At 38.1% G+C, this 57,671-nt stretch carries 52 protein-coding genes and 1 riboswitch (1 of these 53 running past the window's edge); of the genes, 34 read left to right on the forward strand and 18 right to left on the reverse strand.

From position 1 onward, the window contains the following. Positions 1-104 precede the first annotated feature (104 nt). Both I6F54_RS14855 and I6F54_RS14860 read right to left on the reverse strand, forming a co-directional pair. Positions 105-1,571, reverse strand: coding sequence for an FMN-binding glutamate synthase family protein (locus tag I6F54_RS14855; RefSeq protein WP_007579865.1), 1,467 nt, complete (start codon positions 1,569-1,571; stop codon positions 105-107). Between the two features lie 112 nt (positions 1,572-1,683). Then, positions 1,684-3,462 carry a DUF885 domain-containing protein gene (locus tag I6F54_RS14860; protein WP_197119994.1) on the reverse strand — a complete coding sequence of 593 codons (1,779 nt, stop codon included), beginning with the start codon at positions 3,460-3,462 and terminating at the stop codon, positions 1,684-1,686. Positions 3,463-3,820: 358 nt separating this feature from the next. Here I6F54_RS14860 and I6F54_RS14865 point away from each other — a divergent pair, with 358 nt between their 5' ends. The 14 genes from I6F54_RS14865 (at position 3,821) to mdoH (ending at position 20,332) form a co-directional block, all read left to right on the forward strand. Then, positions 3,821-4,807, forward strand: coding sequence for a GGDEF domain-containing protein (locus I6F54_RS14865; protein WP_007579862.1), 987 nt, complete (start codon positions 3,821-3,823; stop codon positions 4,805-4,807). 83 nt (positions 4,808-4,890) lie between these two features. Next, the gene (gene ubiE, locus I6F54_RS14870; protein WP_024589468.1) at positions 4,891-5,646 is read left to right on the forward strand and encodes a bifunctional demethylmenaquinone methyltransferase/2-methoxy-6-polyprenyl-1,4-benzoquinol methylase UbiE; all 756 of its coding nucleotides are present in this window, start codon (positions 4,891-4,893) and stop codon (positions 5,644-5,646) included. An 11-nt stretch (positions 5,647-5,657) separates the two neighbouring features. Further along, the gene (locus I6F54_RS14875) at positions 5,658-6,341 is read left to right on the forward strand and encodes a ubiquinone biosynthesis accessory factor UbiJ (RefSeq protein ID WP_165729101.1); all 684 of its coding nucleotides are present in this window, start codon (positions 5,658-5,660) and stop codon (positions 6,339-6,341) included. 9 nt (positions 6,342-6,350) lie between these two features. Next, positions 6,351-7,955, forward strand: coding sequence for a ubiquinone biosynthesis regulatory protein kinase UbiB (gene ubiB / locus I6F54_RS14880; RefSeq protein WP_165729102.1), 1,605 nt, complete (start codon positions 6,351-6,353; stop codon positions 7,953-7,955). An 80-nt stretch (positions 7,956-8,035) separates the two neighbouring features. After that, positions 8,036-8,284 (forward strand): Sec-independent protein translocase subunit TatA, encoded by a 249-nt coding sequence (gene tatA, locus I6F54_RS14885; RefSeq protein ID WP_165729103.1) that lies wholly within the window; start codon positions 8,036-8,038, stop codon positions 8,282-8,284. Between the two features lie 5 nt (positions 8,285-8,289). Continuing rightward, positions 8,290-8,622 (forward strand): Sec-independent protein translocase protein TatB, encoded by a 333-nt coding sequence (gene tatB / locus I6F54_RS14890; protein WP_165729104.1) that lies wholly within the window; start codon positions 8,290-8,292, stop codon positions 8,620-8,622. A 48-nt stretch (positions 8,623-8,670) separates the two neighbouring features. Further along, positions 8,671-9,411 (forward strand): twin-arginine translocase subunit TatC, encoded by a 741-nt coding sequence (tatC, locus tag I6F54_RS14895; RefSeq protein WP_165729105.1) that lies wholly within the window; start codon positions 8,671-8,673, stop codon positions 9,409-9,411. A gap of 1 nt (position 9,412) precedes the next feature. After that, positions 9,413-9,928, forward strand: a complete 516-nt coding sequence (locus I6F54_RS14900) for a hypothetical protein (RefSeq protein WP_197142092.1) — start codon at positions 9,413-9,415, stop codon at positions 9,926-9,928. Further along, positions 9,928-10,713, forward strand: coding sequence for a TatD family hydrolase (locus I6F54_RS14905; protein ID WP_197142094.1), 786 nt, complete (start codon positions 9,928-9,930; stop codon positions 10,711-10,713). Before I6F54_RS14900 ends, I6F54_RS14905 begins: the two co-directional genes overlap by 1 nt. Continuing rightward, positions 10,713-12,566, forward strand: a complete 1,854-nt coding sequence (locus I6F54_RS14910) for a sensor domain-containing diguanylate cyclase (protein WP_197142102.1) — start codon at positions 10,713-10,715, stop codon at positions 12,564-12,566. The genes I6F54_RS14905 and I6F54_RS14910 overlap by 1 nt, the downstream gene beginning before the upstream one ends. A gap of 12 nt (positions 12,567-12,578) precedes the next feature. After that, positions 12,579-13,589, forward strand: a complete 1,011-nt coding sequence (gene hemB / locus I6F54_RS14915; protein WP_024609387.1) for a porphobilinogen synthase — start codon at positions 12,579-12,581, stop codon at positions 13,587-13,589. A 128-nt stretch (positions 13,590-13,717) separates the two neighbouring features. Then, complete coding sequence (locus tag I6F54_RS14920; protein WP_165740307.1) at positions 13,718-16,450, forward strand: ExeM/NucH family extracellular endonuclease; 2,733 nt, start codon at positions 13,718-13,720, stop codon at positions 16,448-16,450. Positions 16,451-16,779: 329 nt separating this feature from the next. Beyond that, positions 16,780-18,399, forward strand: coding sequence for a glucan biosynthesis protein G (locus I6F54_RS14925; protein ID WP_101216230.1), 1,620 nt, complete (start codon positions 16,780-16,782; stop codon positions 18,397-18,399). Continuing rightward, positions 18,371-20,332: a glucans biosynthesis glucosyltransferase MdoH gene (gene mdoH, locus I6F54_RS14930; RefSeq protein WP_024593824.1), complete on the forward strand. Its 1,962-nt coding sequence runs from the start codon at positions 18,371-18,373 to the stop codon at positions 20,330-20,332. The genes I6F54_RS14925 and mdoH overlap by 29 nt, the downstream gene beginning before the upstream one ends. 846 nt (positions 20,333-21,178) lie before the next feature. Here mdoH and fusA read toward each other — a convergent pair. Then, entirely contained in the window at positions 21,179-23,263 is a 2,085-nt protein-coding gene (gene fusA, locus I6F54_RS14935) for an elongation factor G (protein WP_197142104.1), read from the reverse strand. A 573-nt stretch (positions 23,264-23,836) separates the two neighbouring features. Between fusA and I6F54_RS20355 the strand changes: the two genes are divergently transcribed. The 3 genes from I6F54_RS20355 (at position 23,837) to I6F54_RS20365 (ending at position 26,806) form a co-directional block, all read left to right on the forward strand. After that, positions 23,837-24,757 carry a DUF3857 domain-containing protein gene (locus tag I6F54_RS20355; protein WP_231617041.1) on the forward strand — a complete coding sequence of 307 codons (921 nt, stop codon included), beginning with the start codon at positions 23,837-23,839 and terminating at the stop codon, positions 24,755-24,757. A 31-nt stretch (positions 24,758-24,788) separates the two neighbouring features. Beyond that, positions 24,789-25,277 (forward strand): transglutaminase-like domain-containing protein, encoded by a 489-nt coding sequence (locus I6F54_RS20360; protein WP_231617042.1) that lies wholly within the window; start codon positions 24,789-24,791, stop codon positions 25,275-25,277. 68 nt (positions 25,278-25,345) lie between these two features. After that, complete coding sequence (locus tag I6F54_RS20365) at positions 25,346-26,806, forward strand: hypothetical protein (protein ID WP_231617043.1); 1,461 nt, start codon at positions 25,346-25,348, stop codon at positions 26,804-26,806. A gap of 657 nt (positions 26,807-27,463) precedes the next feature. Here the strand turns inward: I6F54_RS20365 and ylqF are convergent. After that, a complete protein-coding gene (ylqF, locus tag I6F54_RS14945; RefSeq protein WP_197142106.1) occupies positions 27,464-28,417 on the reverse strand; it encodes a ribosome biogenesis GTPase YlqF in 954 nt (317 codons plus the stop codon). Positions 28,418-28,671: 254 nt separating this feature from the next. Here ylqF and I6F54_RS14950 point away from each other — a divergent pair, with 254 nt between their 5' ends. From I6F54_RS14950 to I6F54_RS14960, 3 genes are all read left to right on the forward strand, one after another. Continuing rightward, a complete protein-coding gene (locus tag I6F54_RS14950; protein WP_197142108.1) occupies positions 28,672-29,745 on the forward strand; it encodes a helix-turn-helix domain-containing protein in 1,074 nt (357 codons plus the stop codon). After that, positions 29,726-30,208: a PIN domain-containing protein gene (locus I6F54_RS14955; protein WP_008127170.1), complete on the forward strand. Its 483-nt coding sequence runs from the start codon at positions 29,726-29,728 to the stop codon at positions 30,206-30,208. The genes I6F54_RS14950 and I6F54_RS14955 overlap by 20 nt, the downstream gene beginning before the upstream one ends. Before the next feature lie 65 nt (positions 30,209-30,273). Beyond that, the gene (locus I6F54_RS14960) at positions 30,274-30,636 is read left to right on the forward strand and encodes a hypothetical protein (protein ID WP_197142110.1); all 363 of its coding nucleotides are present in this window, start codon (positions 30,274-30,276) and stop codon (positions 30,634-30,636) included. On the opposite strand, the gene I6F54_RS14965 is transcribed toward I6F54_RS14960, so the two are convergent. From I6F54_RS14965 to I6F54_RS14980, 4 genes are all read right to left on the reverse strand, one after another. Further along, the gene (locus I6F54_RS14965; protein WP_197142113.1) at positions 30,615-33,050 is read right to left on the reverse strand and encodes a restriction endonuclease-like protein; all 2,436 of its coding nucleotides are present in this window, start codon (positions 33,048-33,050) and stop codon (positions 30,615-30,617) included. The genes I6F54_RS14960 and I6F54_RS14965 overlap by 22 nt on opposite strands. A 24-nt stretch (positions 33,051-33,074) precedes the next feature. Beyond that, a complete protein-coding gene (locus I6F54_RS14970) occupies positions 33,075-35,057 on the reverse strand; it encodes an McrB family protein (RefSeq protein WP_197142115.1) in 1,983 nt (660 codons plus the stop codon). Next, positions 35,054-36,271: a DNA (cytosine-5-)-methyltransferase gene (gene dcm / locus I6F54_RS14975; RefSeq protein WP_197142117.1), complete on the reverse strand. Its 1,218-nt coding sequence runs from the start codon at positions 36,269-36,271 to the stop codon at positions 35,054-35,056. Before dcm ends, I6F54_RS14970 begins: the two co-directional genes overlap by 4 nt. Positions 36,272-36,601: 330 nt before the next feature. After that, a complete protein-coding gene (locus I6F54_RS14980) occupies positions 36,602-36,784 on the reverse strand; it encodes an AlpA family transcriptional regulator (RefSeq protein WP_197142119.1) in 183 nt (60 codons plus the stop codon). A gap of 125 nt (positions 36,785-36,909) precedes the next feature. Between I6F54_RS14980 and radC the strand changes: the two genes are divergently transcribed. Genes radC through I6F54_RS15000 form a run of 4 tightly spaced genes read left to right on the forward strand, consistent with a single transcriptional unit; the run spans position 36,910 to position 38,680 of the window. Then, positions 36,910-37,383 carry a RadC family protein gene (gene radC, locus I6F54_RS14985; RefSeq protein WP_197142121.1) on the forward strand — a complete coding sequence of 158 codons (474 nt, stop codon included), beginning with the start codon at positions 36,910-36,912 and terminating at the stop codon, positions 37,381-37,383. Positions 37,384-37,395: 12 nt separating this feature from the next. After that, positions 37,396-37,815, forward strand: coding sequence for a DUF2787 family protein (locus I6F54_RS14990; protein WP_197142123.1), 420 nt, complete (start codon positions 37,396-37,398; stop codon positions 37,813-37,815). Positions 37,816-37,826: 11 nt separating this feature from the next. After that, the gene (locus I6F54_RS14995) at positions 37,827-38,387 is read left to right on the forward strand and encodes a tyrosine-type recombinase/integrase (protein ID WP_197142126.1); all 561 of its coding nucleotides are present in this window, start codon (positions 37,827-37,829) and stop codon (positions 38,385-38,387) included. Between the two features lie 53 nt (positions 38,388-38,440). Next, entirely contained in the window at positions 38,441-38,680 is a 240-nt protein-coding gene (locus tag I6F54_RS15000; RefSeq protein ID WP_197142128.1) for a hypothetical protein, read from the forward strand. Positions 38,681-38,870: 190 nt separating this feature from the next. Here I6F54_RS15000 and I6F54_RS15005 read toward each other — a convergent pair whose 3' ends face one another. Continuing rightward, complete coding sequence (locus tag I6F54_RS15005) at positions 38,871-39,527, reverse strand: inovirus Gp2 family protein (RefSeq protein WP_197142130.1); 657 nt, start codon at positions 39,525-39,527, stop codon at positions 38,871-38,873. A gap of 365 nt (positions 39,528-39,892) precedes the next feature. Between I6F54_RS15005 and I6F54_RS15010 the strand changes: the two genes are divergently transcribed. Then, positions 39,893-40,363, forward strand: coding sequence for a hypothetical protein (locus tag I6F54_RS15010; RefSeq protein WP_197142132.1), 471 nt, complete (start codon positions 39,893-39,895; stop codon positions 40,361-40,363). 186 nt (positions 40,364-40,549) lie between these two features. Next, positions 40,550-40,807 (forward strand): hypothetical protein, encoded by a 258-nt coding sequence (locus I6F54_RS15015; protein ID WP_197142134.1) that lies wholly within the window; start codon positions 40,550-40,552, stop codon positions 40,805-40,807. Positions 40,808-40,813: 6 nt separating this feature from the next. Here the strand turns inward: I6F54_RS15015 and I6F54_RS15020 are convergent, their stop codons facing one another. Next, positions 40,814-42,001 (reverse strand): tyrosine-type recombinase/integrase, encoded by a 1,188-nt coding sequence (locus I6F54_RS15020; protein WP_197142136.1) that lies wholly within the window; start codon positions 41,999-42,001, stop codon positions 40,814-40,816. 311 nt (positions 42,002-42,312) lie between these two features. Between I6F54_RS15020 and I6F54_RS15025 the strand changes: the two genes are divergently transcribed. Together I6F54_RS15025 and I6F54_RS15030 are read left to right on the forward strand one after the other, a co-directional pair. Continuing rightward, entirely contained in the window at positions 42,313-42,849 is a 537-nt protein-coding gene (locus tag I6F54_RS15025) for a YaeQ family protein (RefSeq protein ID WP_165729128.1), read from the forward strand. Between the two features lie 184 nt (positions 42,850-43,033). Continuing rightward, positions 43,034-43,639 (forward strand): alpha/beta fold hydrolase, encoded by a 606-nt coding sequence (locus tag I6F54_RS15030; protein WP_197142138.1) that lies wholly within the window; start codon positions 43,034-43,036, stop codon positions 43,637-43,639. Here the strand turns inward: I6F54_RS15030 and I6F54_RS15035 are convergent. Beyond that, entirely contained in the window at positions 43,636-43,845 is a 210-nt protein-coding gene (locus I6F54_RS15035) for a hypothetical protein (protein ID WP_197142140.1), read from the reverse strand. The genes I6F54_RS15030 and I6F54_RS15035 overlap by 4 nt on opposite strands. A gap of 334 nt (positions 43,846-44,179) precedes the next feature. Here I6F54_RS15035 and I6F54_RS15040 point away from each other — a divergent pair, with 334 nt between their 5' ends. Next, the gene (locus tag I6F54_RS15040; protein ID WP_165726624.1) at positions 44,180-44,653 is read left to right on the forward strand and encodes a Dps family protein; all 474 of its coding nucleotides are present in this window, start codon (positions 44,180-44,182) and stop codon (positions 44,651-44,653) included. 668 nt (positions 44,654-45,321) lie between these two features. Here the strand turns inward: I6F54_RS15040 and I6F54_RS15045 are convergent. Then, positions 45,322-48,261 carry a TonB-dependent receptor domain-containing protein gene (locus I6F54_RS15045; RefSeq protein WP_165729129.1) on the reverse strand — a complete coding sequence of 980 codons (2,940 nt, stop codon included), beginning with the start codon at positions 48,259-48,261 and terminating at the stop codon, positions 45,322-45,324. 238 nt (positions 48,262-48,499) lie between these two features. Here I6F54_RS15045 and I6F54_RS15050 point away from each other — a divergent pair, with 238 nt between their 5' ends. Then, a complete protein-coding gene (locus I6F54_RS15050; RefSeq protein ID WP_165741075.1) occupies positions 48,500-49,252 on the forward strand; it encodes a LytR/AlgR family response regulator transcription factor in 753 nt (250 codons plus the stop codon). Positions 49,253-49,274: 22 nt separating this feature from the next. Here the strand turns inward: I6F54_RS15050 and I6F54_RS15055 are convergent, their stop codons facing one another. The 4 genes from I6F54_RS15055 to I6F54_RS15070 form a co-directional block, all read right to left on the reverse strand. Further along, a complete protein-coding gene (locus I6F54_RS15055; protein ID WP_007579808.1) occupies positions 49,275-49,673 on the reverse strand; it encodes a hypothetical protein in 399 nt (132 codons plus the stop codon). A gap of 60 nt (positions 49,674-49,733) precedes the next feature. Beyond that, a complete protein-coding gene (locus tag I6F54_RS15060; protein WP_197142142.1) occupies positions 49,734-51,809 on the reverse strand; it encodes a S9 family peptidase in 2,076 nt (691 codons plus the stop codon). Between the two features lie 141 nt (positions 51,810-51,950). Next, on the reverse strand, positions 51,951-52,514 hold the full coding sequence (locus tag I6F54_RS15065) for a chitin-binding protein (RefSeq protein ID WP_197119983.1): 564 nt from the start codon (positions 52,512-52,514) through the stop codon (positions 51,951-51,953). Positions 52,515-52,610: 96 nt separating this feature from the next. Then, positions 52,611-52,699, reverse strand: a riboswitch (cyclic di-GMP riboswitch). Between the two features lie 88 nt (positions 52,700-52,787). Further along, complete coding sequence (locus tag I6F54_RS15070; protein WP_197142144.1) at positions 52,788-53,444, reverse strand: cytochrome b/b6 domain-containing protein; 657 nt, start codon at positions 53,442-53,444, stop codon at positions 52,788-52,790. Positions 53,445-53,551: 107 nt separating this feature from the next. Here I6F54_RS15070 and I6F54_RS15075 point away from each other — a divergent pair, with 107 nt between their 5' ends. The 3 genes from I6F54_RS15075 to I6F54_RS15085 all read left to right on the forward strand — a co-directional run bounded on the left by I6F54_RS15075 (position 53,552) and on the right by I6F54_RS15085 (position 55,123). After that, the gene (locus I6F54_RS15075; RefSeq protein WP_197142146.1) at positions 53,552-54,256 is read left to right on the forward strand and encodes an AzlC family ABC transporter permease; all 705 of its coding nucleotides are present in this window, start codon (positions 53,552-53,554) and stop codon (positions 54,254-54,256) included. Next, positions 54,253-54,552 (forward strand): AzlD domain-containing protein, encoded by a 300-nt coding sequence (locus tag I6F54_RS15080; protein WP_004335020.1) that lies wholly within the window; start codon positions 54,253-54,255, stop codon positions 54,550-54,552. Before I6F54_RS15075 ends, I6F54_RS15080 begins: the two co-directional genes overlap by 4 nt. 73 nt (positions 54,553-54,625) lie before the next feature. Next, positions 54,626-55,123, forward strand: coding sequence for a glutathione peroxidase (locus I6F54_RS15085; RefSeq protein ID WP_197142148.1), 498 nt, complete (start codon positions 54,626-54,628; stop codon positions 55,121-55,123). A 118-nt stretch (positions 55,124-55,241) separates the two neighbouring features. On the opposite strand, the gene I6F54_RS15090 is transcribed toward I6F54_RS15085, so the two are convergent. Beyond that, on the reverse strand, positions 55,242-55,427 hold the full coding sequence (locus I6F54_RS15090) for a PA3496 family putative envelope integrity protein (protein WP_007579801.1): 186 nt from the start codon (positions 55,425-55,427) through the stop codon (positions 55,242-55,244). Between the two features lie 388 nt (positions 55,428-55,815). On the opposite strand from I6F54_RS15090, the gene I6F54_RS15095 reads away from it, so the two are divergent. Beyond that, positions 55,816-56,610 (forward strand): YggN family protein, encoded by a 795-nt coding sequence (locus tag I6F54_RS15095; RefSeq protein WP_165729135.1) that lies wholly within the window; start codon positions 55,816-55,818, stop codon positions 56,608-56,610. A 76-nt stretch (positions 56,611-56,686) separates the two neighbouring features. Here the strand turns inward: I6F54_RS15095 and I6F54_RS15100 are convergent, their stop codons facing one another. Then, positions 56,687-57,671 carry the 3' portion of an aminotransferase-like domain-containing protein gene (locus I6F54_RS15100; protein WP_197142150.1) on the reverse strand. 458 nt of this gene lie beyond the right edge of the window, so 985 of the gene's 1,443 nt are visible here — the last part of the coding sequence; its start codon lies off the right edge, out of view; it ends in the stop codon at positions 56,687-56,689.

The following is a 57,671-nucleotide window of genomic DNA, read 5'->3' on the forward strand; positions in this document are numbered from 1 at the left end:
GATCATGACATTGAGATTTAGTTCAAAAAAATCCCCGCTAATTTCTTAGCAGGGATTTGTGTATAAGAGACAGCTATTAGCGCCTTTTTTAGTTAGTTAAAAACTTACTTATAGTTTTCGTAAATTTTATCGAGCGGTTCTGATAAACCACTTTCTTGCACTATACGTACATGTTCACGTTTTAATTCGCGTGCACTAGTCACACCACAAGAATGAGCTATTAGCCCAGCTCCGTAATGAATGTATTTATTATAGTTAGCTACTCGTTGCGCTTTATCAGCTACATTTAAGCCGCGTTGCAAACGCTCGTTATGCGTAGTGATCCCGGTCGGACAGGTATCTTTATTACATTGCATTGCCTGAATACAGCCCAGTGCAAACATATGCCCTCGAGCCGATACAACAAAATCAGCACCGAGCGCTAACGCCCAAGCCACCTTTGAAGGAACAATTAATTTACCAGACGCGATTATTTTAATACGATCTCGCAGTCCATGTTTTTCAAGCATATTAACTACAAGCGGTAAACTTTCGCGCAGTGGTAAACCCACTGAATCCATAAGCGGTTGTGGTGCTGCGCCCGTACCACCATCAGCACTATCTATGGTAATAAAGTCAGGCGCGGACTCTATACCACGGTGGTTTATTTCAGCGAACAACGTTTCTAACCATCCGTAAGCACCAATAACGGCTTTAAACCCTGTAGGTTTACCTGTCGCGTTACGCACAGTGGCAATCATATCGAGAATATCGGCTGGGTTTTTAATTTCAGGATGACCATTGGGGCTAATAGAATCTTGCCCTTCTGGTATGCCCCTAATTTTAGCTATTTCGGCGTTAACTTTGCGCCCTGGTAACATACCGCCTTTACCTGGTTTTGCACCTTGGCTCATTTTAAGTTCAAACATTTTTACTTGTTCATGAGCCGCTATTTCTTTTAGCTTTTCGGTACTTAAATTTCCATGCTCGTCTCGTGCACCATATTTAGCTGTACCAATCTGAAACACTAAATCGGCACCACCTTCTAAGTGATAAGGACTTAACCCCCCTTCACCGGTGTTCATCCAACAACCCGCTAGTTTTGCCCCTTTTGATAAGGCTCGTACAGCTGGCTTTGAAAGCGCACCAAAACTCATACCAGACACATTGAATAACGAGTTGGTCGTGTAAGGTGTTTTACAGTATGGACCCAAAGTAACATTACTCGGGTCGAGCGCTTCTTCGTCTAAAGTAGGAAATGCACAGTTCATAAACATAACCGTACCAGTTACTTCTAAGCTTTGCGTGGAGCCAAATGCAGCCGTACGGTCAACATCTTTTGCTGCACGATAAACCCAACTTCGCTCTGCGCGGTTAAACGGCATTTCTTCTCTATCTTGAGCAAAAAAGTACTGTCTAAAAAACTCACCTTGGCGTTCAAAAAAATATCGAAAGCGACCAATAACAGGGTAATTACGTCTAATAGCATGCTTGGTTTGTGTTACATCTCGAATATAAAAAACGACAACGATTAAAACCAACAACCCTAAAACAACAATAAACATACTTGCAAATACATCAATACTAAACATTATAAAATTACTCACCCAAGGCCCCTTGATGACTGTTTTTAAAATAAAAAAGTGCTATACCACCAAAATGACATAACACTTTTATTTGTTCAAGGCTTTAACTGCCTTATATCTAATTCTGTTGTTTAGCTAACTCTGCTTTTATATATAAACGCACTTGCGTTTCAAGTACCGATAAAGGCACTGAACCATGGCGTAATATTTGATGATGAAATTCACGAATATCAAAGCTTTTTCCTAGCGCTTGCTCTGCTTCAATGCGTAAACGCTTAATAGTAAGCTCACCTATTTTGTACGAAAGCGCCTGTGCAGGCCATGTAATATAACGATCGGTTTCGGTTTTAACGTTATGCAACGAAAGCGCTGTATTTTCGCTCATAAAGTTCATGGCACGCTCGCGACTCCAGCCATACATATGCATACCTGTATCAACAACTAAACGCGCTGCTCGCCACATTTCATACGTTAAACGACCAAAACGGCTATATGGGTCTTGATAAAAGCCTGCCTCTAAACCTAAATACTCAGAGTAAAGCCCCCAACCTTCGCCAAATGCCGAGAGGTAAGCATCACGGCGATAGCTCGGCAGATTTTCAAGCTCTGCATTAAGTGATATCTGTAAATGATGACCTGGCACGGCTTCGTGCAGCGTTAATGCTTCTAAAACATACAAAGGGCGCTTATCTAAAGCGTAAGTATTTACCCAATAATACCCTGCTTCATCATCTCGATTAGAGCCTGAATATCGACCGGTTGTGTATTTAGGTGCAATACTTGCCGGTACAGGTGCTACACCATAAGGTTTGCGCGGCAAGGTATGAAATAATTTAGGCAGTTGTGCATCCATTTTTTTAGCAATATAAGATGCTTCTTTTAAAAGTTGCTCTGGTGTTGTGGCGTAAAATTGTGGATCAGTGCGTAAAAAGTGGATAAATTCGGCAAACGTGCCTTTAAAACCTACCTCTGCTATTACGTTTTCCATTTCACTACGAATTCGCTCAACTTCTTTTAAGCCAAGTTCGTGAATCTCTTTAGGTGTCATATCGGTAGTGGTGTAGTACTTAGCTCTATTTTTATAAAACGCTTCGCCATTAGGTGTATTTGATATACCAATACTTGTACGTGCACCAGGTCGATATTGCTGCGTAAAAAACGCTAAATAATCTTTATAAGATTTTATAACCTCTTCTTTTATAATATTTTTAGCTTTTTGTTGTAGTGCTTTAAATTCACTTTCACTTAAACCAGCTGTGTTAGTTAAAAATGGTTTATAAAATTCAGACGTAGTTACATCGTCAACAATGTAAGCATTAATTGAATCTTCATAACCTTCTAATACAGCTCTAGGTTGAGTAAGCCCAGTTTCAAGTCCTTTTGTCATCCAATACATGTTTTGCTCAAAAAAGCGTGGAACTTGCGCCAATCGTGCAAGATACACTTGGTAATCTTCCGGGTTTTTATATTGAGAGCTATTTATTATGTACGACAAACCAGAATGAAACCCATATTCAGAGGTGAGCGGCATATAGTGCGCATTAAATACATATTCATCGACACTGTTTTGTACTTGAGCTCGAATAATATCGAAGTTAATTTGATTTTCATCGCTTAGCTTTTCAATATTAATAGTGTCTAATTCAGCAAGTAATCGCGTTTTATTTTTATATTCTTGCGCTAAAAATTCAGGGGATAAATTTGGTAATAAATAACCTTCAACACCACCTACACTATCGTAAGGGTTAATACTTTCTCTATAATCAACAATACTTTGCGCTACTTGAGTAAATTGTTGATCTGAATTTTGCATGGTCATTTGGCATGCACTTAATGAGCACAAAACCGTGATACCAAATAAAGATTGGCGAAGGGGCTTAATTAAAAAATGATTCATTATAATGTAACTTAGCAGTGTTATTAATTTCATAAAGCTATCGTAGGGTAAATAAATAGCAAGTAAATGAGACCAACCTCATAGTAATAATCCCTACTTATACCAAGTGTATTAATACGTTACATACATTAAATGAAGTAAAAACCAGCCTAATTGATGAGAAAAACAGCGATTAAGCTGCTAAAGCAAAATTTAAGTTCCCTAACTATCGTTTTTGCTTTTAAATAGCTCGGATAATGATTACTGTATAAAAAAATAATAAAAAGCTCGGACGCATAACCGCCTCATGGAATGAGATATTTTAAAATTTGCACTTATGCGTACTTAGTTGGTATTTAAAATGATGTTCCATGATTCCATGGCTATTGCACAAGAAAAAATGACCAAAGTGTGTGTTTTTTTAGAGCGCTATACGCTCCCACCTACGCCGCTGAATTATCAAGTTATTTATGCTTATACCAGTCAAACTAATCTCAAGCTAAATAAAGCTTTAGACCGTGCTATCGCTGTTGAAGACAATATAGATAGCGTTTTAATTGAACAACTACATTCTGAGTTTTTAAATACTGGCCACAAAGCGCAAGTCAACATGATTCAAAATGTTGATGGTGTTATAAACTCACTTTCTCAAAATTCTCAAGCTACTGAAAAGCAAATAATTCGCTTTGCGGGTCAAGTGAGCGAATGCGTACATTCGCTAGATGAGAACAACATAGAACAAAGCCGTCAAGCGCTTGAAGTTCTTCATAATCAAACCGCCGAATTACTCAACCAACATAAGCAATTTAAGCAAGAGCTAAGCAAAGCCAAACAACTACACGAAAAAACACAAAAGCAGCTAACTCAACTTCGTAAACAGCATATTATTGATAGCCAAACAGGGCTTTATAAGCGCCATTATTTAACGCAACAAACCCAAGTGTGGACTAATCAACAAAAATCTATTTGCGCAATAGCGATTCAAATAGACAACCTTGATCACTTTACTAAAAATTATGGTGATATTATTGGTGAAGTCATTTTGAGTAAAGTCGCTAAGCAAGTGCAAAAATATGTTTTTCAAAGTGGCTTACCTGGTCGCACAGCAAAAGATCAATTTACTGTTCTCCTCGCCGACATAGACCCAGATACAGCTAATGTTATTGCCGAAAAAGTACGAAATGGGGTCGAAAAGCTACGCTTTGTTAGTTCAAAAACAGGTATCAAGCTACCAAGTATTGGCTTATCACTAGGAATTGCTCAGCATCAACAAGAAGATGATTTTAATCAGTTAGCAAAAAAAGCATCTCATGCGGCTTTTAAAGCACGTTCATTAGGTCAAAGTAGTTACACTGCAGGGCAATAAATTACCTGATAAATCATATTCAAATTGCGCCTACTGTGTACAATAAAGTACACTAACCTCTATTGTCACGATAGAGATTAATCATGAACGAAACCGAACAAAAGACCACGCATTTTGGTTATAAAACAGTAGCCGAGAACGATAAAGCTTCTATGGTTGCTGATGTATTTCACTCAGTAGCTGCAAAATACGATGTAATGAATGATTTAATGTCTTTTGGGGTGCATCGTTTATGGAAACGTCAAACTATTGCAAGCTCAGGTGTTCGTAAAGGCCATCATGTACTCGATTTAGCCGGCGGCACTGGCGACTTAACGGCAAAGTTTAGCCAATTAGTGGGCGAAACGGGTCAAGTTGTTTTGGGTGATATAAACTCATCTATGCTCAAAGTTGGTCGTGAAAAACTTCATAATCTTGGATTAGTGGGCAATATCGACTACGTACAAATGAATGCAGAAATGCTACCGTTCCCAGATAATAGCTTTGATGTGATCACTATTGCCTTTGGCTTACGTAACGTTACCGATAAAGACAAAGCATTACGCTCTATGTACCGTATTTTAAAGCCAGGTGGTCGTTTACTTGTTTTAGAGTTTTCAAAACCAGAGCATGACGTACTTAGTAAAGCTTACGATTTTTACTCATTTAATTTATTGCCTACAATGGGTAAGCTAGTTGCTAACGACAGTGAATCGTATAAGTATTTAGCTGAATCTATTCGTATGCATCCAGATCAAGACACGCTAAAAGCGATGATGGAAGATGCAGGCTTTGAGCAAACAACATACCAAAACCTCACAGGCGGAATTGTTGCGCTGCACCGTGGTTTTAAATATTAAGGCTAGCAGTTATGGCGCTTGAGAAAATAACAAAAAATAATAATGATGCAATGCCATCTGAATTTTTTATGTTACCTAATTTTGTACTTTCGCTTATTGAGCGTGTACTAAATCAAGCACTTAGCCTTGACCCACAATTATCTCAAAAGCTAAGCGCCGTTAAACATCAGCGCTTAGTGGTTGAAGTAAGAGACTGGCAACAAAGCATCCAACTTGTTTATAGCGCTGAGCAATTACACTTATATAGTGCCCAAAGCAATGAAAACGCAGATTGTATGATCAGCGCCGACATAGGTACGCTTTTAGCGCTCAAAAACCCAGCAATGCTTACCCAATTAATTCGCCAAGATAAGCTCGACTTGCAAGGCGACTTAAATATTGCGCAAACTTATAGTAATGCGTTTTCAGGCATTGATATTGATTGGCCTGAGCAGTTTTCTAAATATATTGGCGATACCCCCGCTCAGCAGTTATACCTGCACTTAAAAAAACTAAAACAAAACGGCAGCAAAACCAATACTAAAATAAGTACAATGCTTACAAGTTTATGCCAAGATGAGCTCGCAATTACTATTCATCCATTAGAACTTGAGCAGTTTAAACAAACAAATAGAGAGCTCAAAGGGCAAGTGGCTGCCGTTGAGCAGCGCATAAATGCTTTATTAAACTCTTTTTCATCTCCGAAGCCTCTCTAAGGATTTTTTGTGTCGACTGCACGTTTATATAACATCACCAAAACGTTACTTAGCTATGGGCTAGACGAACTAATTCCAAAACATAAGATCCCTTGGTTTGGTAAAGTAGCTCGCGGCAGTTTATTTTGGCTACGTAATCAACACAAAGAAAAATCTCATGGTTTACGCTTACGTTTAGCACTGCAAGAGCTTGGCCCTGTTTGGATTAAATTTGGTCAAATGCTCTCAACCCGTCGTGATTTACTCCCACATGATATCGCTTTAGAGCTGGCATTTTTACAAGATCAAGTTCAGCCATTTGAAGGTGAGCTAGCCCAAAAAATAATTGAAAAAGCACTCGAAGTTAACGACATAAGCGAATTGTTTAGTGAGTTTTCACAAACACCATTAGCGTCAGCATCAATAGCACAAGTACATACAGCAAAGCTGATTGATGAGCAAAGCATTGAGCAAGATGTCGTAATTAAAGTCATTCGACCAAATATTCACGAGCAAATTAATGCAGACTTGGCGTTAATGGAAAAACTTGCCAAAGTCCTCGCTAAGGTACACAACGAATCAAAACGTCTTCGTCCTGTCGAAGTTGTTAAGGAGTATAAAAAAACGCTTCTTGATGAACTCGATTTAATGCGAGAAGGTGCCAATGGCATACAGCTAAAGCGTAACTTTGAAGGTTCTGAGTCATTGTATATACCTGCAGTGTATAGTGATTACAGCCGCAGTAATGTACTTGTAATGGAGCGTATTTACGGTATACCCGTATCTGATAAAGATGCGCTTATGGCGCAAAACACCAATATGAAGTTATTGGCTGAGCGTGGCGTAGAGGTATTTTTTACGCAGGTGTTTAGGGACAGCTTTTTTCATGCCGATATGCACCCTGGCAATATATTTGTTTCTCGCGAGCATCCTGAAAATCCAATGTATATCGGTATTGATTGCGGTATTGTTGGTACTTTAAGTAAAGAAGACAAACGCTACTTAGCCGAAAACTTCATTGCCTTTTTTAATCGCGATTACCGCCAAGTAGCACAGTTGCATGTTGATTCTGGCTGGGTACCACACGATACCAGTATTGAAGAGTTTGAATTTGCGATTCGCACTGTATGCGAGCCTATATTTAATAAGCCCCTTGCTGAAATTTCATTTGGTCACGTGCTCGTAAATTTATTTAATACCGCACGTCGTTTTAACATGCAGGTACAACCACAGTTAGTCCTACTACAAAAAACCTTATTATACGTTGAGGGATTAGGGCGTCAGCTGTATCCGCAACTCGACTTATGGAAAACAGCCAAACCCTTTTTAGAAGATTGGGTAAAGCAACAAGTCGGCCCGTTATCTATATTGAAACAAATGTATGCTAACTTACCATTTTGGGCTGAAAAAATGCCCGAGCTACCCGATCTAATTTACCAAAATTTAAAGCGTGCACCACACGCTCATCAACCTCAAGAACAAAAGGTATCTCATAAACCTTTAATTTTAGGTTTATTTGGTAGTGCTACAATGATCATGGCAACACTTTGTTATTTACAGTACGATTTAGTAGCTGCAAGTATTGCAATAGGCTTATCTGTTATTAGCTTTATAGCAGCATGGCGCAGCGCATAAACTGAGTGCTATTTACGCTATTTGGCGTATAATTAGTATTTAAAATAGACATTTAACCATTTTATATATTGGAGAAAACCATGGGTTTTGGTGGTATTAGTATTTGGCAATTATTAATTGTTTTGGCAATCATAGTTTTGCTTTTCGGCACAAAAAAGCTACGCGGTATGGGTGGAGACATTGGCGGCGCTGTTAAAGGCTTCAAAAAAGCAATGTCGGATGATCAAGCTAACGAGCAAGAAAAATCAGAGCAAATTCAACAATCAGAAAAAAGCACCGTTGGCGACTCAATCAATACTGAAAAAACCAAAGATAACAATAAGGTTTAATAAGTATGGGTATGTGGGAACTTGTTGTAGTTTTTATTGTTGGCTTAGTGGTACTCGGCCCTGAGCGCTTACCTGTTGCTATTAGAACAGTGAGTAAATGGGTTAAAACCGCTAAGTCGGTTGCCAACTCGGTAAAAGCAGAAGTAAGTGAAGAACTGCGCATTCATGAACTTCACGAAAACCTTAAAAAAGCAGAACAACAAGAACTAAAAGATTTAAGCCCTGAGCTACAAAGCTCATTAACAGAGCTACAAAAAGCGGCTGAGTCAGTTACTCACAGCTACAAGAAACAACAACCGGATACATCAAATAGCCAACAACTTGATGAAAAAAAGTGAAGTTTATCTCTCACTTTGTGGTCAACTTACTACATGGTATAAAAAATAATGGTTGAGGAAGTAAAATCGGGGTTTGTATCTCATTTAATTGAGTTACGTGATCGACTAATAAAAGCACTATTGAGCATTTTATTATTTTTTATCGCACTGTTTTATTTTAAAGATGATATTTACGAACTTATAGCTGCACCATTAGTGGTTCATTTACCTAATGGCGCGACCATGATAGCTATAAATGTGAGTGACCCTTTTATAGTCCCTATGATGCTTACTTTTTTTGTTGCAGCTTTATTATCTACTCCATGGATACTTCATCAAATTTGGGGGTTTATAGCTCCTGGCTTGTACCAAAATGAAAAAAAAATGCTAATACCTATACTAATCTCAAGCGTTGTCTTGTTTTATGGTGGTATCGCTTTTTGTTATTTTGCAGTACTACCAATTATATTAGGTTTTTTTACAAGCACAGGTCCTGAGATGATGACCCTCGCACCCGATATCGCTAGCTATCTAGGGTTCGTATTAAAACTATTTTTTGCATTTGGTGTCGCTTTCGAAATTCCAGTAGCTATTATGCTGCTATGCTGGAGTGGCGCAACAACAACAAAAAGCTTAAAAGAAAAGCGCCCTTATATCGTGGTGGGTGTATTTGTAGTGGCAATGTTTTTAACACCGCCTGATGTTTTATCACAAACATTATTAGCATTTCCGATGCTTCTTTTGTTTGAACTAGGTTTAATTTTAGCAAAATTTTATACCGCCAAACCACAAAAAGAATCTGAGGAATAAAATGAAAAAACAACTACTCTCACTATTGGTTTTATTAAGTGCCCCAACTTTTGCTGCGCAAACTGAATTTAATACTCAGGCCCTGCAAGCATGTAGCTTTATTGAAAATGACTTTAACCGATTACTTTGCTATGACAATACAATTGCTGGTAAATCACTAACAAAGCCAACAATAACAAAAACACTCACTCCACCAACGGCTAACAATGTACCTCAAGCCGTAGCTGCTGCACCAATGCAAGTAAAGGCAAAAACTGACGATTTTGGCTTAGAGCACAAAGAATCACAGGTAGAAAAAGAGACTGAAATTAAAGCTATGGTTACTTCAGTGAAAGAAGCAGCTTATGGCGAGTTAATTATTTCGCTAGATAACGGCCAACAATGGCGTCAAATTGGCTCTGACAGCATGCGTTTAAAAGAAAACGATACAATTGTAATCAGCCGCGGTGCATTCAACTCCTTTTTACTGAAACAAGACGGTAAAAACCGCTCTATTCGCGTTAAACGTACTAAATAATGTCATATACGTTAATTGATGCTGGAGTTAACTTAACTAATCATCAATTTGATGACCAGCATTATGATGTAATTACCCGTGCAAGCGAAGCCGGTGTTAAAAATATGCTTATTATAGGTTGTGACATTGCGAGTAGTCAGCAATCACTTGAACTTGCGATAAAACATCTCCAATATTCTACGGCGGGTGTCCACCCACATGATGCTAAATCGGCGACGAATGAATTAGAAGCACAATTAACTGCACTTGCAAACAATAAGCAAGTCATAGCGATTGGTGAATGCGGCCTTGATTATAACCGTGACTTTTCGCCTCGCGATGTACAGCGTAGTGTTTTTAGACGCCACCTAGCACTTGCCGAAAAATTAGATTTACCTGTTTACTTACATGAACGTGATGCAAGTGACGACATGCTAAGTATTTTAAAAGAGTTTAATATTCGCGGTGTACTCCACTGCTTTACGGGTAACTCAGCAGCTCTAAAGCAATATTTAGATTTAGGTCTGTATATTGGTATAACGGGTTGGGTATGTGATGAAAGGCGTGGTAAAGATTTACAACAACTAGTGCCTAGCATTCCTCTAGATCGATTATTAATAGAAACTGATGCACCATTTTTAATTCCACGAACAGTTAAGCCAAAACCTAAATCGCGTAAAAATGAACCCGCTCTGCTTCCTTATATCTGTCAAACGGTTGCACAACTTTATCAAATAGATGAAGAAGTTGTGGCCCACAAAACTACAGAAAACTTTTACAATGTTTTTGGTTTAAAGAGCTGCTAATGGCGTGCGCAAAAGCATTACTAAGTTTATTGATGCTTCTTTGCACTTTTTGCTCTTTCGCAAGCCCTGTAATAATAAAACATGATTTTAACTCCCAAGACATTAATAACCTGCATTACTCTTTTGAACCAACTTCGCTATTAGATGCACAACAAAGTAGCCATATACAGTGGCAAAAAAACACAGGTAAACCTCTTAACCTAGGTCTTGAGCAGCGTTCTGTATGGATGAAATTTAAAATAAAAAACACGCTTAGTTATGATACCGAACAACTGTTGTCACTAAACAACCCTCTGCTAAACGACGTTCAAGTATATCAGTTACATAACTCGCAATTAATTTCTCACACCCAAATTGGCGATGGATACCCCCTTAATAAACGTGCGATTAAGAGTGAATCTTTATTAGTTAAACTAATTAGCCCTGCAAATAGCGAAACCATTATGATTATGAGAGTGACGAATAGCTCCGGCTTGCGAGTCCCTTTAACGCTGTGGCAACCAGAGGCTTATTTGGCACATAAAGGTAAACTTAATTTACTCTATGGCTTATTGATTGGTTTTATATTTTCTTTAGGCGTGAGCTGCTTAGTTTTATATAGTTTTTCACGTAAACGTTATTTTGTTTATGCTGGTTTAATTACCCTCACATTAGGTAGCTTATTAGCCTACATTTGTGGCTTTGGCCTGAAATATATTCACCCTAATTTGCCAGTGTTACAGCAAGTTATGATCCCTATATTACTTATGCTTATTGCTTTAATGTTTTTGCCTTTACAAAAGCAAATTTGCCATCCAAAGCCCTCTTTTTTACTAACGGTTCAAAAAGTGATAGTTAATGCATTAGGTGTCTCGTTATTGTCTATTTGGCTATTTCCAACCCATATAGTGACACTATTTTGCTTAACTACTATCCCAATCGTTTTAGGCTTTTATATTGCAACTACACTTATGTGCATACGTTTATCACCTTCTAAACCTAATAAAGCGCTACTGCTCGTATTAGTTTTTTTCTTGGTGGTGATGCTTTATTTTATTGTTGCAGTAATAGGGTTATACGCCTTTGACAGAAGTACATTAGCATTTGTATTTACATGCTTTTTTAGCTGCACATTTTGTCTATGCTACAGTGTAATGAAGTTATTTATTTTGCAACGTGATGAAGAAGTAATTGCTCAGCAAACCTTGATTGCTGAAAATGCAGCTCAAGATACGCTACTTAAAGAACGCTTAAAGTTACAAGAAAAAACACGCCAAGAACTCGAATCACAAGTCGACGAACGCACCTTTGAATTACAAGTTACACTCAGAGAACTTGAAGAAAAAAACCGCTCACTTGAGTTACTCAATACCGAAGACGCTTTAACCGGAATAAAAAACAGACGCTTTTTTGATAAAAAGCTAATAATGGAGATTCGTCGGTCTCGCCGAGAACAAACGCCGCTTAGTATTGTTATGCTTGATATAGACCGATTCAAAAGCATTAACGATACATACGGACACATAATTGGCGATCAAGTTATTAAAGCTGTATCTGACCTTATAAAAGATCATTTAAAGCGACCACTCGATGAAGTTGCTCGTTATGGCGGTGAAGAGTTTGTGGTGCTATTACCTAATACCCCCAGCGAAGGTGCACAAGACATAGCTGAAAAAATACGAGCAGCTATCTCAGCCAGTACAGTAACGGTTGCCAATAATGATATTCAATTTACAATTAGCGCTGGTGTATACACCAGCATTGCTGATGATGTTAGCAGCCCTCAAATTTTTACTGAGTGCGCCGACAAAGCACTTTATTACGCAAAGCAACATGGCCGTAATCAAGTAATCACTTTTCCATTACCACAGTAGGAGCATATTAATATGGCCCAATCAGGATTAGACCTTTTCCCGTATACTCGCATGCGCAGAATGCGCCGCAGCGACTTTTCTCGCCGCTTAATGGCCGAAAACCAACTTAGCGTAAACGATTTAATTTACCCTGTATTTGTACTAGAAGGTAAAAATCGTCGCGAAGCAATTGAATCAATGCCTGGTATTGAACGTCTATCGATAGATTTACTATTACTTGAGGCAAAAGAACTTGTTGATCTTGGCGTACCTGCCGTTGCTATTTTTCCGGTAACCCCTGCGGACAAAAAATCACTATTTGCCGAAGAAGCATATAATGACGATGGCTTAGTGCAACGCACTGTTCGCGCTTTAAAAGAAGCCTTTCCTGAGTTGGGTGTAATTACTGATGGTGCACTTGATCCATTCACGACGCACGGTCAAGACGGCATTATTGATGACACAGGCTATGTAATAAACGACGTAACCACCGAAATTTTAGTTAAACAAGCACTCTCGCATGCAGAAGCGGGCGCTGATGTAATTGCCCCTTCGGACATGATGGATGGCCGTATTGCTGCAATTCGTGAAGCACTTGAAGCTGATGGGTTTGTACATACCCGTATTATGGCCTACTCAGCTAAATATGCATCTAGCTACTATGGCCCATTTAGAGACGCAATAGGTTCTGCTGGGAACTTAAAAGGTGCCGATAAAAAAACCTACCAAATGGACCCAGCAAACTCTGATGAAGCAATACGTGAAGTCGCATTAGACTTACAAGAAGGCGCTGATATGGTCATGGTTAAGCCTGGCATGCCTTATTTAGATATTGTACGTCGTGTTAAAGACGAGTTTGGTGTACCTACTTTCGCATATCAGGTAAGTGGCGAGTATGCAATGCACAAAGCAGCTATTGATAACGGTTGGTTAAGTGAGGAAGCTACTATAATGGAGTCTTTACTTGCATTTAAGCGTGCAGGCGCTGATGGAATATTGACCTATTTTGCTAAGCAAGCCGCACAATACCTAGCTAAAAAGTAAGGTTTTTATAAAAAGGCGGCTAAACCGCCTTTTATTTACATTTGTTTACATTTTTGTATTATTTTCGTCATATTTATTCTCTAAACTGGTGTCCCATTTTGGGATTAATACACGGGAATAATAAAAAAATGTTTAAAACAAAAATAACACCACTCGCACTTGTTATAGCAAGTCTCAGTGCACCAGCCTCTGCAGATCTAATCATTTCAGAATACATAGAGGGAAGCAGTAATAATAAAGCAATTGAGCTTTATAATAATGCACCTACCTCAATAGTACTTGATGGATACACATTAGGACTGTATTCAAACGGTAGCGATACTGTAGGAAATTCTATTGCTTTAACAGGTGAATTAGCTGCAAATACAACATACGTAATTGCCAACTCCGGCGCAATTGAAGACATACTAAGTATTTCCGATACTACTAGCACTGTTACATTTTACAACGGTGACGATGCTCTTGTGTTAACAAAAGATGGTATTGTAGTCGATAGCTTTGGTCAAGTGGGTGTAGATCCAGGGTCATTTTGGTCTGATGCCTCAGCACAAACGCAAAACAAAACACTCCGTAGAAAAGACAGTATTACAACAGGCCGCACTGATTCAACATCAGCGTTTAGCCCTAGCGATGAATGGGTTCAATTTGATATAGATACATTCGATGGATTAGGTTCTCATTCTGGTTCTGAAGGCAGTGCTCCTGAACCAATTCCAGAACCAGAACCACTTGAACCACTTGTTTGTGGCGCAGAAAAAGTACTAATTAACGCTATACAAGGCGATAGCTCTGCAAGCCCGCTTGTTAATACTTTAGTAGAGTTTGAGGGTATTGTAACCGCAGACTTCCAAGATGATGATCAATTAAAAGGCTTTTTCGTTAGCTCACTTGCTGCTGACATAGATGCAAATCCTCTCACCTCTGAAGGTGTATTTGTTTATTTTGCAGATATTGACGTAAACGTAGGCGACCATGTACGTGTACAAGGTACTGTAGAAGAATATTTTGATGCAACACAAATCGGCAGTGTTAGCCAAGTTGCCGTATGTGGCACTGGTTTAGCTGCAGCAGCTACAAAAATCACTTTACCTTTAGCTGATACAACTGATTTAGAAGCTTTTGAAGGTATGTTAGTTACATTAGAACAACCATTAGTAGTAACTAATAACTTTGGCCTTGGTCGATATGGTGAAGTTGAATTAGCAACAGAACGCTTGTATCAAGGTACCCAAGTTGCATTACCTGGAGATGCAGCTAATGCAGTTGAAACTGAAAATCTACTTAAAAAGATTTTACTAGATGATGGCTCTACAGTACAAAACTTAGACCCTACAGCCTACCCAACTCCAGGCTTATCAGCAGAAAATACATTACGTACTGGCGATACAGTTAATACGGTTACGGGGGCACTTGCTTATAGCTTTAGCCTTTACAGAATCCACCCAACTGTAGCACCTTCGTTTATTGCAACAAATGCACGTGAAAATGCGCCTGAACTTAATGCTGAAGCAGATTTACGTGTAGCTAGCTTTAACGTACTTAATTACTTTAATGGTGATGGCCAAGGCGGAGGGTTCCCGACAGCCCGAGGTGCAGATTCAGAAGCTGAATTTACTCGCCAAGAAGCTAAAATTGTAAGTGCCATTAGCGCTATCCAGGCCGATGTTGTTGGTTTAATGGAAATTGAAAATGATGGTTTTGGCGAATTTAGTGCAATTGCAAGCTTAGTAGATGCGTTAAATGACGCTGATAGTGCTAACAACTATGCATTTGTTGATTTTAACGTAGATCAAATTGGTACCGATGCAATTACTACCGCACTTATCTATCGTACTAACAAAGTAGAAGAAGTAGGTACTGCTGCTATTACGACTGAGGCTCCATTTGATTTTAGTAACCGTGCTCCAATTGCACAAAGCTTTAAATCATTAGAAACTGATGAAGTATTTACTGTTGCTGTGTCACACCTTAAATCTAAAAGCTGTGGTAGTGCTTCTGGAAACAATGCAGATTCAGGTGATGGACAAGGCTGTTGGAATGAAATACGCACAGAAGGTGCTAATGCATTCGCAAATTGGCTTGATAGCAAACCAACCGGTGTTGACGACGAAGATACTATTTTAGTCGGCGATATGAATGCTTACGCAATGGAAGATCCTATACGTGCATTTGCTGATAAAGGCTACAAAAATGTAGTTGCAGAAATTGATGGTGATACGCTTGGTTATTCTTACAGTTTTTCTGGTCGCGCAGGTAGTTTAGATCATGCAGTAGCTACCCAATCACTACTTAGCAAAATTGTCGCAGCAACAGATTGGCACATCAACGCAGATGAACCTATTTCTCTTGATTACAATGTAGAGTTTAAAAGCGAAGGTCAACAATCTAGTTTGTACTCTGAAAGTGCATACCGCGCATCAGATCACGACCCTGTAATTATTGATATTAAATCTGAAATCACTTTAACACCTGAAGAACAAACGCCAGTTATTAAAGCTGATCAAGTTTTTGCAGTCGATGAAAACAGCGCAATTGGAACAATTATCGGCACACTCGATTTTAGTGATCCAAATGCCGATGAATCACCAGTTGTTAAATTTATTACATCAGATAATGACAGCGTTTCTATTAACAATCAGGGGCAGCTAATTGTTGCTGGAGAGATTGATTACGAATTTGAAAATCGTATTACTTTAACAGTGCAAGCTCAGGATAGCGTGGGTAACTTATCTAACGTTGAAAAAGTAGCCGTGAAAGTAAATAACTTACGCTCAGATGATGATAATGATGCAGGTTCATTATTATGGTTATCACTTCTTTTAGCACCACTATCAATAGTGCGTCGATTTAAAAAGAAATAACTAAGTTAGATCTAAACATTTAAAAGCCGCTCTTGCGGCTTTTTTATTTTATACAAATGTAATTCAGACAAGCTTCATTAAACCCCCCGTAATATGTTCAGACGATCTGTGAATCTTCTAGTAATTAATCAGTAACAACTACATACATTTGAGTGAATTTTACACAACAAAACCTCAGTGAATTATGTATATAAATATTACCTATTGAAAAATATGAATTTTTATTAAGGTTTAAATTTTGCTCTAAGTTATTTAGAAGATACTTACAAAATAAAATCAATATTTACCCTAAACGTAAAAATAAGTCGTGTTTTTATAAAGGAATGAGAATGAAACAACTAACCCAAAATCTGCCTAAATGGCAAAAGAAGTCAGCACCACTACTGGGTCTACTTATTATTTTTTCGACTTGGGGCAATAGCAACCAAGCGATTGCTGCAACCGTTGATGTAGCAATCCCACAAAGTAGCTTATTTGACGTAATTAGCGCCCGCGCTAAAAAGTTAGCAAGCGAAGAATACGTGGCGCCTAAAAACATTGAGCTTGAAGCACTTAACAATATTGATTATCAAGATTACCGTTCAATTCGATTTAAAAAAGACAAAGCAGTATGGAAAGATGAAGGCCTGTACGAGCTGCAATTATTCCATCCTGGTTTTTTATATAAAACACCTGTGACAATAAATACCGTTGATAGTGACTCTAAACGCAGTCGCTTACCTTTCAGTACTGACTTTTACCAATACGATGGCACTGCTGCACCACTACAAGAAGAAATAGCTAAAAGTGTTGCGGATACTCAACTAGGCCATGCAGGATTTCGCTTACATTACCCGTTAAATACTAACGAGTATAAAGACGAAGTAATGGTATTTCAGGGAGCATCGTATTTTAGAGTTGTTGGCCCTCAGCAAGTTTATGGATTATCAGCTAGAGGCCTTGCCATTGATACTGCAGAAAATTCAGGTGAAGAATTTCCAATGTTCAAAGAGTTTTGGTTAGTTAAACCAAAGGCCGACCAAACACAAATTACCATTTTTGCATTATTAGATAGCCCATCTATATCGGGTGCATACAAGTTTAGTGTTGACCCTACAACTAATATGCTAGTTGATGTTGATATGCAGATATTTGCACGTAAAGATATTAAAAAGCTCGGCGTAGCTCCATTAACGAGTATGTTTTACCACGGTGAAAACAGTACCAAATTTTTTGATGACTATCGCCCTGAAGTTCATGACTCGGATGGCCTATTAACTCAATCTGCTGATGATAAATGGGTATGGCGCCCTCTTAACAACCCTTCACAGCTAAGTGTAACTTCGTTTTCATACAATAATCCAAAAGGTTTTGGGTTAGCTCAACGAGACAGAGATTTTAATAACTATCTGGACACAGAAGCACATTACCACAACCGCCCTAGTCTATGGATTGAACCACAAGGTGAATGGGGAAATGGCCGTGTAGAGCTTGTAGAGATACCTACTGACACAGAAACTAACGACAATATCGTCAGTTACTGGGTACCAGAAAAGCCAATGAAAGCCGGTGATTCATTAAAGCTAAGCTACAAAATGACGACCTTTAATGCAGTTTTAACTCAGCACGAGAAAGCGAGAGTACTGCGCACAAGGATCGGTAGCGCCGCTTTACCTGGTGAGGACAACCCTCCACCAAAAAGCCATCGCCAATTTACTGTTGATTTTACTGGGTCAGAAATAAATCAACTCTCTGAACAGTTAAAGCTAGATGCCGACATTCAACTTACAACAGGCGAAGTAACCGACGTGAATGTACAAAAACTGCCTGATTCACGCGGATGGCGTGTAGCCTTTAAAATTGCACCACAGGACGATCAACCCGTTGATATGCGTTTATCGTTAAAACTACGTGATAAAGAAATTAGCGAGGTATGGAGTTATGTTTGGTACCCAAATGACATCAAGTAATAAAGGTAAGGGCACTCCAATGCCATTCAAAACATTAAGAGTTTGGCTATTTGCTATTGCAGCGCTTGGCACATCTGGCTACGGCATATCTATTATGTTTGAGATTTTAAGCTCAAACGGTATGACATTACTTGAGTATGCTCTTTTAGTATTATTCTCAATCACTTTTGCCTGGATTGTAACGGCATTTTGTAGTGGAACAATCGGCTTTGTATTACAGCTATTACGAATTGACCCACTTACGCTAAAGCGTATTAAACCAATTGAGTTTAATAGTGAGGCAATTAACGCCCAAAAAACCGCCGTTGTAATGCCTATTTACAACGAAGACACCCACCGTGTTATCGCGGGCTTTGAAGTAAGTCTGCAATCGTTAAAAGAAACAGGCCAACTTGCAAACTTTGATTTTTACTTATTAAGCGACACGCAAGACCCAGAAATAGCTAAAAACGAGCTAAGTGCATGGCATGCATTGTGTGAACGTTTAGGTGATACGGCTAAAAACGTTTTTTATCGTCGTCGCGAAGATAACAAACACCGTAAAGTAGGTAACCTAACCGACTTTTGTGAGCGCTGGGGCAGCCAGTACGACCATATGATTGTGCTTGATGCAGATAGCGTAATGACCGGGAAATGTATGTTAGAGCTTACTACAAGTATGCTCAACAACCCACAAGCAGGCCTGATCCAAACTATTCCGATCCCTGTTCGTCAAGATACCTTTTTTGGCCGCTTTTTACAGTTTGCGTCAGTGCTATATAGCCCAATGCTTGCTACTGGCTCAGCTTTTTGGCAAACTGATAAAGCCAACTACTGGGGTCATAATGCAATCATTAGAGTTGAAGCATTTATAACGTGCTGTGGCTTGCCAACACTAAAAGGTAATGCACCTTTTGGCGGCGAAATTTTAAGTCATGACTTTGTAGAAGCTTCACTACTTCACAGTGCTGGTTGGGATGTATTGTTGCTATCAGATATTGAAGGTAGCTATGAAGAAGTACCAAGTAACATTCTAGACTACGCTGTACGCGATAGACGCTGGGTGCAAGGTAATATTCAGCACTTAGGTTTACTATCGTCATCCAAATTAAAATTAATGAGTAAGCTACACTTTTTACTCGGTGCCACAGCCTATATTTCATCACTAATTTGGCTCTCAATGCTAGCGCTAAGTACTATTGACGCAGTAACGCGCGCATTAAATAGTGATGTGTACTTTAACCGTGTTTATCAATTATTCCCTACATGGCAAATAGCTAAAACCGATCTGATTGATTCACTCTTGTATTTAACTATTGTTATTTTATTAATGCCTAAACTAATGGGCATAATAGTCACCTTAATACATAGAAACAAACGCTTTGGTGGTTCAATTAAGCTCATACTAGGCTCAATCATTGAAACCGTATTTGCTATTATTGTTGCCCCATTAATGATGGTATTTCATGCTTACTTTGTACTTTGTGTGTTTTTAGGTAAAAAAGTGAAGTGGGATGCACAACCGCGCGAAGGTCGTATGGTTCCGTGGAAAGAGGCGTTTGGTTATACGTTATTCTCAACTATTGTGGCTATTGCATGGGGTTGTACGGCTTACTACTTCACACCAGTATTCTTTTGGTGGTTATCACCTATATTGCTGGGCTTAGTATTAGGCGCTCCGATTATCCGTTATACCAGTAGCATTAAACTCGGTGTACAACTAAGAAAGTTAGGTATATTTATTTGCCCTAGTGAAGTTGATAACGACTCAACTCTAGAAGCACTTAAAATACATCTAAAAGAAATTTCGGTACCAAAGGAAGGTGCTTATCCACAAACAATACCGGCACTACCACAAGAGCAGTTGGTAACAATGCCTATCCAGTCTTTTAAGAAGCCACGCAGGCTAAAGATGAAAGCGCTAAAAGCTAAGGCTATAAAAAAGTTTAATTAGCGCGTTATAAAACAAAAAAGGAGCGATTAATCGCTCCTTTTTACTATCTAAATTAAAGATCAAGCATTGCATTTATCGCTAATATTTTCAATTTTGTTAGCTAACTTATTGCAGTACATTTTAGAAATAGCTGATTGCGTTTCATCATCAAGTTGCCAGTTATAAAAATGGAACGTTTTACCATTATCTAACTCCACCTTAAAAATGGTGAAAAGAAAAAACGAACTAAATGATACGCAACTAATTTCCTCGCTATTGATATAACGCTTTGTGCATAAACGCGTATAACAAATGCCTGCTTTATAACAATGTAAAAAACGAAGATGAAGAATATTAAAAGTAGTAATAATCAGTAGAGCTGGCATTACAGTGAGAAAAACAATTTTTAGGTTCACAGAAAATATAATATGAATTAAAAATATTAAGCTGAATGCTAAAACGCATTTTGTAAATTGTAGCCACCAGTTTGGTGCTAATTTAATAGATTTCATGATTGTTACGTCTTATATAGAATTAATAGCAAACGTCTCTGCTGCGGAGACTTCCTTATCTGACTTTAGAGCTCTAGTCTAAAAGTGCTAGTATTCTACATTACGTATATAGATGCATCAATAGAAGTTCTTAAAATTCATACAGTTACATTTACTTTACAATTAACCTCTTATAAACCAAACAATTAAGTAATTGAGGTAAATAAATTGCTTTCTAGTACCTTTTTATTAATTAGTAACATAGGACTAATTAATAATAAAAAGTAGTTATAAACAACTAAAAAAATAAAACCAAATTATAGGCAATAAAAAACCCGCAACATGTGCGGGTTTTTTTAAAGAGTTAAAGAGCTAATTACTTAGCAGCTTTTTTCTCTTTTTCTGCAGCGATTACTGTATCAGCAACGTTTTGCGGACATGCAGCGTAGTGTGAGAACTCCATAGAGAACTGACCACGACCAGATGTCATTGTACGTAGTGTACCGATGTAACCGAACATTTCTGATAACGGTACGTCAGCTTTAATACGGCTGCCTGTTAAACCAGCTTCTTGGTCTTTCATCATACCACGACGACGGTTAAGGTCACCGATTACGTCACCAACGTGATCTTCTGGAGTGAACACGTCAACATTCATGATTGGCTCAAGAAGTTGTGCGCCCGCTTTAGGGATCGATTGACGGAAAGCGCCTTTAGCAGCGATTTCGAACGCGATTGCAGATGAATCCACGGCATGGAAACCACCGTCGAAAAGTTCAATTTCAACGTCAAGTACAGGGAAGCCAGCTAGAACACCAGTACCCATCATTGACTTGAAGCCTTTCTCAACTGCAGGCCAGAATTCTTTAGGTACGTTACCACCAACAACTGATGATTTAAACGTGAAACCTGAAGCAACTTCGCCTGGCTTGATGCGGTAATCAATTTTACCGAACTGACCAGAACCACCAGATTGTTTCTTATGCGTGTAGCTATCTTCAATTTCTTTAGTGATAGTTTCACGGTAAGCAACTTGTGGTTGACCAACAATAAGGTCTACGCCGTAAGTACGCTTAAGAATATCTACTTTGATATCTAAGTGAAGCTCACCCATACCTTTAAGGATAGTCTCGCCTGAATCTTCATCAGTCTCAACTTGGAAAGATGGATCTTCTGCAACCATTTTACCGATAGCAACACCCATTTTCTCATTACCGCCTTTATCTTTAGGCTGTACAGCAATCGAGATTACTGGAGTTGGGAATACCATTGGCTCAAGTGTTACTGGGTGCTTAGGATCACATAATGTGTGACCAGTTTGCACGTTTTTCATGCCTACGATAGCAATGATGTCACCAGCTTGTGCGCTAGTTAATTCGTTACGGTCATCTGCTTGCATCTCAACCATACGGCCAACACGCTCAGTTTTACCAGTAAACGAGTTAAGGATAGTGTCACCCTTGTTTAGTTTACCTGAATAAATACGTACGAATGTTAATGCACCAAAACGGTCATCCATTATTTTGAATGCAAGCGCTTTGAAAGGTTCGTCAGTAGATACTACTGCGAACTCGCCATTTTCGTTACCTTCTTCATCCATAAGAGGTTGAGGATCAACTTCTGTAGGAGATGGTAAGTAATCAACAACAGCGTCAAGAATAAGCTGCATACCTTTGTTCTTAAACGCAGAACCACAGTATGTAGGGAAGAAAGCAAGGTCACGAGTACCTTTACGGATACAACGCTTGATGTCTTCTAAAGAAGGTGCTTCACCTTCCATGTAAGCTTCAAGTAGTGCATCGTCTTGCTCTAGGGCAGTTTCAACAAGCATTTCATAATACTCGTCAGTTTTATCTACCATGTCTGCAGGAACATCTGTGATTTCGTAGTTTTCAGGAAGACCAGTGTCATCCCAAACGTATGCTTTTTTAGTTAATACATCTACAACACCAACAAACTCATCTTCAATACCAATTGGTAAAGTCATGATTAGTGGAGTTGCGCCAAGTACTTTACGTACTTGCTCAGTTACACGGTAAAAATCAGCACCCATACGGTCTAATTTATTTACGAAGATAATACGTGCAACTTCTGAATCATTAGCATAACGCCAGTTAGTTTCTGATTGTGGTTCAACACCACCAGAACCACAGAACACACCGATGCCGCCATCTAGTACTTTAAGTGAACGGTAAACTTCAACTGTGAAGTCAACGTGTCCAGGAGTATCGATAACGTTAAAACGGTGATCTTTCCAGAAACAGCTTACAGCCGCAGACTGAATAGTAATACCGCGCTCAGCTTCTTGTTCCATGAAGTCAGTAGTAGATTCACCATCATGAACCTCACCAGTTTTATGGATTTGACCAGTAAGCTTTAGGATACGCTCAGTAGTCGTGGTCTTACCCGCATCAACGTGCGCGAAAATACCAATGTTTCTGTACTTCGATAAATCTGCCATTAATTTTGCTCTTAATAAAGTCGATAAATTATTCCGCAGGAGTATAACATCACTTAAAGCGAACATCACCATGCAAGCCGCTTAAAATGCAATCAATTCAACATATTTTTTTTATCGTCAGAATCTACAGAGCATTTAAGATGACAAATATCACATAACGAACTGAAATTATTAATTTTTAATACTTAACTTAGTCGGTATAAAGTTACTTCATTATTTTGTAACCGCGCTCAGTGCGAGTAATACAACCATAACTTTGATCAGCAGTTAACTTGTCTAACTCAAGTAAATACGCTAGGTATCGGCGTATTATAGATTGATTAACACCGACTAAATTGCGGGCTTTGTGGACGGCGAATGTCGTAGTAACGCATTTCATAACAGTATCGTATATTTTTTATGTACGCATTTAACATTAAAAAAACTGGCACGACACGAGCTGTATCCAATAAAATCAATATCTTATGCATTTTAATGTAAACAACTATTAACATTTCATTGTTGAAAACGCCTAAATTTGGTACATTTTATCCTCAGTGCATATGCATAAAACAACAATTATAAGAACTTACAATGAAACGGAATTTATCTCGTATTACTTATTGGCTGCTTACTTTTAATCTATTAATTTTATGCGGTAATGTTATTGCCCAGCAATATGAAATAACACCACCCGCTGATTGGGTAAAATCCCATGAAATAAAACAGCCTGAACAAACAGACATGACAAAAGTACGCGACGGCACGCTGTACTTACTACTCGACAACCAATCCTACGTACCTAATAACCAAAAACAACAACGCTATACGCGTTTAGTCATGCAGGCGCAAAATCAAAGTGGCGTTGACTATATAAGCCAGCTTAATCTAGATTTTGATCCAAGCTATGAATCGCTAACACTAAACAGCTTAACTATTATCAGAAATGATAAGCGCATTAATAAGCTTAGTAGCGCGAGAATGACGGTTATACAAGGTGAATCTGAATTAGCGGATCGTATTTATAATGGGAGTTTGTCACTTAATATTATTATTGATGATATGCGCAGCGGCGACATACTCGATTACAGCTACACAGTGACAGGTAGCAACCCTATATATGCTAATAAATTTAGTACAAGGCGTATGCTTAACTGGTCGGTGCCTGTAGTACAGCAAAATATGCGCGTACTTTGGGGTAAACAAACTGCACTTAATATAAATACAGTAAACGGTAAAGCGGATGTTCAAAAAACACAAAATAAATACGGTAACGACTATTCTATTGCTTTGTTTGAAGAACCTTTATTAGAACAAAACTCCCAAACACCCACTTGGTACGACCCATATACACAAGTTTACTTTTCTGAGTTTGACGATTGGGGTCAGGTAGTTAACTGGGCATATCCACTTTATCAATCAGCTATAGAAACCCCAAACAGCATTACGGCTGTAGCCGACAACATAAAAACAAAGTACCTCAAAAAACCCGATAGAATTACCGCTGCGCTTTAGCCAAGACGAAGTTCGTTATTTAGGGCTTGAAATGGGCACTAATTCACATCAGCCAACGTCCGCCTCACAAACGCTATCGCTGCGATACGGTGATTGCAAAGATAAAACAGTACTACTTATTTCTTTATTAAAAGCGATGGATATAGAAGCCTTCCCTGCGCTAGTTGATACAGAGGAAATCAAACGCTTAAAAGAACTTCCACCTTCTGCAAGTGTATTTAATCACGTAATTGTTACGCTTAAACAAAACGGAAAACGCTACTGGCTCGATCCTACGGTTAGCTACCAACGAGGTACTCTCGAATATTTAGCACAGCCTGATTATGGCTATGCCCTAATTATTGATAAAGGTGAAACCACTTTAACTTCAATGGCGCAAAAACCTGTACATACAAATGTATCTGTAGAAGATAACTTTTTTATTGCTGAAAAAGTATCTGAGCCATCACGTTTTGAAACCCAGTACACTTATGCTGAATTTGAAGCTATTAACCGAAGAAGCAATATAGCAGTGGTCTAAATAGCGTTGCTAAATCTTACTTCGAGTATTACCAAGGCTTTTTAAATGGTCTATCAATCAATGAAGCAATGACTATTAGTGAACAAGAACAAACGGGTAAACTAATAACCAAAGAATCGTATTTAATTAGTGAATTTTGGGAAAAAACAGACGAAGGCTACGAAGCTAATTTTTATGCCAATGAAATACAAAATAGCGTTTACGAACCAAAGCAGGTAAATCGCACCGACCCACTCTACTTTGGCTACCCCAATATAATTAACACCACAATAAAACTACATTTTGCAGAAAAAGGTTGGGGATTTGATAGCGATCAACAAGAAATTGATAACGACTACTTCAACCTAAAAACAACTACTGAATTTAATGATAACGTTTTAACACTGAGTTATGACTATTACGCAAAACAAGATCATATTAAAGCCGCTCAAATAGATGATTATTTAGCACAGCGTAAAAAGTTAATATCAGCAACCCATTACCCTATTCTAAAATACGCGGAAACGACCGAAACACCTCTAACAACAGCTGATGTGCTAGATAGCTTTGGTTATAGTTGGCTTAAATATGTGTTGGCTGGCTATATTTTAGTACTCATATTCTTTTTCGCCGATTGGCGATTAGAGTCAGCAAAAAAAGTAAAATTTGAAGACAGTCCATTTTATGCAGTATCTGTAAGTAAGTTTATTATTTACAGTATTTTAAGTTTAGGCATATTTGTTAATTATTGGAGTTATCGTAACTTTAAAGCCATTAAAGAACGCGACAACTCAAGTATTATGCCTATTGCTCGAGGTATATTTGCGTTTTTATGGTATTACCCTTTGTATCTCGCACTTGCAGAGCACAGCCAACAACAGTTAAACAAAAATAGAGTAATGCCTAACTGGACTGCCTTAACACTCTGGCTAATGGTACTCGCCAGCGCCTTTGCTTATCGAATGGACGAATACGCAACCATAGTGATTTGTATAATGCCATTTTTATGGTTGCCTCTAGTTAGCTACATTGAACAAACCGATACAAGTAAAGAAGCCCTACATTACAACTCGTACTGGCGAATTAGACAGTATTTAATCTCGCTTGCGTTTGCACCTCTATTATTTTTAGGCGTACTTCAAGAAGTAAATATTTTACCCAATGCCGCAATTATAAAAGGCGATAGTTTATGGTCTTACCAAGTACACTTTTTAAAACGTAATCGCCTAACACCTGAAAACGAAGAAATACTTTATTTTTATAGCGATGCAGTATTTGATTACCGAGAAGACGGTAACGGAATAACCGAGAACTATATTTTTAGTTACTACAAAAACGATGACGGCAGGCTTGAATCGGATCTTAGTCACTTTAAAGACATAGAAAAAATAGAAACCACCTATGGTAAAACCAAACTTGATAACACAAGCATTAAAGTAATAAAAACTGACGGTAGTGATTTCTTGCTCATTGTAGGGCGTCTAAACAAGCAGGATAAAGTACTAGTGGAGCAGATTAATTTACGTATAACAGTAAATAAAGTGCGTTAGTGGCTTAAAATATCCAATTAAGTACGAATATTTTTAGCTACTAATTAAAGGCTGTTGATCTTTGGGGGCTAAGACTTTACAAGAGACTATTTGATTTTATATCAAAGCAGTCGCTGTCTTGGAAGGCGATAAAATCATTCCTAGCTTGAATTTATTTTAACTTTGAAAGGTCAATACTTTTATAATAAAAATTCATATCAAATTATTTAATAAGTATTAAAAATCTATTCTTAATTGCTTAACCAAGATAAGCATTTTTATGAAATGGCAGTGCTAACTAGCCGATTTATATATGAATAAAAAACAAGCACCACAATAATAAGAACTATTTGCATTTAGGTGTTGACAGACAGTTAGATCTAACTGATAATCAATATCAACAAGACGGATTGCATACCACTTGTTAAGGAATGAATTGATTTGTTTCTCGACCCTGAAACAACGTGTGGCGCACGTAAACAGCTATGGTTACTTGTTATGAACCGCAACGCCCCTTGATGTTGATGATGAGTAACCGCCCTACTATTTTACTTGCTACATTGCTCATATCGGTGACGGTAGATATGAAACTAAAAAAGCCCTTACGGGCTTTTTTTATGTCTGTAATTTAGTAAAACTAAATCACTTTAATTAAATAACCTGAACTCAGGTTAAATATTAACGACGGTTTTTACGAGCTCGCGCTCGGCGTTGAAGCTTTTCTTCTTCTTTAGCTTGTTTTTTAGCTTCTGCAGCGGCACGTAAACCAGCAACCATTACTTCTTCTTCCTCACGCATTTGCGGAGTTTCCATCGTAATACGGCCAATAATACCGTCGCGTAATTCGTTGATTAGTATTTCAGACATTTTATACGTGTCTATTTGGTTACCACCACGAATACAGCCGCGTTTTTTACCCGCCATTTCAACAAATTCCCAATCACTTTCTGGTAATTCGTCTATTTTATAACGCGCTTTTAAAAGCTCAGGGTATGCACGCAATAAGTACTCAGCGGTGTAACTTGCTACTTCTTCATACTCAAGCGCCGTATCACGAATGGCACCGGTAGCGCCTAAGCGATAACCTGAGTTTTCATTCTCTACTTTTGGCCACAACATACCTGGCGTATCGTAAAGCATAATACCGTCTTCAAGCTTAATGCGTTGTTGTGCTTTGGTTACCGCAGGTTCATTACCTGTTTTTGCAACTATACGTCCAGCCAGTACATTAATTAACGTAGATTTACCCACGTTAGGAATACCCATTATCATGGCTTTAATTTGCTTATCGGCACCCACTTTATGCGGCACTAACTTTTTACAAAGCTCATTTATACGACTTACTTCAGCTGCTTTATCATGTCCAAAAGAAATCGCTTTAACACCATTTTCTTGCTCAAAATAATCTTTCCAGATTTGAGTCATTTTAGGATCAGCTAAATCAGCTTTGTTCAAAATTTTGATGACCGGCTTACCTTCACGCAAGGTTGCCACCATCGGGTTTTCACTACTGTAGGGAATGCGCGCATCAAGCACTTCAATGATCACATCCATTTGTGGCATTATTTCTTTAATTTCATTGCGGGCTTTATTCATATGCCCAGGGAACCACTGTATTCCTGCTCTACTCATTTGATATGCAAACCTTTTATTTCAACCCATAACACCATGGGGTACTGTGTGGGGTACTGGGTGAATAATTTCGATTTATCACCTCAACTAATAGTGAGTAGTTTACTACATAATCCCTTTAAACTTCTCGTATAAATAAAACCAGTAGTATATCGCAACTATATAAGTGTAATTTATGTTCATAGACAAAAATACACCCATGGTTTATATTTACGACAAATAACTTAATTTTATAAACCACGGGGTATATATACATGTTTGCTGAACGATTTACTCGTGCCCGAAAAGCCTCAGGCCTATCAATGCAAGCGCTAGCTACCGCAGTTGGTATATCTGCTAATGCTATAAAAAAATATGAGCATGGTACTGCTATGCCGTCTTCTTCTAATTTATTAAAGCTTGCAAGCGCACTTGAAGTGCGCACTGAATACTTTTTCCGTCCTATAAAAGTAAAGTTAGAAGGTGTGGAATATCGTAAGCGTGCAAGCACGCCACAGAAGATTTTAGATCGTATCAATGGTGATGTGTTAGATCAGGCTGAGCGCTGGCAAGAGCTTTTAAACTTTTATCCAGATTCTATTAAACCTATCACCCCATTTTCACTACCAAGTACATTACCTGATGTGATTGATTCATATGAGCAACTAGAAGGTGTAGCCACCACAATGCGCAATGAATGGGGTTTAGGCTTAAATCCTATTCATGACATGATTGATACGCTGGAATCGAAAGGTGTAATGATAATTTGCACTGATGTAGAAACTAGTAAAAAGTTTGATGGTCTCGCGGGTAACATTAATGGACTACCTGTTGTTGTTATCTCTACGGCACAAAGTGGTGATCGTCAACGGTTTACACTCGCTCATGAATTGGGTCACTTAGTATTGCACAGCCGACTGTCTGAAGAGCTAGATGAAGAAAAGGCATGTAATCACTTCGCAGGGGCTTTTTTATTACCAAGCACTAGCTTAATACAACACTTAGGTAAAAGCCGAACTCAATTAGAAGCACAAGAGCTATACATGCTTAAACATGAGTATGGCATAAGCATGCTTGCCTCTTTGTTCCGTGCTTCACAGTCTGGTGTAATTTCATATCAAACCCAAAAGAATATGTTCATTTGGTTTGGCAAGCAAGGATGGCGCACTCAGGAACCTGGCGAACCTTATCCACATGAAGTTACCTACCTCTATAAGCAGCTAGTATACCGTGCGCTAAGTGAAGACTACATTGGTATATCTAAAGCAGCAGAACTATTAGGGGTATCACTTTCAAGCTTTCACAAAGAACGAAAGTTAGAGGTGCTTAATGCAGCAGCTACTAATTAGTGATGCCAATATATTAATAGATATGGAAGAAGGTGAGCTACTAACCCAACTTTTTCAGCTACCTTACCAATTCGCCATACCTGATATCTTATTCGTTGAAGAACTTGAGGAAGAACACGCACATTTACCTGCTATGGGCTTAACTTTAGAAGAGCTATCACCTGATTCAATGATGCATGCAATGGAGTTAATTCCGCTGTATTTAAATGCCAGCCGTAACGATATCTTTGCTTTGTGTTTAGCTAAGCAAAAAAACTGCCCTCTTGTAACTGGCGATATGGCTTTAAGAAAAGCCGCTGAAAAAGAAGGCATTGTTGTCCAAGGCACTATTTCATTAATAACGCAGCTTGTTAGGCAACAAATAGTAACGAAAGAAACTGCATTAAAAGCCTATGAAAAAATGAAGCTATCAGGTCGAAGACTTCCTTGGAAGGTGGCTATAGAGCATTTAAACGCCTTATAACGTAAGTACGGCATAGAGCCAGTGCGTGTAGCACTGGCTAAATTAGTTTTTAAGAAGGAAACAATATGTCACTTTATAAACAAGAATTTGGTCAAAACTTTGACCTCGGCTTTGACTTAAAAGATCACCCTTATCTAATAGATAAAAGCTGGCACAATGATCAATGCCCTAGCTTCTACTTAAAAGTAGGCGAACAGTATTATCTACTATGGGTAGATTATGCTGACATAGAGCAAAGAGAAGAAGAGACGCCTAGATATGTAATAGTTGAAGCAATCAATGAAGGAACTAATGAAGAGCCAGAGATCTATGCTGGCGATGGGGCAATCACTTTTGAGTGTGAAAATTATGCTGGTTTAAAGCTCTTTTTAGACAGCCTGCTAAGTCAAAACCAAAGCAACCAAAATCAGTTTAACGTTTGGGAATAAACTTTCTCAACCTCTTTAAATACAGATACCTTTTCAAGGTTAGACAACGTAGTAAGCTTCATGGTCTTCTCTATTGGCGTGTGTGGTACAGACTCAACTGGTGAGTTAAGAGTGAGTGGTTTTCCAAGTTTAAACAAAACAAACTCTTTGTCACTAGACTCCAACTTACCTGCTTGCTCAATAGTTAAACTACTTCGCGCTACTATTTGACAACCAATTACAGGCCATACTTTTTTTATAGATTTAGTTCGAGAGTTAATAGCACTCGTAGAGGCAATAGCTAAATACCTAATTTCTTTTAACACATTGAGTTTTGATTTTTTTGTGGCTGAATTGAAAGTAGCTAATGGGGTGTGATACCAAGATGCTGAGCCATTTTTGAAGCGCTCAAAATAACTTTTATCTCGCCCTGCCAACCCACCTAAAGCGGCTGTAAAAACCAAATCAGGATATAGCATCTGCTTCATACCTGCATATGGAATTCGGGCTGCTTCTTGAACATATAAACTCTCTTCCATCTCCTGAGAGTTTTTGACATAGCTATTATTCCCATCACCCAACTGTTTACGTAAAAACTCAGCAAGCCAATAACTACCACTCTTCCCACCAGCACTTGGCAATAATGCAAATGCACCTATACCTATTTCACGAATAGCTTCATCATAAGGGTTACTTTGTGAGTTATTAGCTTCTTGTTTAAAGTAACCTGGATATAAAGCAAATGCGCCAAATATAGGTCTGCTCTTGCTTATGCTTTCTGATTGGCTTTCTTTGTTTATATGAATTAACGCATCCCTGTAGCGGTGCATTTGATTTATAGCATCATCAGGCACAAAGTCTGTTTCCTTAATATTGTCTTCATCATAGCGCCCTTGCTTCATTTTAATGCGGTACTTGGCATCAAATATCCAAATGAATCGCTTAGAGTTGGGCTTGGGTAACGTTACTTCAAGTACAATATCTGGTTCTTGACTAACTAAATATGACTTAATAGGCTTACCCTTTTTAGTAAACCTTGGCTCGTGCGCTAATCTGGCTTTTAGACCATCCTCACGCTCAAATTCAAACGCACCTGCAAAACCGTCTTTTAATTGATACTCTAAAAAATCGTTTAACTGTAAATTATTTAGCTTTTTTGTTTTATCTTCAAAGCGCAGTTCATTTATTAAAATATTCCGAATCTCTAAAAAGCACCAGACTTCGTATATTTCAGCGACAGACTTCATAGATACGTTTGATTGTTTTTCAAACACATCCAAATAGTATTTTAATTCTTGCCACACACGATACACAGCACTATAGCCCGTTTTTTGCTGCAAAACTAAAGATTCGCTGTTAAGCCCTGTATACGTGCTCACCTCTTTAAAAAAGGTCTGATTTAGTGTTTTTTGTAAAGGTTTTTGCCACTCTTGTAATTCATTTAAAAAGCTACTTGAAAGGCGTTGCTTATCCGGTACTTTATTTGCTTCTCTTAGCTTATTTTCAAATTTGGCAATACACTTTTTACTATTTGTAACCACCATTTTTATAAAACGGTTTTCAGGTGTATTTACACTAAGCTGCCTTTTTTCAACTTTATACCGCTTAGCGAACTGCTTACTTTTTATATCTTCTTTAACCTTTTCACTTAAACGTTGAGGTAAACGTCCTTTCAACCTATCCGCTTTTGAATATGAAACATATGACTGCAAGCGACTGTGCGGAGCCTGAGTAATAACCTTAAGGCCATCTTCAAACCGTTTGCGTAAGTTATTAAAATTAGCAAGCCACAACAAAGGAAAGTGTCCCCTTTGCTGGCCCTTAGAAGCATTCTGTTCTGTTTTTTCAAGTAAGCTAAAGCGCCATAGTGGGAACTCTTTATCAATCATTTTATACATAGCAGGTAAGTCGCTATGCATATCCATTTTTGTTGGCAGTACTTCAAAGGAAATATTACTTTTAAATACCTTTCCACCTGCAATAAACTCAAGCGGTAAGCGCATCCAACCAACATCATTTCCCGTATTTAATGTACCGGTTAATCGAGCTGAAGAAGTTAAGCTCGCTCTTTTAAAGCGAAAGCTATCATTAATGTTTTGGCTACGGTGGGATAAATAAGCACTTTCAACTTCAGAGTTAAACTCCCATTCAAATTGATATTGTGTATTTTCAAAAAAAATAGGCTCGGCAATACCTAAGCTATTAGCCTGATTAGTCGCTTCATATTCTTTTTTATCTACTACTAACGCATCTATATCTATAGGGGGAGAGAGCTTTATGGAGTAAGTCGATTCTTGAGCGAGGGTTTCAAGACCTGAACAAGCGATATTGCGTTTACCAAACGTGGCTTGGTAAACCTGTTTTCGTTTAAAAATATCGTTCGTCCAGATAGATAATTCAAACTGTGATGATTGCAGATATAAAAGCTCTTGCATTCCTTAGCACTCCATACAGTTTAATTAAGGCCAAAAACTTGTAAAACCAAATGTTGTTAACCTATCTTCCATCCAGTTTATTTTTTCTTTGCTCCGGCAAGCAATATGAATTAGTTTATCGCTATTTGCATTTTCACGGTACAAATCAGGTCTTGCTGTATTTGAGCCAGGCAATTCATTCCAAAAGCTACCAAATTCACTTTCAAGAATTTTTTCCAATTGCTTCAATATCGATATATCGACAGTTCCAACTGCGGCAAGCTTCTCTGTATCACCTTCAATACGAGGTAAAACCTTACACATTAAAAAGTCATCCCATACCGCTTTTAAGTCAATATCTTTTATTGGCTCACTACTTATAACTGCTAATAGCAGCTCGTTAAGTGCTCTGTATGCAAGCTTAAATGGGGTATGTGCCAATACGTTATTTATTGCATTAATAAATGCGATGCTTTTACGACCATCTATATCGATTTTAGGGAGTTTATCGGTACTAGTCCGTGCATCAGAGTAAATAGGGTAACTCAATGCCTTATTGGTGGTTGTAGGTGCGAAAAAGTTATCGAAATCGTTAGGAAAAAAGTCGCCAAAATCAAAACTTAGCGCTCGGTCTATTACTTTACGAGAAAATCCATGGGTAGTTTCATCCATATTTACTGTGCCAGCAACTATCAAGTTAAACGGAATACTTAAACCATATTCACAAATATGTTGCCACGCATCATCATAATTCGCATCCGCAAACCCCAGTTCCTCACGTAGCTTTTCAATATTATCGATTGATTGAATTGTAGTAGCTTTTAATAGTGGGTCACACGAGTATTGAAAATCATCTTCATCCCAAGCCCAACACCTTGTTTCAATGACTGATAAGTAATCCGCAAAGTACTGTTCAACAGGCGCTAAATTCATTTCGTCTAAGCAAAGCCAATATGGTTTTATTGCATCAATATCTGATACGCTACCTTGAAGGCATAAAAGCTTTTCATTTACTGATAATGAAATACCTTTATCAAGTATTTCCCGCCATGCTTTAGCAATAAATTTAAGTACATCCGTTACTACAAACTCAGCACTCCCACTTAAACGAGACACATACCCCAGCAAATCACTAGGCTCATGCCAGTCAGGTCGCACAGATGTTAAGCAGTAAGTCTCAGCTAAGGAGCCTGTTAGCTTCGCCTGCTCTCTGACAAAGCGAGTTTTACCTGTTCCTGATATACCAGCTAAAAGCAGAAAAGGCTTAGGTAGTACGCTTACATTATTCTGCTCTTTCAGAAATTCTGCAAATTTACGGCATGCAGAACTATACATTGAATTACCCGATTTATCTGAAGCCAGCCATTCAGCATTATTTTTAAGCAAATCAATAGCCTCTAAAATCTCACTTTCTGAACATAAATACAGTGAAGACTGCTTAAATCCAATAGACTCGATGTATTTATCTGTATAGCTAATTCCTAGGCCTGAATATGATTTTGCAGTGCGCTCAGATAAGTTTTTCCTTATCATCCAATTGTAAAATTTAATTCTAGTATTATGAACATTTTGCCTATTTACTAAAGTACCTTTTGAGTATAAGTTGTCCCAATTTCTTAAAGCTTTAGAAATATAATCTGGTGTGAAAAAAGTATTTACTTCAGGTGTCACATATTCACTAGCTGTAAGATAAGAAACTAATTTTGAAATTAACTTTGTTAAAGCCTTCGTTTGACTACGACCTGCTGAAGAAATAGTTTTGAGCTCTTCCGAATCAGCTGATTTATATATTTGTCTATATGACTTTTCTTCGTACTTATTTATTTCATCTTTACGTGTGGGCACTAGCTCCCAAGCATCATGAACTCTATCGAAGTTGCTCAATATAAAAGTTAAAAATAACTTTATATTTTCAGGCGAAATACTAAATGCTTCATTCTTAGTGTTTGTATAAGTAAATAGTAATGACTCTTCAGCTATTATTTTTTGCTCATCACCGATCTCATTACAATAATTTTGAAATTTCATAGCACATCCGTTTTGATCTTCTTCGCTAATTTTTCGATAACTGGAACTACAACTGAGTTTCCAAACTGCTTATATGCTGGAGTTCGATATTGAGACGCTTCAAATTCCTCAGGAAAGCCCTGAAGCCTAGCGCACTCTCTCAACGTAAGCATCCTAGGGTTTTTATTTTTCTGTGGGATTAAACATTCTTTCCCATCTTTACCATACCGAGCAACAATTGTATTAGAAGGCTTGTTTAAATCAGCTGTATGCGCTGTAAAACCAGTGCCACGCTCTATATTTCTTTTAGTCCTATTAATATGGCCCTGCCATAGCTTATCTGAAATGGTATAGATTTCATCAACGTTTTCTTCAAGTATAGACTTGAGTGGTAGTGATTCCCCAATAAACTCTGGAAACTCAAAAGGCTTTCCTATATCTTTTCGAATACCAACCATATAGCATCTAACGCGCCTTTGAGGCACTAAAGAGCTAGAGTCAATAATTTTATATGAAAAGTGGTAACCGCTATTTTCAATACTGTCTTTTATAGTTTTAAATGTGCGACCTTCGTCATGCCTTTCAAGATTTCTGACATTTTCCAAGAAAACAACTTTTGGACGTTTGCTCTCTATAACTCTTAATACGTCAAAAAATAATGTCCCTTGTACATCACATAAAAACCCATGTTTCTTCCCAACAGCTGTACGAGCAGAAACCCCTGCGTGTGAAAACGGCTGACACGGGAAGCCAGCAAGTAAGACATCATGTTCAGGTATTGATATCTCTGGAATATCAGTTATATCACCAAATGGCATTTCACCATGGTTTAGTTTATACGTTTTTTGAGCTGACTTATCATACTCCGAAGAAAATACACACTGCCCTCCAGCAGCTTGAAACCCAAGTCTGACACCTCCAATACCTGCAAATAAATCAATGAATTTAAATGAAGCCTGATTAGAAGGCTTTAACTTCACGTTTTCAAAAACCAGATTGAAGAAACTTTTTTGATCTACAAGAACACTGCTTTTTTGAAGTAACAATACAACCTGTTTTTTTACATCCTCAGCGCTAGCTACCTCTGGGTTGGAATAAAATTGACTATCTGTCGCGACTGCATGAATCCATTGCTCAATTACTGCTTGAGCCTCAGTTCCTTCAGGAACGTGGGGGATAACTAGAGGTAAAATTAACTCTTCTGCTATTTGAAGTAATTCTAAATTCGTTTTCATTAATTATTACTTTACTACTAAAATTTGATGGTTAGTTCATGCTTTCATAAATAACTTAACTATGAAGCATCACCCAAATGCATGTTTCTATACTTCGACATCTACAACGTGCATTTCGAACCGGCCCAATATATCAAACTTAGGAGGTTTCGCTATCTATCATATTGTTAGATTTTAGCTGTGTTGGACACTTATACATTGTTGTTTCATATTACCAACTACCAGTAATTAGGCAAGAATTGACTCAGTTATCCCAACAAAAGATTACACAATCAACCTCTCTTTGATTAAATTTAATTTGCCCTCAATTTAAGTGCTAAAAATAAGATATTAATTCTCACGCTCCCCAACTCTTTCCATTATCCAATCATCAACTTCAGACTCTAACCAAGCTACCGACTTAGCACCTAACGATACTTGCCTTGGAAAAGTACCCTCTGCAATAAACTTGTAAATACTTGAGTGGCCAAGTGATGTTTTTTGAATAACTTCTTTTAATTTGATTAAACGCATGGAATTTCTCCGGTTGGTTATTAGTTCATAACCTTTCCGGGGTCAGTATTTTTTTATGCTCTTCAAACAAGAAACTTACACATATACATTATTAACTTGCATGAACCACTTAAGAGGAATTTTCAATGCAAGAACAACAGTCGTTATACGAATTTCAACACCCCGTAAATGATGCTCAGATACTAGAAGCAGCTGCCTACATCATCGCTAAAAAGCAGTTTCGTGATGGTGTGCTAAACAGCCCTAATGATTGCGAAGAGTACTTAAAACATAAACTCGCGATACATGAACATGAAGTATTTGCAATACTGTTTTTAGATAGCCAGAACCGCATACTGGAGTTTAAAGAGCTATTTAGAGGCACTATTAACTCAGCTAGTGTTTACCCTAGAGAAGTCGTTAAAGAAGTGCTAGATCTTAATGCTGCGTCCGTTATCTTGGCTCACAACCACCCTTCTGGCGTCACTACCCCATCTCAAGCAGACAAGCTTATTACTACCAAACTTCAACAGGCACTTAACCTAATTGATGTATCAGTGCTTGATCACATCATCATTGGCGAGAGCACGTATTCATTTGCTGAACATGGATTAATTTAAAAGGTATTAGATATGGCGTTACAAATAGAGCAAGTAGCAGGCTTAAAAGTGCCTGACTCTTTTATTGGCGTGATTGTAAGCGCAGTTGCTAATGGGGGTGATTTTGTAGGAGTAGCTAAGGTGGTTACGCTTAACTTTAGTGATCCTGATTACAGCCCTGAAGCTGGGGGCTTTCACCCAGTAGAAGTTAGGTTAGAAAAGCAGGCCACCAGCTGGCAGCTTATTTATATTACTGACTTTTCGTATCAGGGCCGTCATACCCCTGAACTGATAAAAGAAATTGATGTGTGCTTTAGCATTAAGCAGGTTTATCACTTTTTAGCTGGTTGGTTGAATGCTAGGGAAGGTAAAGAGTTGTTAACCTTGTTCATTTCAAACTTTGTTGAATACTACAACACAGGCTGTTATCAGGTAACTGTTACTGCTGAATAACTGGAGGTTTTATGGCTGAAGTACAAGCAGTTAAAGATCTTGATACAGTAAGGCTCGTTAGCTATTTACTAGAAAAGCGTTGCTCAAGGCAAATGAGCCAAATATGGAACATTGGCTTAAATCTCGCGCTTAGAATATCTGACTTACTTGCAGTGAAATTTACTGACATAAATAACGATAGGTTGATTATTTACGAGTCAAAGACCTCGAAATTAGCTGAAATAAAGCTAAATGATAAGGCGCTTACTTTAATCAGCGAAATTAAACTTACTCATCCACACCACATCTACTTATTTCAATCATACCGAAATCAACAAGCAATTAACTCAAAGCCTAAACCGCTATCTCGTAGAGCGGTTACAAAAGCATTTGCGCTAGTTGGTGAAGAACTAAACATTCATTTAGGTACTCACTCAATGCGTAAAACACGCGGTTATCACTTGTATCAGAAAACCCATGACATCGCCCGAGTAATGAAAATGCTTCGCCATAGCTCCGAAGCAACAACACTTCGTTATATAGGCATAACACAGGAGGAAATAGACAAAGACTTTGAAGAACTAGAGCTATAACCCTTGGCAGCGTCATTCTGGCGCTTGTTTTACTTAACTAAAAGGAAGGTATTATGTCTTTAGATAAAGCTGTTTCGTGCGGCTTGATTGGTAATGAGCTATCTAAACAGATAACTGGCAGTAATGATGCTAGCGTAAGCAGAACAGCTGTGGCTATAGGCTCCGGTGCAGCCGCTGGAGCGCTTACATCTGGTGCAATAGCAATTGGTGCAGGCGTTGCCTCTGCGCCTGTTACAATCCCTTTGGCGGTAGCTGGTGGGATAGTTGCTGGCATTGCTAGTTTGTTTGATTAGTTAAATACGAGTGCTCATATAGAGCACTCTTTTAAGGTGTAATAACACCGTTTATTTTTTAGGTTCTCATAATGGTATTTTGGGAACTTGCCATCCCTTATATACTAAGGCTTTAAGCTTATTTGGCTAGTTGAAGGTCTCAAAAGTGCGTTAGAACAAGTTATGAGAAGCACAGGTCTTAATTAGAATATTACCTCTGACTATAACCAAAACACCGCTGACCTAAACCATATTGTTTCGTATTAAGCTTAGCGAAGTAACTTACTCGATAATAAAGAGCATGGAAGTCTTGAGTGAAATTAGGGTTATTAGCGTCAAGGTAATAGTGTGCATTTTGAGGCAAATGAACTAATTGCATCGTTTCACCCAACGGTAAGCTCAACGCACTCGACCATGCTTTAACTATTCGCGTAAAGAGATTGTCACTCTCTGCATTTATTTTACCCGTACAGTGATACCGATCCTTATTGAATAACAGCACACAATGATAATGTTGGTGGTGAGCAGTGTTCTGCTCCCTAGCCCAAATATACCTAATATTGCATGGATGTGGCGTTTTACTCTCACGGACTTTACGTTTTGTATCAGCTTTAATCTGAGCTTCGAGAGAAGCAATAAATCGTGTAATAACTTTATTGCTATCTAAATCAATTGTATTTGAGTAAGCAGGTAGCCTTAAATCAATTCTTACTGCAAACGTTCTTTTGTGCTCACTGCATGCAGCATTCATTACCTTTTCAATAGCTTCTAAGTAGGGAATAGCTAAAGGCTGATTATCTCTAGCTAGAGTTTTAAATTGCTTGTAAGTAGGGTTAGTTGTTTGCATGTACTGTGTTGGATTATTCATTCTCTTTATCCTGATAAGTATTAGTTCATATCAGGTGTCTGAGCAGTAGTTTTTTAATTTGTATTTGTTGTGATAATTACTCCGTTACTAGTAACTCTAATAAATATTACCAAACCGAAATTTACACAAACAAACCCACCTCAGTTTGTGACGACTAGTTTCATTGAAGGACTACTCACGCATTGTTTAGCGAATTTATAACTGCTCTGAAGTTAAAATGCTCTACAAACCATATAAATCAGGATATATAAGTAATTTAAACTACACAAAAACCACTTTAAACCAACTTATAAGCTACTATTTAACCTCTCTATAAACTACACTAAACACTACTTTAAATACTACTTAGTAATGCTGGTGTGGTTATGATAAAAATTAATGGTGTGAGCCAAGTGGAAGGAAACGATAACCGTTTCATTGAGTCTTGCTTCAGGATACTTCAACTCCAAAACGTGCAACTTCCTGCGAGCTTTGATACTCCAGCAGAAGGTGCAAGAGTTATTAATCAAGTTATTGCATCAAGAGGGGTAGACCCAAAAGAAAAAGAACAAATGGTTCAATCTTTAATAACTGAAGCTAAGCAAGCTCTATTGTTTTTAGGTGAACTTAGTTGGCTTCAAGATGATGAGCGTGCATGTTACTTTTTCTGGGCTTCTATCTATTTAGATAAATATAACTCTACTCCGAATCATCCAACTATCACATCACTAGTACAACAACCCCAAAACGCTCCTCTTTACTCTCAGCTAGGGTTAAAAAGCAACCCTTCAAACTCAATAGAAAGGTTTAATGAAGTTATAAAATACTTCGATCGAGTCAGGCAACCTAAAAAATGAAAATTAGATTTAATAGCTCACCATAAAAGTATTTGGAACCAGTTATTTAGTAGCCGTAAACCTTTTTCTTGGTTAGAGAAAGACAATGAAGAACAGTGTCGTTGGGCTTGGGATTACATTAATAAAATTGATGGGGATAATTCCAAGCCTATAGCTTCTCTACTTTCGACTACGAGTACTGAGGAAATGTATTTTGCTATATATGCTGCATATGACACCTGGAAAGCAACAACTGAAACTAAAAGACTTTTTACTATCGATTTTAATAGAGCATGGCAACAAAAAAAGCATCGTGACAGTCGACAAGGTAAAAAAGCATGCAGCTTAGTACTGCACGAAGACATTAAGTTAAAATTAGACGAGTTAGCCAAAACTAGAAAAGTAACTCTAAGTCAGCTGGTTGAGCAATTAATTGAGAAAGAACATCGGCTAAAAGACAGCTAGAATAACTTAGTTGTCTTTAGGTGCTTGCTCAATAAACTCACTCCACCAGGTCATTATTGGCCTGCGTTGCTCTAAATAATCCGAGCGGTTATATGCCGCTCGGGTTTCATTCTCATCAGCGTGGGCTAAACAGGCTTCTACCAAAAGGCTATCGTAACCTTCCTCATGAAGAGCTGTAGAAGCAACAGAGCGCAAGCCATGTGCCACCAACTTATCTTTGTAGCCTAAGCTGCGTTTAATGGCTGCATTGACCGTATAGGTGCTTGCATGGCTATTTTCATTACGCTCACTCGGGAATACATACTCATGATGACCGCTTAACGGCTTCATTTGCTCAAGTATTGCCAAAGTAGCTGGCGTTAAAGGTACTCTGTGGGCTCTTCTGCGTTTCATTTCTTCAGCCGGGATCACCCATACAGCCTCTTCAATATTAATATCGGCCCACTTAGTGCCTGCAGCTTCTTTTGAACGAGTCATTGTGTGCAACTGCCACAAAATTAAAAGCTTGGTTTTGTCCTGAATGGTTTGAGAGTTATTCACAGCCGTTAAAAAATCAGGTAGCTCTTCAGGCTTTATTGTAGCCATATGCTCAACTGTATTTTTAGTAAATACTTTTATGATTTTTGCTAGTGGATTGGCATTGATAAAACCATGATTTACCGAGTAATCCATGATTTGATTTAAGCTTTGGCAAATACGCTTGATTGTAGAGTGTTTACCGTCAGTCTCAAGTGGCCTTAGAATTTCAATGGTATCAATCGCTGTAATGCTTTCTAAAGGCGAGTCTTTCAACTTGGGGAAAATATACATCTCAAGCGTTCGCCACTCTCTAGCGGCATGATGAGCCGTCACAGTAGTCTGCTTACGTTCAAACCAAAGCTCGGCGGCGGCTAAAAATGTATTAGCTAGTTTTCTACCCGCTTCAACCTTTTTAGTACTTTCGTATTCTTTAGGGTCAATGCCTTTAGCTAAAAGCTGCAAATAGTTTACTGCCACACTTCGGGCTTCAGCAAGAGTCACAGCAGGGTATGCACCTAAGGAAAGCTTGGTGACTTTTTTATTAACTGTATATTTAAATCGCCAAGATTTAGTGCCATTCGCTCTAACACGTAATACTAGACAGTTACCATCTGAAAAGGTTTGTTCTTTACCTGTGGCTACAATTGATTTTATCTTGCGATCAGTTAAACGCATAACTCGCAGAACCTATATATTCAGTTAATAAAGTGAGTATATAGTATTTTTATAGTCGGGGGTACTGAGTGGGGTACTGTCTGGTTCGGATTTAGCTATCATCATGCGGAACGTGACGGAACAAAATAACGATAAGCCACTGATTTTAATTAAACAAAACACTTTGTACGTATGAGAGTGGAAGTTAATACAAGCGCCCAGGGAACCACTGGATAGCCATTTTTAACTCCTAACGTATAATTAACCGCTATTTTAACTGGCAATTCATTTAATTGCGCTATACTGACGCAAATTTTTTCAGATTAGTTGTTATGGCTCTTAAATCCACCATTATGAAAGTGCAGTTATCGCTTAGCGATATGGACCGCCACGTTTATCAAGATTTTAATTTAACCTTGGCTCAACACCCTTCAGAAACAGATCAACGGTTGATGATTCGCTTACTCGCTTTTGCGCTAAATAGCTGTGATGGTTTAGAATTTACTAAAGGATTAAGCGCTGATGATGAGCCTGAACTTTGGCATGTAAGCTATAGTGAAGAGATAGAGCTGTGGGTTGAGCTTGGCTTACCAGATGAAAAACGCCTTAAAAAAGCCTGTAATAAATCTAAAAAAGTGGTGCTATATACTTACGGTGAAAACAATCAAGCAATTTGGTGGCAAAAACACCAACCTAAATTGTATGAATTTAAAAATCTAAGTATTTTTAGCCTTGATTATGCAGCAACACAAGCACTTGCTGCTTTGGTTGATCGTGGAATTAAGCTCGCCATTACCATTCAAGATGGTGAAGTATGGGTAAATACCGATACAACCAATATTGAAATAAAACCACAGCAATTAATGTAACTAAGATAGATTATACCAATTGCATTAAATTAGTTATCTATTATAGCGACAAGGAAATAAGTCGATAGCAAGGCGAAAATTATGACATATAGTTGTTCTATATAAATAATTTTTAACGCAGGTAGCGGGTTATTTAATACGCTAGAATGATCATGTTTTTAATAAAATTGGTATCAGGGAGCATATGAAAGTTAAACACGTTATTGTTTTACATGGCTTGTATATGTCTGGCTTTGTTATGCGCCCACTTTGTTCGCGCCTTAAAGAGTCGGGGATGACGGTATTAAACATTACCTATAATACACTTGACCCTAATCGAGATACTATTTTTGCTCAAATTGATGAGTGTATTTCTAACGAACCTGCCGCATTAGTATGCCACTCTATGGGCGGACTTATCGCTCGCGCTTATTTAGAAGCGAACTCCCCTGCTAGCCAACATGTAACTAAAGTTATTACCCTAGGTACGCCACATAAAGGCAGCCATATTGCGCAAAAAATGAAGCAAAAAGGGTTTGAATCATTTTTAAAAAATAGCGTGGAATTTTTATTAACTAAAAATGGTAACTGGCCTTTTAAAGCTAAGCTTTACAGTATTGCGGGCGATTTACCTATTGGGCTTATGCCTTTAATAGTTAAGGGTAGTCAATCAGATGGCACTGTACTACTCGATGAAACCAAACTTAAAGGTATGGCAGAACATAAAGTATTTCACTTAAGCCATACCAGTATGATTTACTCGCGCCAAGTGCTCGACTACATTTTAAAATGCCTAAGTGAGGGCGATTAGTCCTCTGCATTGGCTGCTATTTTATAGCTAATTAAAAATACTACTCCCAATATAAGCGGAATGGGTGCTGCAATGTAGCCAAAAAAATTCGAATTCGCAAAGCTCGCACCTGCTAAGTGGGCTACTAACCCAAGTATAAATGCGATGACTGCAATCCCTACCACTATTAACTCTGCTTTATTTTGTTTTGCTGTTTTTGCATGCATGTTATCTCTCCTAATTATTTCGATAACATTATTATGCGCTGTTAGGGTGGGTGATTTTTGACCTGCATCAATAAAAAAACAGCTAGATTATCGCCTTGTATAAAGTTTGTTTTAGATCATAATTTATACTTATTTAGGATTTATTTACTTTTAAGGGGTGGTATTTTTATTAATCAGACCCATTTCTATTAATAGTTAAAGGTGTGTATTGGTATCAAAAAAAGTTAATAGGTTAAAACTATTAACTAGATATATTTAAACGATTTCACTAAACAATAAAAATCCGCGATACTTATTACAAGTTCACAAACAAACGGTTATTCAGGAGCAAGTTATGTCACATGTAAACGCAATTGGTCTAAACAGTGCAAAAAGCGAAGACATCATAAAGTCACTCAATACATTATTGAGTAGCTACCAGATTCAATACATGAACGCGCGTGGTTTTCACTGGAATATTAAAGGCCGTAACTTTTTTGAACTACACGTTAAGTTTGAAGAGATTTATAACTTACTACTTCTTAAAGTAGATGAAGTTGCAGAACGTATTTTAACGTTAGATGGCGCACCACTACATGCATTTTCTGATTACCTTGAAGTAAGTAAAATTAAAGAAGCTAAAGGTATTAGTGATGGTGTTACAGCCGTAGAGAACCTACTTGCTGGTTACAGTACATTAATTCACATGCAGCGTGATATTTTAACTCAAGCTGGTGATGCAGACGATGAAGGTACAGCCTCACTAATGAGCGATTACATTTCAGAGCAAGAGAAACTGGTTTGGATGCTAAAGGCTTACTTAGACTAAGCTAGCAAAAAAAAAGCCCTCAATGAAGAAGGCCACAAATAGGGATAAATCGTTAAATAACTTAGCGATTCGGTTACTATATTAACCACCTCCCCATACTAGACAACGCCCCTGTTACCAGTGGCGTTGTTTTTGGTTTAAGTGGGTACAATGCTTATATACCACCATAAGTAGCACATTAGTTTCATATCATTGAATAAATGTAATATATATTCAATTTTAGTCTTTTTCAGCCTAGTAGCTTCGTGAGTAAGAATCTTATCAGGATTTTCGCCACATATTTTTATCTAATAAAAGTCTATTTACTCTGAATAGATGAAGCCATAATAAATACTAATTTATGGCTTATTTTCTTCTGAATTTATAGTAAAAATTAATTTTGGCTACACTATTAGATATTCTGTTATGGCCTAAATAAAGTAATTTAATTAAAAGGTAGGGTCGTAGCATGCGGTTATTTAGATGGGTAATTTTTGGTGCACTCAATTAAATAGTCTAACTTACTAAAGTAATCACTTTTGAATGACAGCTTGTATAAATAGGGGCGAGTTGATCGCCCCTATCAAAATAATCAAAAGCAGGGGGGATTTGACGTTAAGCACCTTTCCTTACTTAAGATGCACAACGTAAATCTAGCTAATTATTTTAGTGAGCTATGCTCACTAAAATTAAAAGTTAATACTAAAATTAGCAAAAAAACGTCGACCGACAGCATCATAAATAGCTTCATTACCACCACTAGCAGAAATATATGCTGGAGGTAACTTATCAGTTACATTGCGAAGGCCAAAATCTACACGTGCATTATCAAGTACGTTATAACTTGCTGAGATGTCATGCGTTATAATAGAACCGACGTAACCAGGCTGTAAATCCTCTTCAATATCACCGTCTGGTGATAAATCAAAGCGCGCTGAGCGGTCTGTATAACGAGTAGTCCAGTTAAGTGTAAGGTCGTTGTACTTGTATACAGCAGAAAAGCGAGCCTGCCACTCTGGGTCTCCAACTTCCCCGTCTTCAACATTTACTGTATCAGGAAGATTTTGGAATTCAAAAACATCAAGCTCAAGCAGGTGATTTACAAATAAGTTAAACTTCAAATCACCTTCTAATGAATAATCAGTAAGGCTCATATCATAATCAAAATCAGCTTCAATACCTCTTGTTGTTATTGATGCTGCATTTAAATACCCAGAACGAACTAGTGCAATATCATTAGTACCTGAATCACGATCAACTTGCGAACAGAACGCAGCATCTGGCCCACCTGCAGCATCAACACAGTTATCAATCACGCTTTGCGCTGCGATAAAAGAAATTGCGTCTTCAATTTCAATATCATAGTAATCAACTGTTAATGAAAAGTTTTCAAAAAAGCTTGGTGTCCAAACAATTCCTGCTGTTAATGACGTTGACGTTTCAGATTCTAAATTAGGGTTACCACCACTAATAAGATCTACACTTACGTTATCGTTAGCTTGAAAACCTGAATCTATATTTAGTGCTGCGCAGTTAGCTACACGATTTGGATTATCGTTAATGCGATCAGCATCACAAGGGTCTGCTATATTAGCAAAGCCTGGTGATTGTGGATCAAATGCTTCAGTAATATTCGGTGCACGAACAGCTTGGCCATAGGTACCACGTATACGAACATCATCAATAGGGCGATACAATAAACCAACTTTCCACGCATCAGCGTTACCTGCATGAGAATAATCAGCTGTTCTGTAAGCTGCATCAAGAGTTAACTCTTTTGCAAATGCTACATCAGTTAATAGAGGTAAGTTGATTTCAATAAATGCTTCGGTTACATCAAACTCACCGTATGCATCAGGTGTAGCCGCGTTTGATAAGAATCCAGCTTTTGTAAACTCATCAGTAATGCTTTCTGAAGTTTCTTCTCTGTATTCAAAACCGGTAGCCAAACCAATTGCGCCGCCCTGAAGCTCAAAAAACTCACCTGTATCAAACGTTATACTGCCGCCAATAAATTCTTGGGTAATTGTATCTGTACGAGTAACATCTGCTGATACATAATCTTTAGCAGCTGCTGAGGCTTGATCAAAGCCAAATGCATTGTATGGAGTACAAGCGCCACCATTTACACTAGCAGGATCACTATAACCTTCACCTTGTAAGCTAGGTACCTGACTTCGACATGCAGCTTCACCTGTAGCAGGATCAATCACGGCATCAAGTGCAGCAACCAAATTATCTGGAATTAAATCATTAAGCGTTTTTCGGCGATTATCTGTTTGGCCGTAAACATAATAAAAATCATAATCAACGTCCGTCTCACTTAAAGTGAAGTTCCCTTTAAGCCCAGTTACAACACGAAATAACTCACGTTTATTATCTGCGCTCCGGTTTCCTAGCTCACCAAAAAATTTAGACATTTCAACGCTAGTAGTACCTTCACTAAGCAGCTGCTGGCGAAGGTTGCTATCTAAATATGGATTATCTTCAACATCAATGAAAATACCACCGAATTCAAAAGATGGCTGAAATTGCTGCTCAACTTCAGTGCGCACAAATTTAAAGTCACTATAAAATGTATGATTATCTGTAAGGTTATAATTTAATGTAGAACCAAGTGTTAACTTTTCAAGCTCTGGTAATACATTTTCATAATCTTGTGTATTAGCACAAAATTCACAACCATCAGGGAAATTACCAAAAGCAAAGCTACCGCTTGCTTCCCGTGCTGGCATTAACTCAGCTCTACCACCATTATTAAAAGTATAGATACTTCCACTATCGCCAAATGGATTAATTACACCATTTTCACTTATTCTTTCAGAAAGCACATTAGGCACTGTTAAACGATCTGGAATACCATCATTTTCACCAGTATTTAATGGGTTATCTACTGTGCCATAAGCATTTGTTTGCCGTAAATCATTGGCTAAAACCTGGCGTACTCTGTCTTGGCCTGCGAAGAATGTTATATTACCTTTACCACCAGCAATATCTGTCCCAGCTACAACACTAAAGCTATGGTTTTCAGTACCTACACCCTCTGTTGAATTACCAACTGATGCATTAAATTGTAAACCATCAAAATTATCTTTCAAAATAACATTAATAACACCCGATACAGCATCAGAGCCATAAATAGCAGATGCACCACCTGTGATAATTTCAATTCTTTCTATCAGTGCTGAAGGTATCGTATTTAAATCGACTTGTGATGAACCTGGTGCACCCGCTACATGGCGCTTACCATTTACTAGAACAAGTGTTCTTGCGGCCCCTAAACGTCTTAAATCAGCAGAGCTAACGCCTGCTGCCGCATTACTGTCATTATTGCCAACTAATGTATCTGTTGCGCCTATCGACGGTAACTCAGCCAAGATACTGCCCAAATCAGGGGTGCCGCCTTTTGCGATATCTTCGGCTGTAATTGTTACAATAGGTGCTGGTTGAGAAAGCTTCGCTTTGCTGATACGAGAACCTGTAACTTGTACACGTTCTATTTTAGTAATTTCGTCATCTTCTGCAGCAACACCTTGAAATGAAAAGCTTGCAAGTATCGCGCTGCTTAGCGCAACTGTTAACGACGATTTTTTAAATAATCGCGCGCTACCTTTGTTAGTTAATGTCATATAATTCCCCTGAATTGTTATTTTTGTAACTAAATAGTTACTTCGCGGATTACAGTAAGGGGATTTATTTAAACCCTCTACGGGCATTATTTATTAGGCGTAATCTTTGGTATGAATAGCTAGTTTGATGGGATGAATTAGTACGTCACAATTATTTTATAAATATATTGTACTTTTCATAACAGTTTTTCCGCTAAGCACGGTCTTTATTATTATATACAGCAAGAGATATAAAATAATGGTCGCTTCTTTTCATGCATTAACTTTTGTTAGTAACACTAAGTTTGCAACATTTTTAACAAAGCGCGTGCAAGAGCACCGACACTTTGAATCTCAATCTTTTATTCAGGCAAACAGGTTAGATCAGATAGATACAGATCAATACAACGTACTGTTTTACGAACTAACTAATCTGGCTGACCCTATGCAAATAGTGCATTTAACGGAGCTCGCTAAAAAGCTTAAGTTAGTCATTATTGCCCAGTCGGGTCATTTTGCGAGTTTTGCTTTTGAAGTTGGCGCTGTTGATTTTTTAATAGTAGATTCAACTGCACCACGTATTGATAAATGCTTTGATAAACTGATTCACCTTTGCCCGATTGCAAGCGCGGCCGAGCGTAAATATCAACAAAGCACACAAACCGAAAAACCATCATCACATATCGTAGTTAAAGATGTAGGTAAGGTAAGGCTAATTGATATAAAAGATATTATTTGGATTAATGGTGCTGGCAATTATGTAGAGCTACATTTTACACAAGGTAGTACACCGGTATTACACCGCGAAACCATGAAAAATATTGAACAGCAGCTAGAGCCAGAAGGGTTTATTCGTATTCATCGCTCAACGCTGGTAAGAAAACAAGCTATCTGCGAACTGATGCCTACTGACAGTGGCGATTATAAAGTCAGACTTAAAAACGATATGTGCTTAAACCTTTCAAGGCGCTATAAAGGGTGTTTAGAGAGTATTATAAGCCCTCTTCAGTAGCGGTTTATAATACTCATATTAATTACCAGTTCTGTTTTATATAACTATCACTTGGATGCACTAATAAATAGCTTTCAGTATCTTTATAAAAATTAACTTCTACATCGCTATTTTTCCATACTTTTTCAAACATGTTTTTAGCTATGATATTAATGTTTATATAGTCAACTCGTTGATAGCCACGTTCTTTTACACCCGCAAAATAGGCCTCTAACGAATCAAGACTATCTAAAGTTAACAGTTCAAACTCTTTTAAGTTAACAATCACAAACTTAATTGTATTTTCAGGGTGAGTGCTCAATTCTTGAATAACACCATTAGTTAATGATGTTATACCTTCATTGTTAAAGCTCCCCTTCAATTTTAAATACATATGAGGGGGCTGTGAACAAATCTGAAATTCGCCATGTGCTCCAAACATAAATTACCTTATATATATCAACTTCTATATATAGAGTAATACAATTTTCCGATTTTGCAGTTAATTTAACAGCGCAATAAAAAAGGCCATTTCGAGGGCTTTTTCTTCTAAGCTTTTAAAACGACCTGATGCACCGCCATGACCTGCATCCATATCGGTTTTAAATACTAAAATATTACTGTCTGTTTTAAGTTCACGCATTTTTGCAACCCACTTCATAGGCTCCCAATACTGCACTTGTGAGTCATGAAGACCAGTAGTAACGAGTATGTTCGGGTAGTTTTGTGCGCTAATATTGTCATAAGGCGAGTAAGCTTCTATCACATCATAAAATTGAGGCTCATTTGGATTACCCCATTCATCGTATTCATTTGTTGTGAGTGGAATACTTTCATCAAGCATTGTGGTTAATACGTCTAAAAATGGTACATGACAGCCAACACCGCAATATAACTCTGGTGCCTGGTTTACAACCGCCCCCATTAATAGGCCACCGGCACTGCCGCCTGAGGCAAACACCTTATTGCTATCACAATAACCTTGATCAACAAGCGCTTTTGTCACATCAATAAAGTCACTAAAGCTATTTTGTTTATGCTCTTTTTTACCTTGCTCATACCATTCGCGGCCTAGCATTTCAGAGCCCCGAACATGCGCAATAACATAAACAAAGCCACGATCGAGTAAGCTCAGTGACGAACTAGAAAAGCTAGGATCAATCGTATAACCATAGGCGCCATAGCCGTATTGAAATAACGGATTTGTGCCATCTTTTTTAAAGCTGCCTTTTCGATAAACAACAGATACAGGTACTTTAACTCCGTCGCGAGCAGTTACCATTAATCGCTCTGACTGATAGTCATCGGCATTAAAACTACCTAGTACTTTTTGCTGTTTAAGCAGTGTTTTTTCGCCAGTTGCTAAATCAACATCATATAAAGAGCCTGGTGTTGTTAAACTTGAGTAATAAATACGCGCAGTCCGTGTGTCTGGCTCTGGGTTCATTGCTATTGCAGCATAATAACAAGGATCGGCAAACTCAAGTGCCATACGATTCCCTTGCCTATTAACAACTACGAATCGAGCTTGCCCTTGCTCGCGTTCACTCAATACTAAAAAGTCATTAAATAACTCTACACCTTCAAGCAGTACATTTTCTCTGTGAGCTGTATGCTCAAACCATTGTGTTTTATCAGCAATCGTTTCGTTTGTTGCTGTCATTAATCTAAAGTTTTTAGCTTGCCAGTTAGTCACAATATAAAATGTGTCACCTAGCTTATCTACGTCAAACTCGTGGCCATCTTCACGCGGCATTAATGCTTTAAATTCGTCAGTGGGCTTATTAGCATCAAGCACCCATGTATCGTTGGTCTCTGTCGATGCTAAATCAATAATAATTAAGCCTTCGTCGCGGCTTTTACCAAGCCCCATAAAAAAGCTGCTGTCTTGCTCTTCGTAAACCATTACATCTTGGCTTTGCTCGCTACCAAGCTCATGCCTAAATACTTGGTATCCTAATAACGTTTTTAAATCTTTTTTTACATAAAAAACTGTTTTGTTATCGTTCGCCCAAACAACTTGTCCTTCTGTATTTTCAAGTACGTCGGGTAGCATTTCATCTGCCGCTAAGCTTTTAAAGCGAACATTATAAATACGACGGCCTTCAGTATCTTCAGAGTAAGCCATAAGCTGCTCGCATGGGCTTAGTGCGACTTCTCCTAGCTCAAAAAACTCAAATCCCTCAGCTAATATATTCACATCGAGTAAAAGCTCTTTATTATCAGCCTTTATGCTCGTGCTTCTATAATGGCGAGAGTACTCATCATCACCACGAACTTCTGAGTGATACCAGTATTTCCCGTCTTTAACGGGTACCGAGTTATCGTCTTTTACAATGCGTGCTTTTAACTCTTCAAAAAGTGTATTTTGGAGTGGCTTCATTGCAGCTAACTGTTCATCGCAATATGCATTTTCAGCATGTAAATGTGCAAGTACTTGCTCATCCTGACGATCGTCATCACGCATCCAATAGTAATTATCAGTGCGTATTTTATTATGAGTACTTAATGTATGGGCTTGCTGTTTAGCAATCGGGAAATTAGGTAATAAACTTAAAGAGTAGTCAGGACGAGACACAACAAAACCAATTAAAAAAATAATGTGATTTGCAGTTTATCATAAAAATAAAAAAGCCCATCCAATAGTTGGATGGGCTAAAACGGTAAACGCTTCATTACTAAAACAGCTATACCTTTGGGAAGATAATTCACTTAAGCCTTATATTTGCTGCCAAGCCATAGCCCAACTTTGTCCAACACCGGGCTCGAACATAAACTTTTTATCGTCACTCGCGCGGCAAAACTCATTAAATGGCCAAGGCTTACATTGATAAACATGCCCTGTTTTTGGCTGCAATACCTTTGTACCCGCATTATAGTTTTCACAATTTTCAGGGTACACGTAATCATAAGTATCAAGGTTATTAACAACACGCTCATCGCATTTTGCAATACAATGAAAATCGACATGCGCTTTACATATCCCACTGCTTTGCAAAGCAAAAATTTCATTGTTTCTATAGGCAACAATTAAACCTTGTTCGGTCATTTTACCTGCGCTAACAAGGGGTACATGCACGTTAATATGCTCGGCAACTAAACGTGGCCATGCGTGAGGTTCACCTTGTTCAAGCGAGGTGATTTTGTAATCAAATGATAAACTAACTAGCTCTCCTTGCATGTCATAAAAGGTTACACTCACCACATCGCCAATAAACAATTGGGTATGATGATTTAAGCAACCTATTGTTGACCACTTTCCACAGGCCAACGACGTATGCATAAACACGGCAACACCTTAAGAGTTACAAAATCTTATCCATACACTATGGATACACAAAAAATACACTGAGGGCAAGTGATACATAACAACACGTTATGCAGTAGTCCCGCTACCATAGCTTTATAAAAAGCCTTAGACCGGAAACTTTGCGCCCTAATCTTTCGATTAGTTTGCCAGCAATGCGGCGATTATAATTCGGCCCCGCATAACAATCAAACAAAAGAATGTAACCAAAAACAAAAACCAACCCTTTAAGGTTGGTTTAATGTATTTTTAACTAAATAAATAAGTTAAAGGTTCTTTTGCCCACGTAAATATCAGCAACACCAATAAAGATATAAATATTAGCCACGCAGGCCAAGACGCTTTTGTTACTTTAGCCTCAGAGTCATCCGCTTTTAACTCTTTTGAGCCTGTGATCATCGCCTTAACTAGTGGCTTACCTTTTATTCTATAAACAATAATAGCTAATACATGTAAACCAATAGCATAAAGTAAAATGTCAAAATTCAGCTCATGTAGCCAATTTGCAAAATCAATCGTATTGCTAGACACATATTGAGCAAGCGGGCCGTCAGTTAAAATGCCATCACTACTCATTAACCCGGTAATAAGCTGCGTAATTATAATTATAAAAAATACCATTACCATACAACTGCCAGGTGCTGAATGACCTAGCGAGTCGCTTGGTGTCTTTAGTGCCTTTAAAATAGCACGAGGAGAGTGCAGCAACCCACTTAATCTCGCGGTTTTACTTCCGATAATGCCCCATATTAAACGCGTTACGATGAGTGCTAAAGTAAAGAACCCAGCAACAAAATGAAGCTCAATCATGCCCTCTTCAATACTAAAATAAAGCACCGCAATACTTACAACCAAAAACCAATGAAAGCATCTAATAAACCCATCCCACACTTTTAACGTCGTCATTGCGCCTATCCTTAAAAAAACAGTATTATCTAATTCGTTAACTACTTTAACATCATAATATTAAGGTATCCTTATGAGCCATTCTACAAGCCGTGCGAGTAAATATCATGCAACCAGTTAAAAAAGCTATTTTAAAAGGCTTTTTAGATATGCTACCACTGTGTTTAGCTGTTGTTCCTTGGGGCATTTTATGTGGTTCTTTAGCGATTCAAAATGGTTTTAGCGCCTTTGAAACCCAAGCAATGTCGTTATTAGTATTTGCAGGCTCCGCACAGCTTGTTGCAATTGAACTTATGGCGGGCAACACACCATTGCTAACAATTTTATTCACAACATTTATTATTAGCTCTCGGCACTTTTTATACGGTTTAGCTGTGCGTCATAAGGTCATTGATCAACCTATGCGTTGGCGCTTATCAGTAAGTTTTGTATTAACCGATGAGCTATTTGCATTTTCTCACCATAGAAAAGCATACAGAACAAAAACACGTTTAATATACGCATTGAGCGCTGGTTTTAGCTTTTATATTGCATGGAATATTTGGACGTTAATTGGCATTGTAGCAGGCACAATGCTACCCGACTTAACTAATTTAGGGCTCGACTTTGCTATTGCTGCCACGTTTATAGCTTTGGTTATTCCGGGCATTAAAAATTTGGCCTCACTCGTTACGGTAATTGTAGCAGGCATTGGCGCAACGCTTTTAAAAAGCACAGGATTTGAGTTATGGCTTGTTTGCTCAGCGCTGCTGGCAATGGCCGCAGGTTACAGCACAGCAAGACTAACCACTAAAAAGGAAGTAACGCCATGATGACGACTATTTTACTCATGGCGTGCATTACATTTTTTACGCGTTATTTGTTTTTACACCGTGCTTTACCGTTTAAAGTAGGCCCTAAAATGCAGCAATTTTTAAGCTTTAGCGCACCTGCAGTGCTTACAGCAATTTGGGTGCCTATCGTGTTTTTGAATGAAGATGGCATTAACTTAAACTGGCAAAACCCTTATTTAAGCGCAGCAATAGTCGCCATTATTGTTGCCTACAAAACACATAATATTTATTACACTACGCTTGCCGGTATGGGGCTATTTCTAATTTTAAATTAGTGCGATCTTTATACTTTATGAAATACTGCACTCAGGTTAAAATGCGGCTAACAACAATAAAAAAGACGCCAATATGCACGAATTTCATCAATTAAGCGCAACAAGCTTACAGGGTCAACCGATCAACTTTAATGATTTTGAAGGGAAGGTTGTGCTTATTGTTAATACCGCAAGTAAATGTGGATTTACCTACCAGTACGAGTCACTGCAAGCTTTGCACAATAAGTATGCCAGCCAAGGTTTAGTTATTCTGGGATTTCCGTGCAATCAATTTGGTCAGCAAGAACCCGGCGACGCAACACAAATAGAGCAAGGGTGCTTAATTAATTTTGGTGTGAGCTTTTTAATGGCGGCCAAAGTAGATGTAAACGGTGAGCATGCACATCCTGTATTTCGTCACTTGAAATCGGCTTTACCTGGTTTTTTAACACGTAAAATAAAGTGGAATTTTACTAAATTTTTAATTGCCGCAGATGGTACACCAATTAAACGTTATGCACCTTTTATTAAACCCGAAAAGCTAGAACTTATAATTCAAAAAGCATTAGCACAGGCTAAAAGTACGCTTTGAAAAGTAATAAAGAGGCGCAAGGCCTCTTTATTGCCAATACTATTGAAACTTAAACATACGCATAACTGCACATTTAAACTCTCAATATTAATTGGTATTTTATTTATACTAGTGAAATTTAATCGGTGTAATCGCTTAAATCGTCTTCGCCTAGATTTTTACGCAAGCGTTTTTGCTCAAGGTAGTCTTCCAACTTCTTTTTAACCTTTTGCTTGTTCTTATCGTGTTGATTACGTCCGAGCATTTCGTACTCGTCTTCAACAAAATCGTCATCTAGCGCATCGTAACTAAATGTCTTACCCACAACCCACTCCATAAAGTGTTTGAGACCAACCAAGGATTTTATTATCGCAATAGCCGGTAAAATTAAAAATGTTTAATGTCAAAGTACACTGCAAATTAACATCAAAATAAAGCCACGCGACTACTGTAAATAGTCTTCATGTCAGTAATGTGAATAAATAGCGCTAAATTTGAATTGAGGAAAGTGAGAGTTTTTTATCGTATCGATAAATAAAATTTATTAATTTTTATTAGTTAGCCAATTTGACTAAAAAATAGTTATTTATTAATTATTTTGACTTGCTAAAAAATAAAGAAAAACACTTAATCAATTGTTTTTTATAGAAAAATAAAACTGGCATCAAACTTGTTATTAATTAATCGTCATCAACAAAAAGTAGAGAACAAACATGAAAAAATTACTATTAGTTAGCGCATTAATTTGTACGCCAGCCGCTATGGCTCATAACGACAACGATTCTGCAATTTCATTTAGTAACGATGAATGTAACGTCGAATTTAAAAACGATGTACGTATTAAACCAAACGAATTAGAAATTTTTACTGCCAATAATAAAACTATGCAATTTAATACCCATGGTGACTTAACCGTAAATGGCGAGCTTGTAGCGCTTAATAGCTCACAACGCGAAGCACTGAATAAGTACTCAGATAGCTTACGCACTCAATTACCTGAAGTAGCTAATATAGCGCTTGAGGGTGTTAAAATTGCCGGTGTAGCATTAGAAGAAGTAGGCAATGCATTTAATATTGACGGTCTTGATAATATGTCTGAGCTTATGGACGACATTAAAATTGAGGTAGAAAATACATTTTACCAGCAAGGTACATTTGTAATGGGCCAACAAAGTTTTAATCAATTTGGCGAAAACTTTGAACAACAATTTGAGCAGCAGATAGAAACAGCGGTTGAATCAGCAGTAATGCAATCAATGGGCAGCATTTTAGTGGCTTTAGGTTCTGAGTTACTTGGTTCAGGCGGCGATATGGATGCCTTTGAACAACGCATGGAAAATATGGGTGCACAAATAGAAGAAAAAGTAGAGCTACATGCAAGCGCACTTGAAGAGAGAGCTAACTCTTTATGTGAAAACTTTGCTGATATTGCAAAACAAGAAGAGCAATTAGTAATGCAAGTGCCAGAGCTTAAAGGTTACCAGTTATTTAGCTTTAAACTCAATTAGTACAGCAAACGTTATTTAACATCCCTTTGGCAGCACTTAAGTTTACTTAAATGCTGCTTTTTTGTGTTTCCCAAACTTACTTTTTAGCTAATAAAGTGAGCTTACCCAGAGTAATAATGGCTTGCTCTATCTGCTCGCTCCACGGCACACCATAACTTAACCTTACGCAGCTTTTATACTTATTAGAGGCTGAAAAAATAAGCCCAGGGGTAATACTAATACCAACCTCAAGAGCAAGTAAAAATAATTTTTTGCTATCGTATTCGCCTCCCAAATCTAGCCACATTACACAGCCTCCTTTTGGATCGCTTATACGTGTATTTTTTGGCATAGCTTGTTGTAAACACCATCGCATACGCTCTTTGTTATCGCGCAGGCGCTGCCTGAGTACCTTTAAGTTACGGTCGTACTCGCCGCTGGCAATAAATTCTGATAACGCCCATTGGTTTATTAACGAAGCGGAGCAACTTAGTGCTCGTTTATATCGCCGCGCTTGTGTTGCAAATTTACCGGCAACGACCCAACCCACACGATAGCTAGGCGCTGCGGTTTTAGAAAAAGATGAGCAACTGATCACTAATCCTTTTTTAGAGTACGCTAAAGCAGGTGTGCCTCGTTTTGCCGTAAAATATAAATCGCCGTATACGTCATCTTCAATAAGCACTACGTCGTGGCTTTCGAGTAACTCCACCAGCTGCTGCCTGTTTGTATCTGGCATAAAGCTGCCTACAGGGTTGCTAATTGCTGTCGAGAATAAACACGCTTTTATGTCATGCTCATTCAAAGCGCGCTCCAAATCACTTAACCAAATGCCATTATCTGGGCACAGTGGTATTTCGAGCGCTTTAAGCCCTAAGCTTTCTATTAGCTCTATAATCCCGTGATAACAAGGTGTCTCAATAGCCACTACATCGCCTGGCTTTGTTACACACTTAAGCGCAATAGCCATGGCCTCTTGCGCACCATTGGTGATCACAAGCTCGTCCATATCAATGCCAATACCAAAATCTAAATAGCGATGCACTAATTGCTTTTTCAGCGGTACAAACCCATCTGTTGGG

Origin of the sequence: Pseudoalteromonas sp. SWXJZ10B, from assembly GCF_015864475.1 — a bacterium.
GTDB lineage: Bacteria > Pseudomonadota > Gammaproteobacteria > Enterobacterales > Alteromonadaceae > Pseudoalteromonas > Pseudoalteromonas arctica.

Coding starts and splice junctions, on each gene's coding strand:
- I6F54_RS15095 (WP_165729135.1), top strand. CDS start 55,816: ATGAAAAAATTACTATTAGTTAGCGCATTAATTTGTACGCCAGCCGCT.
- dcm (WP_197142117.1), bottom strand. CDS start 36,271: ATGAAAACGAATTTAGAATTACTTCAAATAGCAGAAGAGTTAATTTTA.
- I6F54_RS14925 (WP_101216230.1), top strand. CDS start 16,780: ATGAAACAACTAACCCAAAATCTGCCTAAATGGCAAAAGAAGTCAGCA.
- I6F54_RS14855 (WP_007579865.1), bottom strand. CDS start 1,571: ATGTTTAGTATTGATGTATTTGCAAGTATGTTTATTGTTGTTTTAGGG.
- I6F54_RS15020 (WP_197142136.1), bottom strand. CDS start 42,001: ATGCGTTTAACTGATCGCAAGATAAAATCAATTGTAGCCACAGGTAAA.
- I6F54_RS15000 (WP_197142128.1), top strand. CDS start 38,441: ATGTCTTTAGATAAAGCTGTTTCGTGCGGCTTGATTGGTAATGAGCTA.
- I6F54_RS15025 (WP_165729128.1), top strand. CDS start 42,313: ATGGCTCTTAAATCCACCATTATGAAAGTGCAGTTATCGCTTAGCGAT.
- I6F54_RS14910 (WP_197142102.1), top strand. CDS start 10,713: ATGGCGTGCGCAAAAGCATTACTAAGTTTATTGATGCTTCTTTGCACT.
- I6F54_RS15045 (WP_165729129.1), bottom strand. CDS start 48,261: ATGACATTAACTAACAAAGGTAGCGCGCGATTATTTAAAAAATCGTCG.
- ubiE (WP_024589468.1), top strand. CDS start 4,891: ATGAACGAAACCGAACAAAAGACCACGCATTTTGGTTATAAAACAGTA.
- fusA (WP_197142104.1), bottom strand. CDS start 23,263: ATGGCAGATTTATCGAAGTACAGAAACATTGGTATTTTCGCGCACGTT.
- mdoH (WP_024593824.1), top strand. CDS start 18,371: ATGTTTGGTACCCAAATGACATCAAGTAATAAAGGTAAGGGCACTCCA.
- I6F54_RS15080 (WP_004335020.1), top strand. CDS start 54,253: ATGATGACGACTATTTTACTCATGGCGTGCATTACATTTTTTACGCGT.
- I6F54_RS14950 (WP_197142108.1), top strand. CDS start 28,672: ATGTTTGCTGAACGATTTACTCGTGCCCGAAAAGCCTCAGGCCTATCA.
- I6F54_RS14960 (WP_197142110.1), top strand. CDS start 30,274: ATGTCACTTTATAAACAAGAATTTGGTCAAAACTTTGACCTCGGCTTT.
- I6F54_RS15055 (WP_007579808.1), bottom strand. CDS start 49,673: ATGTTTGGAGCACATGGCGAATTTCAGATTTGTTCACAGCCCCCTCAT.
- I6F54_RS20360 (WP_231617042.1), top strand. CDS start 24,789: ATGGGCACTAATTCACATCAGCCAACGTCCGCCTCACAAACGCTATCG.
- I6F54_RS14980 (WP_197142119.1), bottom strand. CDS start 36,784: ATGCGTTTAATCAAATTAAAAGAAGTTATTCAAAAAACATCACTTGGC.
- I6F54_RS15010 (WP_197142132.1), top strand. CDS start 39,893: ATGATAAAAATTAATGGTGTGAGCCAAGTGGAAGGAAACGATAACCGT.
- tatA (WP_165729103.1), top strand. CDS start 8,036: ATGGGTTTTGGTGGTATTAGTATTTGGCAATTATTAATTGTTTTGGCA.
- ylqF (WP_197142106.1), bottom strand. CDS start 28,417: ATGAGTAGAGCAGGAATACAGTGGTTCCCTGGGCATATGAATAAAGCC.
- I6F54_RS15005 (WP_197142130.1), bottom strand. CDS start 39,527: ATGAATAATCCAACACAGTACATGCAAACAACTAACCCTACTTACAAG.
- I6F54_RS20355 (WP_231617041.1), top strand. CDS start 23,837: ATGAAACGGAATTTATCTCGTATTACTTATTGGCTGCTTACTTTTAAT.
- I6F54_RS14860 (WP_197119994.1), bottom strand. CDS start 3,462: ATGAATCATTTTTTAATTAAGCCCCTTCGCCAATCTTTATTTGGTATC.
- I6F54_RS15075 (WP_197142146.1), top strand. CDS start 53,552: ATGCAACCAGTTAAAAAAGCTATTTTAAAAGGCTTTTTAGATATGCTA.
- I6F54_RS14955 (WP_008127170.1), top strand. CDS start 29,726: ATGCAGCAGCTACTAATTAGTGATGCCAATATATTAATAGATATGGAA.
- I6F54_RS15070 (WP_197142144.1), bottom strand. CDS start 53,444: ATGACGACGTTAAAAGTGTGGGATGGGTTTATTAGATGCTTTCATTGG.
- I6F54_RS14920 (WP_165740307.1), top strand. CDS start 13,718: ATGTTTAAAACAAAAATAACACCACTCGCACTTGTTATAGCAAGTCTC.
- I6F54_RS14995 (WP_197142126.1), top strand. CDS start 37,827: ATGGCTGAAGTACAAGCAGTTAAAGATCTTGATACAGTAAGGCTCGTT.
- tatB (WP_165729104.1), top strand. CDS start 8,290: ATGGGTATGTGGGAACTTGTTGTAGTTTTTATTGTTGGCTTAGTGGTA.
- I6F54_RS14970 (WP_197142115.1), bottom strand. CDS start 35,057: ATGAAATTTCAAAATTATTGTAATGAGATCGGTGATGAGCAAAAAATA.
- I6F54_RS15050 (WP_165741075.1), top strand. CDS start 48,500: ATGGTCGCTTCTTTTCATGCATTAACTTTTGTTAGTAACACTAAGTTT.
- I6F54_RS15085 (WP_197142148.1), top strand. CDS start 54,626: ATGCACGAATTTCATCAATTAAGCGCAACAAGCTTACAGGGTCAACCG.
- I6F54_RS14865 (WP_007579862.1), top strand. CDS start 3,821: ATGGCTATTGCACAAGAAAAAATGACCAAAGTGTGTGTTTTTTTAGAG.
- I6F54_RS20365 (WP_231617043.1), top strand. CDS start 25,346: ATGACTATTAGTGAACAAGAACAAACGGGTAAACTAATAACCAAAGAA.
- I6F54_RS15015 (WP_197142134.1), top strand. CDS start 40,550: ATGTATTTTGCTATATATGCTGCATATGACACCTGGAAAGCAACAACT.
- tatC (WP_165729105.1), top strand. CDS start 8,671: ATGGTTGAGGAAGTAAAATCGGGGTTTGTATCTCATTTAATTGAGTTA.
- I6F54_RS15040 (WP_165726624.1), top strand. CDS start 44,180: ATGTCACATGTAAACGCAATTGGTCTAAACAGTGCAAAAAGCGAAGAC.
- I6F54_RS14990 (WP_197142123.1), top strand. CDS start 37,396: ATGGCGTTACAAATAGAGCAAGTAGCAGGCTTAAAAGTGCCTGACTCT.
- hemB (WP_024609387.1), top strand. CDS start 12,579: ATGGCCCAATCAGGATTAGACCTTTTCCCGTATACTCGCATGCGCAGA.
- I6F54_RS14965 (WP_197142113.1), bottom strand. CDS start 33,050: ATGCAAGAGCTTTTATATCTGCAATCATCACAGTTTGAATTATCTATC.
- I6F54_RS14905 (WP_197142094.1), top strand. CDS start 9,928: ATGTCATATACGTTAATTGATGCTGGAGTTAACTTAACTAATCATCAA.
- I6F54_RS14875 (WP_165729101.1), top strand. CDS start 5,658: ATGGCGCTTGAGAAAATAACAAAAAATAATAATGATGCAATGCCATCT.
- radC (WP_197142121.1), top strand. CDS start 36,910: ATGCAAGAACAACAGTCGTTATACGAATTTCAACACCCCGTAAATGAT.
- I6F54_RS15030 (WP_197142138.1), top strand. CDS start 43,034: ATGAAAGTTAAACACGTTATTGTTTTACATGGCTTGTATATGTCTGGC.
- I6F54_RS14900 (WP_197142092.1), top strand. CDS start 9,413: ATGAAAAAACAACTACTCTCACTATTGGTTTTATTAAGTGCCCCAACT.
- I6F54_RS15035 (WP_197142140.1), bottom strand. CDS start 43,845: ATGCATGCAAAAACAGCAAAACAAAATAAAGCAGAGTTAATAGTGGTA.
- I6F54_RS15065 (WP_197119983.1), bottom strand. CDS start 52,514: ATGCATACGTCGTTGGCCTGTGGAAAGTGGTCAACAATAGGTTGCTTA.